The organism is Paenibacillus sp. TAF43_2 (assembly GCF_052113545.1).
GTDB lineage: Bacteria > Bacillota > Bacilli > Paenibacillales > Paenibacillaceae > Pristimantibacillus.
Window position 1 is genome coordinate 1 of sequence record NZ_JBFRDK010000001.1, and the last position, 57,671, is coordinate 57,671.

A 57,671-nucleotide genomic window follows, 5' to 3' on the forward strand; every position below is an offset into this window, starting at 1 on the left:
GGATTCAGCATCCAGCTTGAGTCGAAGTCTCATTCGAGCTAGGAAATTAATAAGCGGCCTGCGTGTTTTGTCCACGATACCGGTTATTTCTGCCCCGATCTGTAAGAAAAACATTAGCATACATATGACGGCAAAAGTGATCCAGTTCGCCGCGCTCGACTGTACGACAGCCGATTGCACGATTGCGAGTCCGCCGAATATAGCAGCTACTCCCCAAATGATAAGTACGGTACGACGGTGGCTGAAGCCAAGGTCGCGCAGACGATGGTGCAAATGCCCTTTGTCTGGAGCAAATATCGGTTTCTTGTTTACCCAGCGGCGAACGATTGCGAAGAAGGTATCCGAAAGCGGAACGCCGATAATGAGCAGCGGTGTTACAAACGATACCATCGTTACCTGCTTGAAGCCAAGCATCGAAAGCGTTGCTAGACTGAAGCCGAGAAACAGCGAGCCCGAGTCGCCCATAAATATTTTTGCGGGATGAAAGTTGAAAACGAGAAAGCCGACAATTCCGCCCAGCAGCAATGTACTCAGTAAGATAACTGGTTGGAAGCCCATCAGTGATGCCATCACAACAATCGTTGCAATCGCGATGCCTGACACGCCGGCAGCAAGCCCGTCCAAGCCGTCGATCAGATTAATTGCATTCGTTACACCGACGATCCAGAGAATCGTAAGCGGAATGCTGATCCATCCAGCAATTGGCTGCATCGTTTCACCGAACGGAATGTTCAGCAAGTCGATCTTAACGTCGAAGACGAAAACGACTACGCATGCCGCCGCGATTTGACCGAGAAGCTTCACTTTTGCTGAAAGCTCGAAGCGGTCATCGAAAGCACCTAAAATAATAATCATCGTACCGCCGACTAGCAGCGCGTTGATCATATTGGAATCTTGCGGACGGAGCAAGCCGTCTGGTATAAATGGCGATAAAATAAAGAATGCGCCAACGAATGCAATATAAATAGCTAGACCGCCAAGACGCGGCATAATGCGCGTGTGTACCTTGCGGTGATTTGGTTTGTCTATTGCGCCTACTTTGAAAGCAAATTTCTTAACAAGCGGCGTCATCGCAATGGCTAGAACAAGAGCGATTATGAACCCAATTGAATACAGCAAGCCTACCGGCATGTGTGCAACTCCCCTTTTCTTTCTACCGAAGTGAATTATACTCCGATTGGAAAGGAAACTCCAACCCCGTTTTCAACCAATTTTCATGGTTTTAACGAGAATTTCACGGTGTAGGTCGAGGTTTTGTAACGTTTTCTTTGTCGCGAACCACTTTCACTACGAATTTCGGCAAAACAAGCATTCTTTTGTAGCGTTTAGGCTCTTGCAGCAAGCGATAAAACCATTCAAGCCGAAGTTTTTGGAAAATATTCGGAGCTCGCTTTAGCTTACCCGAAACAACATCGAAGCTTCCGCCAACGCCCATAATCAATGGTACGCCCAGCTTTTGCTTGTATTTCACAATCCACGGCTCCTGCGTATCCGCGCCTCGAGCCACAAACAATAAATCAGGAGCAGCCGCACGGATTTCTTCGATGACCTCCTCATCCTGATCAGGGCCAAAAAATCCGTTCCGATAGCCTACAATTTTCACTTGAGGATATTGCAGCTGCAGTTTCTCTGCCGCGGCTTCAATAATCTCCTGTGAGGTGCCAAGCAGGTAAGCCTTCCATCTACGCTTTTCACCCTCATGCAGCAAGCGATGAAGGAGATCAAACCCCGTCACACGTTCTGCAACAGGCTGTCCTACGTATTTGGCCGCCCATACAACTCCTGCACCATCAGGCACAATAAGATCTGCGCGCCGCATCATTGCACTATACTTGGGGTCCTCGACGGCAGACATAATCATGATCGGATTAGCGGTAATCACATGGGTTACGCGTCTTTCTTCGATTGCTTCTATTAAGTAATTGACTGTGTCATCCATGCCCACTTTGGAGAATGGTATGCCGTATAACGGCACAGTTGGTAGTTGTTTCGACAAGAGGAACTCACCTCGATAATGTATGACGCAGCAAATGTACAATTTGTTGCGCCGGTCTTTGCGATTGTTGTTTTAAAAGATCGATTGCCAGCTTGTGCTTTGCCTGCCAGCCCTCTTTGTCAGACAGCAGCAAACCCGCTGCTTCTGCGAATTTTTCGGCATCGAGCTGCTCCGTCGTGCCGATGGCTTTGATGCCAAGTCGACCCAGAAATTGGTCGATCTTCGGGTCGTACGAGAGGCCAAGCATGGGAACCCTTTGGCCGGCGGCATAAATAAGCGCATGGAGGCGCATGCCAAGCAAAGCGTCGCACCGGCTGACCTCAAGCAGCATTTGCTGGGGGTCGTCGCCGGGCGCGGCCAGCTCGGCGGTGGAACCATCGCCGAGCCTGCCGCGCAGCCGTTCCAGCACCTGCTCCGACGCTACAGTGTCGGAGGGTGTGTGGAACGGCAGGAAGCGCAGCCGGACAGGCATGCGCTTCGACAGCGCGACTAGCGCATCGGCGGCGCGTTCGAGATCGGCGCCGTCACTGCGCCAGGGGCGCAGCGATACACCGACCAGCGGCGCAGCAGTAGGGTCGGAAGCTTGTCCAGCCGCTGATGAACCTGCAGGAAGCGGCAAGCCCATGACCGGATCAGGAACAACATCGATCCGATCACTAGGCACGCCGATTCGTCCAAGCAAAGCAGCGGATTCCTCATCCCTAACGGATACATATGCGCTTTGCTTCATCACTCCGCGAATCATAGGATCCATCCAGCGCCGAATCACAGGACCAATCCCTTGCGAATAAGCGAATGTTGGCTTACCCAGCAATTGGGCCAGCTTCATGACGCCAGTATAATAAGGAATCGTTTTGGCGCCTGTAACGTCCTGCAGGAGGCTTCCGCCTCCGCTTATTAGACCGTCGCTGCCTTTCAATGCTTTCCATAGATCTCCTGGGTGCATGCGGCGAACAGCATCAACGCCATACATGCGGCTTGTCCAATCTGGATCACCTGATAAAACGATCGGCTGAATTTGCACGCCCTGCGCCTTGCCTTCTTCTTCTAGTGCTAGCAATATCGATTTGAGCACCGCTTCATCACCGCTGTTGTAGAAGCCATAATAGCCTGAAATTACTATTCGACGAACTTGCGGATGATGGCTGGTGCCCATTTACGAATTGCTCCTTCCACGATCTGCCATGCCAAAATCAAGATACATCCGATTATGATACCTGTACCCAAGCCGAGTGCTACACGAATCATCGAAATGTAAAGTGGTGTATGAAGATGTGCAAACGTATCAACCATCGTCAATTGACCAATCGAACCAATGATTACAAGCAGCCATGCCGCACGATAACGAAGGGCAAGGAACAAGCCAAGCAGCAGCGGCGGATGACCAAGCATGAACTCTTTAAAACGCGGTCGTACGCCGAATGTATTTTCCAGCCAGCCGCGAATAAGCAGCTCAATAGCAGGCGCTTGTCCACCGTTACCTGTACGAGACAAGTAATAGAAGCCGATTATGCCAATAACTCCAGCTACTATAATCCACGTTAAGGTAATAGGTTGTGAAAGCAGCTTGCGCAGCTTTCCGATTGATGTTTGACCGTTATAGAAAAAAACATAAATGGCCACGAGGATAATCGGAGCCAAATGCAGCACACTTACGCCGCGGAATTGTTCCAATACAAGATTGTACGTAATATTGTTCAACAATCCGAATATCATCGGCGCTCCCATAAGAGAGATGAGCGTCGCCACAATAAACCAATTCAGAGCAAGACCAAARCGTCTTCCCGTAGATATGGCAGGGAATATCCATTTCATACGATTGCCGTTCTCATATACAGCACCTGGCTGCTGAGGAGTCTGCCCTTGCTGGTTTCTCCCTACTGACCAATTCGTTCCACCAATGATACGACGCTCGCCAACGGTACGAGAGTAAATCCGATTCATTACCCAGATTAGAGCCAGCGTAGGCGCTGCAATTGAAGCACCTAATGCAAGTCCTTGCTCCATGAGCGAGCTGTTAAGCTTGTACAAGCCTGCGCTCCCAACTAAGCCAATCGCATAAACGGGAATATAAACGCCTGGAATAAATGCGCCGATTAACAAAGTAATCAGTGCTACTGCAGCCGCAGCAACGATTGCACGCAGCGGTTTATTCCATGAAGGCTGCTCATGATCAAACGGTTTTGGCTTGCCTGGCGTAAAGCCGGCGTCCGAGAGCTTATCTACGATTCCGCCCTCTTCACTCATTGCCTCAGCAATGCGGTCCAAGGAGTGAACCACCTTTGCTTTATCCGTATTGGACTGAGCTGTCCCGTTCAAGAAAAACATCCGGATATTACGATCCTTCGCCGCTAAAAGAAAACGATCAGCAATAGCTTCCGGCGTCATCGTCATACCGTCGTTCTCCGACAATGAATATAATCTGACTACATTATAATTTGTAATATAAGCTAATTTATTTATGCCTTGTTGCGGTTTTTTCAAATTTTCTATGGTCGCTACGCCCATATCGTATTTTTTGAGCAGTTCTCCGAACTGATAAAGGCTGTTATCCATCGCTTGATCGGATGCACCCTTTACTTTGTCACCGTCGAACAATACGCGGTCTACATCGTATTCCTTCAATTTCGCAAGCATAGCATCTGTTGCCTGCTGATCATAAGGCTTAATACGGTCAGATAAGCGAGGCAATATTTGAAGTCCGGCATTATGAATCGTTTCAAGTGAAATCGGATCAAAATCCATCGTTTTCATAACTGCCTCTGCAATTGGCATCTCAACGACTAAGCCATTGCGGCCGCCGTACGACCAATTGCTATACACAGCCTCTGAACGATCAAGCGCTTCGCGCACAATAGGACCAATCATTTCCTCTTCTTTGGGCCCATTGAACAAAATATAAGTAAAGTTTTGGCCTACCGGCTCAAATTTACTTTGCAGGAGTGCAGCATCTCTGGAACTGTAGAAAGTAAGTCTGCCGGAGATTTGCAGATCCTTCAGAGAGCTCTCATAAACAGCCATTGTAGTGACGCCAGCTTCCTTGAGCATCTCCAGCTTTTCCGTTAAAAATTGCTGCGGCCTAGCCTGACGCTCCGCCACCTCAATAATATCCCGATAATCAAATACATATTCTACTTGCTTCGACGATTTTTCCATTTCCATCCGAACGGCACCGAGCGGCAATGCTGCCGCCACCCCGATAATTGCAATGATCCATAATGCGAATCTTGCGCGCCGATTCCATTGCTGCCAACGTAAAAACACACAATTCCTCCGTTCTAAACAGGTTAATTATTGTACTATTCGGTAGAGTCTACCCGTTCCATAACGGAGGCTTGCAATGTTTGCAGCGCCTCAACAGCAGCATCCTTCGACTCACTTTTAACCGCAAAATAAACTTTGATTTTTGGCTCCGTGCCAGATGGACGAAGGCAGAACCATGAGCCATCCGCGCGCAAATATTTCAATACATTTTCCGGACGCAAGCCATCTTGGCCTTTGCCGTAATCAAGCACGCGCTCCACTTTGACGCCGCCGATTTCTGCAGGCGGGTTTTGACGCCAGTCATCCATAATAGCGCCTATTTTTTGCACGCCATCAAGTCCCTTTAGTGTACGTGACTCCAAACCCTCCAAATAAAAGCCATGCTCAGCGTATAACTCTAAAAGAACATCATATAGCGTTTTTCCTTGACTGCTATAATAAGCTGCAGCTTCAGCAATTAACAGCGCAGCAACGATCGCATCTTTATCACGCGCATAAGTTCCTGTTAAATATCCGTAGCTTTCCTCGTAGCCAAATAGGAAGGTATGCTCTCCTGTTTGCTCATACCGAGTCATTTTTTCACCAATATATTTGAAGCCGGTCAACGTGTTCTCAACCGCTACACCATAGGAACGGGCAATATCTGCGCCTAGTTCACTTGTTACGATTGTTTTGATCACTACGCCATTATCTGGCAGCTGTCCACGTTCCTTCAACTGGCTTAGCACATAATGAACCATTAGCGCACCCGATTGGTTCCCAGTGAGTACCACGTACTCGCCCTCATTGTTTTTCACAACCGCACCCATACGGTCTGCGTCAGGATCAGTACCGATAATGATATCGGCATTCACCTGCTGCGCCAGCTTAATCGCAAGCGTGAACGCTTCGCGCTCTTCCGGGTTAGGAGACTTTACAGTGCTAAAATATCCATCCGGCTGCTCTTGCTCCGGTACGACGTGCACATTTTTAAAACCAACCTTCTTCAACACTTCGCGAACAGGCATGTTGCCAGTGCCATGTAGAGGTGTGAAGACAACACTAATTTTTTCTCCAACTTCACCTTTAATAAGATCAGCATTCAAGCTCTGAGCAACAACCGTATCAATAAATTGTTGATCGGCGTCATCTCCAAGCCAGCGCAGCAATCCTTTTCCTTCCGCTTCTTCGCGGCAAACCCGTTTCACTTCATCGAAACCCGCGATTTGACTGATAGCAGAAATAACTTGTTCAGCTTCCTCAGGAATAAGCTGGCAGCCGTCAGCGCCATATGCTTTGTAACCATTATATTCAGGCGGATTGTGGCTTGCCGTAATGACAATTCCACTTGCTGCATTCAGCGCACGTACCGCAAAAGAAAGCTGCGGTGTTGGACGAAGCGCTGTGAACAAATAAGTAGTGATACCGTTGCCCGCAAGCACAAGCGCTGCATCGAGTGCAAACTCAGGTGAATTATTGCGGGAATCGTGAGCGATAACAACAGAAGGAGCCGCTCCATCCGCCGATTTGCCAGCAAGCAGCCAATTTGCTAGTCCCTGTGTTGCTTTACCAACCGTATAAGTATTCAAACGATTCGTTCCTGCACCCATTACGCCGCGCAAGCCGCCCGTACCAAATTCAAGGTCGCGATAAAAACGATCCATAATTTCTTTTTCTTGTCCTTCAATACTGCGAAGCTCGTCCTTTGTTCCTGCATCAATCAACGGATCATTAAGCCACGCTTCATATTTAGCAATAACATTAGCATTCGTTTCGTTCGTCATATTTAGCAGCCTCTTTCATTCATGAATTTTAATTTATGAAGGATTAGATAAAGCAAACATAAGCTCGCCTTCGGCAACGATTTGATCGCCAACCCGTGCTGTTCCTTGTCCTTTTCCAATAGAGCCCTTCAGTCTTGTAATCTGGACCTCAAGCGTCAACGTATCGCCAGGCTTAACTTGACCGCGAAAGCGGAAGCCGTCGATGCCTGCAAAAAAACCAAGCTTTCCACGATTGGCTTCAATCATCAGCATCGCTACAGTACCTACTTGCGCAAGCGCTTCTACTATAAGCACGCCTGGCATAACCGGATAACCCGGAAAATGACCAACAAAGTAAGGTTCATTCATCGTAACATTTTTAAGACCGACTGCACGTACGCCTGGCTCAACCTCCAAAATACGGTCGATTAGCAGAAACGGCGGGCGGTGCGGAATGATTTCTTGAATTTGGTTAATATCCAACATGAAAAAAAACCCCTCTCAAAAGTTAAGTTAGGAAGTATAAAAAGTGTCATTCTGTACGACACTATACATATCCCTCATAAACTGCAGTTTATGAAGGTTAAGATAAGAGGCTTGGCTGCTTGGACCCGAAGTGTCCTCCGCCAAGCCTCTTTGTTCATATGTAGTGACTTGATGATCACGAATGTCCAGTAGGTGTTTCTGTTATGTGTTTATTCAGCGCTTTAAACATGACGATATACATCATTGAAGTAATGAATGAAAAGCCAATAACGCCCCACAAATAAACATGAGCATTCGGCGCTTCAAAGAAAATGAGCATTATCGCTGCATAAAAGAGCACAGTTGTCAGCTTTCCCATCCAGTTGGCAGGCACCGTCTTTTTCCCTCGAAAGTGAAAATAGAATCCCCCCGCTATCATGCCCAAATCGCGCACAAACATCGCTGCAGCCGCAGCCCAGGAAATATGGCCGGATACGAGCAGCGATACAATAACAGTGATCAGCATCATCTTGTCCGCAAGCGGATCAAGCATCATTCCAGCCGTCGTAATCTGACCGGTTCTGCGTGCGATATAACCATCAAGAACATCGGTAATACCGGCAGCAACCATAATCAAAAAGGCAGGAATCATATGTCCTTCCGCAAAAATCACGATGTAGACAGGGATTAATAAAAAACGCAATGATGTTAATAGATTCGGCAGATTCAACTATTCACGCTCCTCTACCTATAACTGACGGTCCACCATGGTTCCCAACTATTATACAACTACCTCCCGTAAAAATAAAACTATCCGCTGTTCCTAATAAGCGGAACAAATTGCAGAAGTTAGTTCTAACTGACTATTTGCAATTTTTTTATGTATACATTTTGTGATCGTTATTCATTTTCACCATCTTCTTACCGTTATAAATAGAATACCAATTACTTTAAACAAGAAAGGACAGGGATGTAGTGAATTTTAGTTTACGCTTGTATAAGTCGTTGAAAGTAACTCGCAGGTGGCTCGCAGCTACGCTTGCAATCGTAATGGTTATGACTTCCATGACCGGCATTGTCAACGCCGCTGAAGATACGATCACCGGCATTGATTTCACCTATGACCCATCGGATTACAACAGCAGCACATCATCACTGGAAACATTTGTTGAAGATGATAAGGTTAATCTAGCCGTTTATGCAACAGGTACAGGCATTAGAAAAGAAGTTACTGCCGATGCGACATGGAAATCATCGAATACCGCTCTTGTCAAAGTGGAAAAAGGCGTCTTAACGGGTGTAGGCAAGGGAACCGCAACGATAAGCGCTACTTATAAAGGCTTCACCATTTCTATTAAGGCCTCATCAGACTATATCTATGATTCCGTAAGCTTGATGCAGAACGGAGTAACCGCTCCAACAACGCTGGATATCGAGATTGGTCAAAATCTGGCCTTCACGCTTAACGGCTTGAAAGGAAACAAAGATCCGCTACCTGTGACAGGTGAAGCTGTTTGGACAACATCGAATGCTGCGATCGCAACCGTAGATGAAGGTGTTATTAAGCTGCTAGGTGTTGGAGCCGTTACAATTACGGCAAAGTATAAGGGCAAATCCGATGCGATTACATTAAATGTAACCTCACCTTACAAGTCGATTACGATCGATTCAGGTACTTCTGGCAAACTGGTCGAAATCGACATTGGCAGTGATGATAAAGTATTAACGGCATCCGTCGATCCAAAGATCGGTTCGATCCTGGATGTAACAAAAGATGCAAAATGGGTTAGTGCTAATGAAAAAGTAGCCACAGTTAAACTAGGCGTAGTATCTGCAGTAGGTGCCGGAAAAACGACGATCACAGTATCCTACAAAGGGGTTAGTACAACGATCGATGTGGTCATACGTACACCTTACCAGTCGATCAAGCTCTCACCAGAGAAGGAATACCATCTGCAGCTTCAGGACAAGGATTTACAGGTAAGAGCAGATGTCCTGAATAATAAAAATGATTCTGACGATGTTACTGATGAAGCCGAATGGACGTCTTCGAACGTCGTGGTTGCTACGGTTTCTAAAGGATTGATAAAACCTAAATCCGTCGGTACAGCTAGAATTACAGCCAGCTACAAAGGTGTAAGCCGCAGCATCGAGATTACAGTGTATCCGAGCATAACTGAACTTAGTATTGAAACGGAAACTATCGATGGTTATACCGATATTAGCGAGGATCTTCCTAGAGTCATGGCAACAACATTTGATGGCTCGAAGGTAGATGTATCCAAAATCGTAAAATGGTCATCCGCAGATGAGAAGATTGCAACGATTAAAGATGGTCAATGGACAGCCAAAGCTCTTGGAGAGTCCGTTCTTACCGCATCCCTTCAAAACTATAAAGCGGATGTAAAATTAGTCGTTCACATGAAGCCGTTAAAGCTGATTGCCGACGTTAAGGATCTTAGCATTATTTTAGGAAAAGAAACGCCTCTCCCTTCCGTAAACGTTATTAATGAAGACGGAGAAGAAGAGAATATTTCGAGCAGAGTGAAATGGAAGGCTTCATCAGATGATATCGTATTGAAGGAAACAACTATGAAGGGCCTAGATGTAACAAGCATCACGCTCACTGCGACTTACCTGACTAAGAGCGTAACGGTACGTGTAAGAATAGAGGAAGAAATCGTCAAGCTTGTTGTTGACCCGATCTCCCTAGATCTTTACCCTGGCAAATCCAAATCGGTTAAGGTTACAGGCTATTACAAGAGCGGCAAGCAGGTTTCACTAGGTTCAAAGATGAACTGGGAGTCTGGCAATCCTAATATCGCAACCGTTAGCAGTACCTCGGTTAAAGGAATTGCAGTAGGAACAACTAAAATTGCTGGTTCATACCAAGGCAAAACGGTCATCGTTCCTATCGTGGTTTCACCTAAACTGAAATCACTTGTTCTATCCAGCAAATCGGTTCAGCTCAGCCCTGGAGGAGTCTATTTGGCGAAGCTGCAAGCTAACTTTACGACTGGCAACCCGGCTGACGTTACGGACGACGCCGTTTGGACATCCTCCAAAGCTAGTGTCGCAACAGTCGTAAATGGCAAGATCGTCGCTGTTAGCAAGGGTTCCGCTTCCATTAAAGCAACCTATGCAGGTAAAAGCGTGACGATTAGAGTAAGTGTAAAATAGTTCAAAAATGCAGCAAGTGAGAAGCTCGTTGCCTCGTTACACGACGAGTTTTTCACTTGCACAAATAATGAATAATATCAAAAAAAGGATGCCCGCTGCGCAGCAAACACTGCAAAGCGGGCATCCCTTTTTCTATTTAATTGATTACGATTCAGCAAACACTAAGTCATAGAGATGCTGCCATGTTGCCCAGCTAAAAACCTCATCCTCAGGCTGCTTGCCTATTACAGCGTAACCAATGTACAAGCCTGCCACAAGCATAATGATCATTAYGAGCGGTACGATGCTTTTGCGCAAAAGCCACAGCAGCATGCTTACCCCTTTGGGCCGTTGCTTCTTATTGGAGCTCTTCTCTTCAGCCTTCACGCGACTGGCGCGCTTCTGCCTCCCTGAGCTTTTCTCTTCCGCTTTACTCCCGGATCCGCTTGCTTCGTGGTCCATTCGCTCATCGGCCATACTCATTCACATCATCCTATCCTTATGCGCGCAGCCCGTTGGTAAGACTCATCATCGTATCACTTGACGATAACGCTCTAGCTGCCAATTGATAAGCGCGCTGCACATTAATAAGCTCGGTGATCTCGTCCGTCAGCTCGACATTTGACTGCTCCAAGTAACCTTGACGCAGCACAATGTTATTTTCCGAGTTCGGCACGGTCTGCTGCACGACATCACCAGCATTAATTCCGTTTGCAACGACAAACAGGTTATCAGAAACAGCAGTTAGTGCCGCAGGACGCGAAGCTTGGAGCAGCTTAATGCTGCCAAGCGGAATTGTGCGTTCGGAAGATACTCCTAGCACCGTTCCATCTGGATTAACCCGCAAACTGTACCCTTGTGGTACTACGATATTGCCCTCAACCACGTTTCCTGTCACAGCATTTCTTACATTAGCTACGACTGGATATCCGTCTTCCGTTGCCAAAATCGTATCACCGTTTGCGCCGACCGTCAACTGAAACGCTCCATTGCGTGTATAAGCACGGTTGCCAGCGTTGTCCACTTCCACCTCGAACAATGCATTTCCCTCGATCGCAATATCCGTGTCCTTATCGGTTCCCTGCATTGGACCTTGGGACAAATTAGGCTGAACCATTGTCATTCTTGAGCCCCAGCCTTGTGTGAAATCCATCGGCGTTTTTCGGCCAGGCTGATTGAAAGCTTCCGGCTGAGTTCTTAAGTTCGTAAGAAGATCCTCAAAGGTAGCTTCCTTCTTTTTGTAACCAACCGTATTCACATTAGCTATGTTATCGGCTAGAAGATCCAGCTTTTGTTGAAGACCATTCATGGATACCATAGCGTTAATCATTGAACTGTTCATGTTTCGTGCACCTCCGCTGCTTCAACCTGTTGTTACACGCGACCGACTTCATTGACGGCTTTGCTTAAGCTTTGATCATAAAATTGGATAACCTTCTGGTTAGCTTCATAAGCACGCAGCGCCGACATAAGGTCAATAGCTGCTTGCGCAGTATCAACATTAGAACGCTCTATGTAGCCTTGTCTCACTTCCACGCGTTCATTCGGAGCGATAGCGACAGCTTCGCCGCCCTCACCCGAGAATCGGAAGCTTCCGTTTCCTTCGCGCACAAGCATATTCGGATTATCAACACGGCTAATTAGCAATTGAACGCCGATATCTTGCCCATTGGCATCAACGAAGCGTTGATTATCAGTCAGTACGAGTCTGTCTAGACCTACACCGGCAGGCATCCGAATCGGCTGACCATTTGTTCCAAGCACGCTCGATCCGTCACTTCCCATAAGAAAGCCATCCTCGGTCAGCGTAAACTTACCGCCCCGCGTATACCGAACCTCGCCATTTTGATCCTGCAGTGTAAAAAAGGCTTGAGGCTGAAAAGTAATTTCACCGTCCGGGCTTATATTTTTACCGGAGGCGTCAAAGGACAACCCGTCTACTTCAATGTTGGAGATCAAAGCAAAGTCAGACGAGTTATTCGTCTGTGTCAGATCGCCCTGCAAATGAATAGACAAGCTTTCTTCCGCAAATACACCGTTAGTCAGTTTACCGATCTTGGTGAAATTCTCCGGACCAGCGCCTGTCAATGACAGCATCATCTCTGGAAAAGAACGTGTGACAGCGTTTGTCTGCTTGTAACCAGGCGTATTAATATTCGAAATATTGTTCGTCACCGTATCATGTCTGCGCTGCTGAGAAATCATGCCTGACGCCGCGGTGTACAATCCTCTTAACATCCGTTGTTACCCCCTTAGTGCTTCCAATCGATCCTAGCTATATATGTTATCGGTTGAAAGCAAGGCTGCCTGAATAGCTTGTCCATGCGACCTATGACTCATTTACGCCTCGGCTACGCCCCCCTAAGGCTCCCTACCCGCGCAAATCATCTATTATATAGGCCGCATACGGTCTTTACTTCTTCCCGAGCTTGTCCAAGTTATCTAGAAGGATTCCGGTTCCCTTAACGACGCAGTGCATCGGATCTTCCGCAATAAGCACAGGCACTTTAAGCTCTTCTGCTAGTAGCGAATCTAGTCCGCCAAGCAAAGCGCCTCCACCTGTCAAAATAACACCACGGTCAATAATGTCCGCTGAGAGCTCAGGCGGCGTGCGTTCCAGCACAGCCTTAGCAGCCGATACGATGGACATTACGGAATCCCATAGCGCCTCGCGAACTTCTCCTGAACGAATCGTTAATGTGAGAGGAAGGCCTGAAACCATGTCGCGACCGCGAATATCGATCTCTTCCTGTTTTCCGCCCTCTAGCACAGTGCCAATTTTAATTTTAATATCCTCGCTTGTTCTTTCACCGATTAGAAGCTTGTATTTGTTCTTGATAAACTTCATAATCGCATCGTCAAACTTGTCCCCTGCGACTTTAATGGAGGAGGCAGTGACAACGTCGCCCATAGAAAGAACGGCTACATCTGTCGTGCCCCCGCCAATGTCAACGACCATATTGCCGCTAGGCTGGAAGATATCCATTCCAGCCCCTATCGCAGCGGCTTTTGGTTCATCCTCAAGAAATACTTCTTTTGCTCCGCTGCGTTCTGCAGCTTCGCGAATAGCCTTCTGCTCTACAGAAGTAATGTTGGTTGGAGCACAGATAAGAATACGGGGACGGCTAAACCATTTCCGTCCCTCCACTCGATCAATAAATGCTTTAAGCATAATTTCCGTAATTTCAAAATCCGCAATAACACCATCACGCAGCGGACGAATCGCAATAATATTGCCCGGCGTTCTGCCTACCATGCGATGCGCTTCCTCGCCAACTGCCAGCACGCGTTTTGAATCACTCTCAATGGCAACTACAGAAGGCTCATCGAGTACAACGCCTCTTCCCTTTACATGTATGGATACATTAGCAGTACCAAGATCAATCCCAATATCCTTGCTCAACATAAGGCTTAAGTCCCCCAACGAATAATAATTACAAAACGTACATTTGGTTCCCTTGACACAGAAACCGCTAACGTTTATTATTCGCCAAAAAAGACAAAATTCCTCTATAATTCGTGAAAAAACTTCAACGCTTCCCTGCTGCGAGTACTTCACGCTTTTTTGTACTCGTTTTTTTATATTTAATTTTGGTCGCTTCTCCTCCCCTCAGATGCCTAATCGATTTGTGGTACTCGAGAATGTGCTTTACCTGATCGGCCAAATCGGGGTTTATTTCAGGAAGCCGCTCAGTTAAATCCTTGTGCACAGTGCTTTTAGACACGCCAAACTCCTTGGCGATCGTCCGCACCGTATGCTTCGTTTCCACGATGCAGCGGCCTATTTTAATGGTTCGCTCCTTAATGTAATCGTGCACGTTCCCGCCTCCCTACTCGAGATAGTTTGGTACATTATATGAGTAGGCACCGTATATATTCGTTGTGGCCAAGCTTGACAGGCAGGAATGTGAATAAATTTTCATAAAAACGTAAAACAGGCAGGAAATTGCTCCCTGCCTGTACGACTAAAGTCCTATTTTTTACTAAGCTGACGTTATGGTTTAACTTGTATTACTCTTGGACTAACGAGCTTGGGTTTATCGCCTTGCCATTGCTTCTTGTTTCATAATGAAGGTGGATGCCCAAATCGCGTTCCAAATCATTGCGACCGGCTTTTGCGATTACTGTACCTTGCGTAACATCATCGCCTTCTTTAACGGTTACATCCGCTAAGCTTTGGTAAACAGTCACTAGACCGCCCTCATGTGTGATTTCGACGGAGTTGCCGTTAGTTGGATGCTGCTCCACATAAGTAACCTTGCCTGATAATGCTGCAAGCACATCAAATGTTTTTCCATTTGGGTCAACAAAGTCTATACCCATATGAGGAGAGAACTTGTCACCCGTTTGGATCAATGCAGCTTCGCGTTCTGCGTCACTTGCTTTTGCATCGTAGAATGGAAGCACTTCTTTAAGCACGGTTTTGTCAGCTAGCGGCCAATGGATCGATTCGTTGGCAGCAATAACTTCTTGCACTTCTTCATCCTTGCCTTGCGTTCCTGACGCTTCCCCTTGTGTAACTTCAGAAGGCTCGGTTTTTCCTGTTGTCGCTGTCGGTTTTGTATCCGCCCCCTGATAGATCCACATTAAGGTTACGATAATTGCTGCCGCGGCCATGAAGATTGCTGGAGATACCCATCGCTTTGCAAAAAGGTTCTTCCATCCACTGCTAGATTTGGCGGCAGACGTTCCTCCCAGAACAGTTTTGGGAGTTTCTTCTGGTCTTTGCTTCGGTTTACTTTGATTTTGATCATTCATTTTCTATCACCTCACTAGCCATTGTTACCAGATCTGCTAGGTTTATACGTGAGGTGAATACGAAATATTGAAAGAGTTCAAATTACGAGCGAGCTCTCAGCTCTTCCGATAGCTTCGAAGCTTGTTCCACTTGAACGCTAGAATAATAATGAGCCAGAATAGCTTCGGCTTTTGCCCCTGATTGCGCCATTCCATTGGCTCCCCACTGGCTCATGCCGACGCCATGCCCATAACCAAAAGTCGTTATGGATATCGATTTATCTTTTATATTCCAAATAAATTGAGAGGAAGCAAGTCCTAGCAGCTCTCTCACTTCTCGGCCTGTGAACGTTTTGTCTCCGATAATCATCTTGCTGATTCGATTTCCTTCCGTCTTCTCTATTACACGAATGGAAGGTTTGGCAGAGTTCTTCTTTGCTACTCCTAGCTTACTGTAAAACTCGTTAAGCGACAGCTTGACCGTTTCTTTATATTTCGGCGACAGCTCTTTGTCCCAGGGGCTTGCCACGCTGCGCAAATATGGAATTTCTTGCGTCCAATAGTCCTCCGAGTTTTCGGTGAATCCATTGCTGGTAGAGAAGAAAGCGGCATCTATCGGTTCGCCTTTATAAGTGATAACCTTGCCCTTCGTCTGAAGGATCGCTTCATTAAGCTTGCTCATATTGTTTTTCTGCTCATTCTTTGGCCATTTGGCTGCGAGCTCTGCAACTGAAAGATACACTTGATGATCGGTCGTGTCCGTCACATCCGCTCCTTTTACCGGAACTCCGCTGTCATTGCCAAGAAAAATTCTACGAATCATATACGTACGTGCTGCAATGGCTTGCGCCTTTAACGCCTCAAGCTCGAAGCCGATTGGCATTTCCGCAGCTACTACACCGCGAACATACGCTTCAAGCGGAACTCGCTCTATCCGCTTTTCCTTCGTCAAATAAACGCGAATAACGAGACGATCAATCGCATCAAGCGTTTCTCCATTCTTCCCATCACCAGCCGTTGGCCGTTTTAAAAGATCATTTTCAGAAGCTGGAATGAGCGCATCCGCATCTTCCAATATACCCGTTTTCGGCATCGTTTGATTACCCGCTTTAATAGATGCGTTGTCTTTTAAAGACCTAGCAGCCTTCGCATCATGAAGCTCTTCAACTGAAAGCCTTACTAGAATGACAGATGCGCCAAGCATCGCTCCGATTGCAAACAAGGCCATCGGTCTGCTTGTCCGCATACGATCGATCATCGAAACTATTGAAAACGTCCCTCTTCTTCGCCTCATGAGCTCTCCTTCCATCTTGGCCGGAAAAAGGAAGCAGGAAGCTGCCGCTGCCGCCTCCTCTCTCTTAATACGGGTCCTGATGGTTCATTCTATGAGCACAAATAATAGGGTAGAACCTTAAAGTCTAATCATGCCGAAGCGCGTCAACCGGCCGCAGACCGGCCGCTTTATTTGCAGGCAAATAGCCAAATATAACGCCAACGAGGGCAGAAAAGACAAAAGCTAACCATACAGTATCTAAAGGTACTTCCGTTTCCGTTTTCATAATCATTCCAATAGTAAAAGAGGCGATATATCCAAGTCCAATTCCTAGTGCGCCTCCCAAACCGCTGATGCACACAGCCTCTACTAGAAATTGAAACATAATATCCCGCTTTTTTGCTCCCAATGATTTACGAATGCCAATCTCTCGCGTTCGCTCTGTTACAGACACTAGCATAATATTCATGATGCCGATTCCACCTACGATAAGAGAAATGATCGCTACATAAATGAGCTGCCTGTTCATCGTTTCATTAACGGAATTTAATGTTTTCATCGCTTCCTCTTGATTAAACACCCTGTAGGCATTCTCATTGCCTCGGAATTTCTCATAGAGAACAGCTTCTACGGCAGTAACCGTCGCAGCCATACGATCTATATCCGAGACAATTAAGTTAATAGTAGAAACGCCGCTTGTTTGAAATATTTTCTGAGCTGTCGTTATCGGAATTAATATTTTCTCGTCATTTGAGCCGCTGAGTGAGCTTCCTTGCGATTCCAGCAATCCAACAATCGTGAAATTATAACCGTTTATCGTTATCTTTTTCCCTACTGCCGCCGCTGGGTCCACTCTCTCGTCCTCAAATAAATCCTTCGCGGTCTCCACCCCAATAAGCGCAACCTTTGTGTTGTTTGTTATATCTGGAGAGGCGATATACCTGCCATCCTGTACGGGAAAGCTTTTCACTTCCTCATAAGCGGCGGTTATTCCTTCTACGGTAACGGATACCTGCGTCTTGCCGTATTTCGCATATCCTGTTGTGCTCGTCACAGGCGCAACACCCGCAATATTCATGACATCGCCAAGCTCATTCGCTTCATCGACTGACAGCGTCGTAACTGTTCCACGTCCAAGAATATTAACGGAGAGCGAGTTTGGGCTGCCAAGGGAAGATACCTGCTTAGTCACTTCATTGGAGGAAGCCTTCCCCATAGCTACAAGCGCAATAACTGTTGCAACACCGATCAATATACCGAGCATCGATAATATTGTTCTAAGCTTGTTGGATAAGACGCTCTTGACTGCCATCCTGAGACCTTGCGTAAGCTTCATCGCTGTCCCTCCTCTCTTGCTCCCGCTCCGTCAACACCCCATCCCGTATAATGACCGTACGGCTTGCTCGTTTGGCTACTTCCATATCATGTGTAATCAAAACGATAGTCTGACCCGCGCGATGGAGCTCATCCATCATATTGAGCACTTCCATGCCTGTCTTAGAATCAAGCGCGCCTGTTGGTTCATCGGCAAGCAGTATAGGCGGATTAGTCGCCAGAGCGCGCGCAATGCCAACACGCTGCTGCTGCCCGCCCGACAGCTCGTTTTGGCGATGGTTCATTCGATCACCGAGCCCTACTCTATTCAGCGCTTCCATCGCGCGCATACGCCTCTCCTTGCCCGGCAGCCCCCGATAAATAAGCGGAAGCTCGCAGTTCTCAAGTGCTGTGAGCTTCGGAAGCAAATGATACCCTTGAAAAATAAATCCAATTTTTTTATTTCGTATTTCCGTCAGTTTATTATCGCTTTGTCCAGTCACCTCAAGCCCCTCAAGCCTGTAGCTTCCTTCGCTCGGCAAATCAAGACAGCCAATAATATTCATAAGCGTCGATTTTCCAGAGCCGGATGGACCCACGATGGCTAGAAAATCACCTCGTGCAACCGTGAGAGAGACCTCATGGAGCACTGTCATTTTTTCACGCGCCATCGTATAAAACTTTGTGATCTTGTTCATTTCTATTAATGGACCATTCAGCGTTGAGCTCATCGTGGACCACCTGTTCCTGTCCGCATTCCTCCGCCCATGCCTCCTGGGAAAACCATGACGTCGCCAGCAAAGCCGCCCTGCCGCATTGTCGTCTCCGCAGAGCTGCTGCCCATGCCAGCCGTTCCTTGGGCAATCGGAACAAGCACACTGTCCCCTTCTTTTAGCCCGGAAACAATTTCCACAAAATTTTCATTGCTGAGTCCTGTGGTCACCTCAACCAGCTGACCGCCAAGCGCATCCGGCATGCGGCCGCCACGACCGCCAGCTGCAAATCCACCGCCAGCGGCTGCACGACCTGCTCCCGATTGTCCTGCTGAAGCCGCTCCATCTGCTGCAATGGATTGACCTGTGCCTGCTMTTGCACCATTGCCTTGCGCACCCTGAGCACCTTGTCTCGCTGCCCCTGTTCCTGTTCCCCCCGTCGGGGCTTTCTGTACTCCGCTTGTTGTAGTGCCTTGTCCGGTCGCCGTTCCTTGTTTCCCGTCTACAGCTCCACCAGGAGCAGCTGCCCCTTCTTGCTGCTGCCCAGCCTGTCCAGCGCCTGCCGATGCACCCGCTCCGCCATTTTCAGACGGAATACGAACGAAAGACCTTGTGCCCATTTCGACGACAGCATTTACTGGTACAAGAATGATGTTTTCCTTAGACGCAATTGTAATGGCTGCCTCACCAGACATCCCTGCCTTCACGCCTTCGATGTTCTTTATCAATAAATTCACTTCAAATGAAGATGAACCGTTATTGGAAGTACCCTCCATCGCAATATCCGATACGGTTGCATTGATTTTCTTATCAGTCAGCGCGCTTAAGGACAAATCTGCCGATTGATTAACCTTTAAAGCAGATATATCAAGCTCATCTACAGATGTAACAAATTCCAGCTTTGTATAATCTACAATCGTAGCTATTGCCGTATTGGCATTCACCTCATCGCCTACCTCAATAGATATTTCGGTAACTTCTCCATCTATGGAAGCTGTCACTACTTTTTCCTCTTTTGCTTGTGCTTCATAGATATCTTGCAGTTGATCTTGGTAGTCTGCGATCTCATCGTTTGCATTTTCAATATTCTTTTGAAGCGATGCTTTCGAGGCCTCTTCATTTTCAGTGCCCGTTGCTTCCTTGTAGCTTTGTTGGTATTCAGTAATCGTTTCTTGTAGTTTTGTGATGCTTTTATTGATCGATTTAATTTTGTCATCATTGTCGTCCGCAGACTCAAAGGTAACAAGAATTTGTCCCGCTTTAATCTTATCTCCTTTTTTGACATTCACAGTAGCTATGGTGCCGCTCTTGCCAGCAGTCACTGATTCCCTCGAATTAGCTGCTACCGAGCCTGTCCCGCTAATTTGTTTTACGATTGACCCTTTTGTCGCCTGCACCGTCAGAGACGTAGGCATTACACCTGCTGCTTCCTTATCCTTAGCAAAATAAAAATAATAGGCACCTGCTCCAGCTGCGGCTAAAATAATTAAAATGCCGAGCCCTATCGTCCACTTCTTCATCTGCTTTAATCCACCTTCCATTGGTCTTAGTGAGATCGACTATAGCATTCAAAAATGAACGGAAGATGAACAAGCTTGCTCCTTTTATGCTGTAGGAAGCTTGGCGTAAATACATGAACGCATGCGTGCTTACAAACAACTAATCATTGCTTTTCCTCTGCTCTAAACTTGTACGTTAAATAGCTCCCGCCTATTGAACGGATGGGAGCATACATATCATTATGAAATATTATGTAAGGCGGCAAGAAATCGTCAGCAGGGCGATGTTACTAAATAAAGAAAAGAAATAAAAAAAGAACGGAGATCCCTCTCCGTCCTCATTCGTTCGTATTATTTTCTAGTAAATTGGTGATAGGTCTTACGGTCGATGAAGTTGCTCATGACAGCCTTAATCTCGTCTTCTGTCAACCCAACCGGTTCGCCGTCTTCATCGGTTCCAGTGAAGACAGCATTTCCAATAATGGATACTTTAGGTTCATACTCATCCTGACTTCTGATTCGCAATTTCTCTGTAAGATGGAAATTGAATGCTGATCCATCTGTCTGCAAGTCCATGTTAATCCATAAAACAACGTCATTCCATATAGTAATAGACTCGACGTTGCCCTCTGCAATTTCTTCTAATCCATCGTAGATGTTCTCATTTATTTCTATTTCTTTTACTTCTATGTCTTTTTCGATTTCAGCGACAATGACCTTCATGGTAGCCATACAACAACGCACCCTTCGATATTCAAAATGAATGATTTTTATTAATTCTATGACAAGTGCTTACCACATTACAAACTATCACTTGAGTACATGCGAGCAAGGTGTGCGTCAAATAGCCCTATTTAGATATCAAATAGGAACAAATATATGTTAGAAGAAAGTTACAGGGTATCAAAAACAACTTTGGGTATCTTCCGGGCTTAACAGGAAGTAACCACGCACTATAAACATCGTGTAACCGGCAATTTCAAGCTTCACGAGCTCTCTACTTATTCAAGTACTACAGGTACGCTTACATCCATTCTTTTTAGCCGCCACATACGCCGAATTTACACTTTAAGAACGTATACGTGCTTACAGACAGCTAACCAACGCCGTTTCTTCGCTGTAAGAACACATACGTGCTTACATCCATTCTTTTTAGCCGCCACATACGCCGAATTTACACTATAAGAACGTATGCGTGCTTACAGACAGCTAACCAACGCCGTTTCTTCGCTGTAAGAACACATACGTGCTTACAGCCATACCTGCCACACCTGCCATACCAGCCATCTATCCATACCTCAACACATAAAAAAAGAGAGCATGTCCCCCTCACCCAAACTGACGAGAAGGAAACATACTCTCATAAAGTGCACTTACAAAGGAGGAAGCTCCTGCAAAACAGGCAGCGACGAAATCGCGCCAGCTCTTGTTGTCGTAAGAGCAGCGGCGGCGTTCGCAAACGAAACCAAACGTTTGGCCGTATCGGCATTCATTTCGCTTAACGCTTCTTCACTTCGCTGCATCTGGTACAGCAGCGCTCCAATAAAAGCATCGCCAGCCCCAGTCGTATCCACAACGGCTACTTTCTGGCCAGGAGTAGATACTTCGTAGGAAGACGTATACCACACCGCACCATCCGCTCCCTTTGTGTAAATAACAGCTTGAACGTCTCCGACAAACAAAGAAGCAATAGCCTCTTTCTCGTCTTCAATTCCCGTCACAAAAGCAAGCTCATCCGAGCTTATTTTGACAAGATGGCTCAAAGGAATGAATTGCAGTATCGTTTGTCTGCACTGCTCATGATCTGCCCATAGCGGCAGGCGCACGTTAGGATCAAAGCTGATGAGTCCTCCTGCTGCTTTCATTCCCGCAATCGCTTTGAGATGTGCATATTTCACAGGAGCTTCAATAAGATCTACTGAGCAATAGTGCAAAATATCTCCTTTAGCGAACCACTCTTCGTTAATCTCATCCTCTGAAAGCAGCATATCGGCACTTGGATTTCGGTAGAAAGAAAAATCGCGGTCCCCGTCGGCTTTTAAGCTTACAAACGCAAGAGCAGTATTTGCTTCATTCGTTTGAAGCACATGCTGGGTATCAACACCTGACGCTTTCATCGTTTCCAAGAGAAAGTCACCGAAAGCATCTTTACCCAACTTACCTATGAAGGCACTGCTGCCGCCTAGCTTCGCAACCGCACAAGCAACATTAGCTGGAGCGCCGCCTGCTTCCTTCGTGAAACCAACGACATCTTTGAGTTCAATGCCGCGAGTATCCGGAATAAAATCAATTAACGCTTCACCAATCGTATATAGTTTAGACAGATTAAGCCCCCCTAGCTGATGTCCCATTTTTTAAAGGATACCATATTACAAGCACCTTCTGCGTAGGCGAATATGCCGAGAGATTCAGTACCTGGGTAAATACGGCCTGTCATCACCTTCTCGCCGCCTTGAATGAACACCTCGACGGAGGATTTATCGACGAATATGCGCAAAGCCAGCAAACCATCCTTCAGTTCAACACTCGTCCTGCGCTCACCGCCAAGACCAATCCCTGACTTATCGCGATTAAAACGGAATTTGCCTTCTGCTTGCTGATAAGACAATACGGTTTCTTCCTCGCCGTGCACCCTCAGCTTCAATCCAAATTCCTTGGCTTGATCTGCGTGGAATACGACCTCCAGCTCATAACAATCGCCGCTAACTCCCATATCTTTAACAATATCTGATAAGTTAATATCGCTTGCCTCATAAGCATTTTTCCGGTAATTTTTCATTTCCTCAAGCGGTTTGAACAATAACGACTCACCCTGCAAAATAACTTCGCGCGGCAAAGTCATAGCGCCGGCCCAGTAATGCCCAAGCTGCGTCGGAATTTCTTGTTCCCATGCCTCCATCCAGCCGATGATAATGCGTCTGCCTTTTTCATCAACTGTTGTCTGCGGAGCATAAAAATCAAAGCCGCAGTCAACCGGCTCATACCGATCATACTGAAATCTGCTTTGCTTAATATCCAAGCGTCCAATCATATAGGTCGTGGAATGCAGATTACGATAGTCATCTCCTTGCGCAGGCATACGCTGCGGCGACATCACCAGCACGTCACGCCCTCCGAGCTCAAACAGATCAGGACACTCCCAGTTGTCGCCAAGCTTCCCATCACTGCGCGCGATTTCCCCGCTAAAACTCCAACTCACAAGGTCCGTTGAACGATATAGCAAAATAAGTCCGTGTCCCTGTCCATCATTTGACCCTAAAACTGCATAATAAACACCGTCGCGCTCGAATACCTTCGGATCTCGGAAATCCTTCTGGCTGAATCCTGACGGTATTTGATCTGAACCAATGACAGGATTGCTAGCCAGCTTCTCAAAATGGATGCCATCGTCGGAAACTGCGATATTTTGATTTTGACTATAATCAAGCTCTCTATTAGGGCCCGTTATCAAATGTCCCGTATACATCAAATACAGCTTGCCATCCCGCTCAACAGCACTGCCAGAGAAGCAGCCGTCACGGTCATAGTCCTGATCGGGCGCAAGTGCAACCGGGAGGTACTTCCACTTGATGAGATCATGGCTAACCGCATGTCCCCAGTGCATAGGCCCCCATACGGGCTGATAGGGATAATGCTGATAGAACATATGGTATTCACCGTTATAATAAACAAAACCATTCGGATCATTCATCCAGCCAAACTCGCTCATTAAATGATAAGCAAGGCGGTATTCCTCTTTCAACAAATACTTGCGTTCTGCAATAAATGTGTCGGCATTTTCTCTTGTATACAAAATAAAGCATCCAACCCTTACTTATTATTTAATTGAGCCTTGCATGACTCCTTGGATAATATATTTCTGCGCAAACAAGTAGACAACAAGCACAGGCAATATGGTCAGCATAAGCCCTGCCATTAATGGTCCATAATCAACCGAATACGTACCGAAGAAATAGAAAGTAGACAACGGCAGTGTCCGCTCATCCGGCGAAATCAACACGAGGGAAGGCAATAAAAAGTCATTCCAAATCCATAATACATTCAAAATGGCAATCGTAACCGTCGTCGGAGCAAGCACCGGAAATACGATACGGAAGAAAGTTTGCGTCCGCGTGCAGCCATCGATAAGCGCCGCTTCTTCCAGCTCGGCTGGTATGCTTTTTACAAACCCATGATAAATAAAGACGGCCAGCGGACTGCCAAATCCAACATACATATAAATAAGGGCCCATTTGCTATTAAGAAGACCAATGGTTCCGTATATTTTGACGAGAGGGATCATAATGGCTTGGAAAGGTATGATCATGGCCGCAACCATAAGAAAAAACATGTATTGGTTCGTTTTTGTTTGGTTTCGCACAAAATAATGAGCCGTCATTGCAGCTAAAATAGAGATAAGTACAACGCTAAGCACAGTTATGACTACAGAGTTCATAAATGCCGATATGAAATTCATTTTTTCAAATGCATTTGTGTAGTTCGTGAAGCTTAGGCTATCCGGCAAGGAAAGCGGACTTGATGTTATTGCCTTGTTTTCCTTAAATGAGTTGATGAGCAGCATAAAGAAAGGAACGACGAACAGAACTAAAATAACGAAGAGGGCGATGAACTTCGTCCATGCGAGCCATTGGTTCTTTTTCTCCATCACGCCTCAACCTCCAGCTTCTTGCTAAAATAAACCTGTGCTATGGTAATCGTCGCCACAAGCAGGAACAGGACAAATGCTTCTGCTTGGCCTACGCCATAATCCCGCGATAGAAATGCCYTCTCGTAAACATGCATCGATACCATTTCCGTACTTTTGAACGGTCCGCCTTTTGTGAGTGAAACGTTCAGGTCATAAACCATAAAGCATCTTTGCAGTGATAGGAAAATACAGACGATAAACGATGGAACCATCAGCGGCAAAATCATTTTGCGCATTTTCGTCCATAAGCTCGCACCATCAATACTTGCTGCCTCCAAAATATCCTTAGGCACATTCATAAGCCCAGCTACATAAATAACCATCATATAACCGGCATATTGCCATACCGTGACGATAATCATCGACCAGAAGGCTTTGTCCGGGTCAGCCAGCCATGAGGAGCTGAATAACGGAATACCCCATTCTTTGCCTAGATACACGAGTACATTCGAGAAAATAAATTGCCATACAAAGCCGAGTACAATGCCGCCTACCAAGTTGGGAATAAAGAAGCCTGCTCTAAAAATACTTTGCCCCTTCAATCCTCTCGTTAATACGTAGGCTAGCAAAAACGCAACGACGTTAATAAGGGCAACTGAAATAAAAACATATTTTAACGTAAGCAAAAATGATTTCCAAAAAACAGCATCCTTGAATACCGCTACGTAATTCTCAAATCCAACCAAACTGCTTGTCGTCGATATGCCATCCCAATTCGTAAAGGTCAAATAAATCCCATACAAGAATGGAATAATCATTACAGCAAGAAAAGCAAACAAAGTCGGTCCGGTAAACAGCAGCCGCAATCGCAATCGATTCCACAGCCCTTTTTCCGTTATCATCATGATCCCTCACATTCAAGCATGGTTTTGTAAGTCAAAATACGATAAAGAGTAAACAGCTTACCCCGTCGTTTGGCGGGGTAAGCCTTCTATAAGCTATTAAGGATTATTTAACCGTCTTCCAATACTCCACAATATCTTTCGTCAACTCCGCACGATCCGAAGCACCTGCTAAATATTTCTGCATCGATGCGCCAAGCTTAGCCCAGTGGTCAGCTGGCAGCGTGCTGATTGAATCCTCTGTTTTGCCGTTTGCGATATGTTCAGAAATAGACTTTGCAAGCGGATCTTTCGCTTCAAGTGTAATGTTCTTGAACGCTGGAATAATATTCGCTTTGTTCACGAGGAAGTCTTGCCCCTTCTCGCTGTATACCATCCACTCCAAAAACGTTTTTGCAGCAGCCTGCTGCTCAGCCGTATTTTTTTCCTTGTCGATGACCAAACGCTTCGAAACCGCAGAAGACACTTGTGTATTGCCAAAATCATCTGGATTGTTGCTTATAGGGACAGGTAGAAAGCCGTATTGTCCGCTTGCCGTATCAAAACTGCTAATTTGTGGCCAAGCCCAGTTCCCTTGGAACCAGATGCCCACCTCTCCTTTACCAAGCACCTCTGGACCGCGCTCATAGGTACCGGACAATGGGGAAGCTTTGTCGATATTGTATTTTGTCATGATGTCGAATGTATCCATTAGTCCATTGAAAACCGTATTGCTAGCTAAATCGATTGTTCCAGCCTTCAAATCGTCTATGAACTTTGCAACTGCAGCCGTATCAGCTGATTGACCCGCGTAAGCCAGCGGCAAATAATGTGCTCCCAGCGACCAATCCATCGGCGAGATAATAAGCGGCGCTTTTCCCGAAGCTTCGATTTTCTTGAACAGCTCTTCAAGTGCGCTTGTTGTGTTAATCGTTGCTGGATCAAATGTTCCGCCTACCGCTTGATCTACAACAGCTTTGTTATAAATAAAACCATAACCTTCAACTGCAAGCGGGAAAGCGTAGTTTTTACCATCAAATGTCGTTAGCGCCGTGCTGCGGTCAACGGTATCCGCCATCCACTTCTCACCGCTAAGATCAAGAACACGATCCTTGAATTTCTCAACATCTCCTGTATCGAGCATCGTAATGGTAGCCGGGTTTCCTGATGCATAAAGCGCAGACGCTTTCTCAAAAGGTGACTGTCCAGCCGGTACCGGTATAATTTCAAGCGTAATGTTAGGATTATCCTCTTTAAATACTTTCGCAGCCTCTTCGAGCTGGGCTTGAATCTCGCCCTTCGAGTTAAGCAACGATATCTTTACTGCAGAACCTCCATTAGACGATCCCGCATTATTCGAATTGCCACATGCCGTTACAACCATAACTACCATTAGCGATAATGCTATCGCCTGCATCCATTTCAATGATTTCATTTGATTGCCCCCAATTTTTTGAGATTGAAAAAGATTGAAAGACGATTTACCGATCGTGTAAACCGCTTACAAAACGTATTATATAATTGTGAATAAGAGTATGTCAATCGTTTGACATGTTAAACGATTGACATAACTTTTAAAAAAACAAAAAACCCTTGCTGCGCTTGGGTTTTTCACGTTTTTTCAATCTATGTAGAAGCTCGTTTAATCAGTTCAACAGGTAAAATATTTTCAAATTCGAAAGCTTCCTCGTTCATTTGCTTCATAATCAAATCAATCGCCATTTTTCCAATTTCTGTAATCGGCTGTTTCACCGTTGTCAGCTCAGGCGTGAGCCATCTGGCTGCGCTAATATCGTCATAACCGATAATTTTCACATCCTCCGGGATTCGTTTGCCGGCGATCACACACTCCTTAACTGCAAAAGCAGCAATAATATCACTCGTTGCGAAGATGCCATCCAGATCGGGATGATCCTGAAACAGCTGATGTATAATTTGCTCGTACTGGAGTTGATCAAACACATTCATATCAGTCTGAATAATGACATGCTCGATCCCCTTCTCCTTCATCACGGCTTGAAACGCTTCTGTACGCTGATTTGCAAGCAAATGAAGCTCCAAATTACCGCATATATGCGCAATTTTTTTGCAGCCTTCACTAACCAGCAATTGTGCCGCAAGGCTTCCGCCTGCATAATTATCTGAAGAGATATACGGAATTTCACTGCTGATCTGACGATCAATCGTGACAATTGGCGAGTTCAAATGTTTGTACTCATCGACCTGAAGCGTATGGCTGCCCATAATAATGCCATCCACACGATTGCGCTTCAGCATTTCGATATAATCCTTTTCTTTCTGAGGATCAAGCTGGGAATTGCAAAGCAGCATTTTGAAGCCGAGCTCATAAGCATAGTTTTCTATGTGATTCGCGAGCTCGCTAAAAAAAGGATGAGCTACACTAGGTATAATAAGACCAATAACGTTAGATTGTTTTCTTAGTAAAGAGCGGGCAATCTCATTCGGCTGGTAATTTAATTGCTCCATCGTTTGATAAACCTTCGTTCTCGTTGCTTCACTAATATAACCCCGATTGTTTAAAACGCGGGAAACCGTCGTCACGGATACGTTCGCTATTTTTGCCACATCGTGTATCGTTGCCATGGCCGCCCCTTTGCTTATTGCAGTAGTAGTAACCATTATAGCTAAATGGTTAGCCTTATTATACTTAATAAATATTTCAAAAGTATAGATTGTCCGAACAAAAAGAAGCTGTTTCAGATAAGCCCTTTGCGACTTATTTGAAACAGCTTCTTTATCTTGTTCTTAACGGAAAATTAAGCCCACGTCGGCTGAACTTTGAGAACCGCAACCTCTTTCTCACGCTTAAAGGAAGCAGCTGTATCCACATCAGAAGACGTTGAAGAGATCGCCACTACAGCAGCGGTATCACGCACTGCCGATGTAACTTGGACCGAAACGGATGTCTTGCTTGCCGCCGTGTCTTCCTCGCTAATCAGCTCAATACGATGAATATCAGCCCCAAGAGCTGCAAGCTTGCCTGTAATGTTGACATAACCGCGATCCACATGATGCAGACCTGTTACTTCAGTCTCGCCTTCCGCCCGCAAAGCCGCACAAATAAGTGCTGCTCCTGCTCTTAAATCGGTAGCGCATACCTTTGCACCCGTTAGCGGCATACCGCCATTAACGATAGCTGTACGTCCATCGACTTTAATTTGAGCGTTCATCTTCTGGAATTCCTCGACATGCATAAAACGATTTTCGAAAACCGTTTCCGTCACAACGCTTGTTCCMTCAGATACGAGGAGAAGAGCCATCATTTGAGATTGCATATCTGTCGGGAAACCTGGATGCGGCAATGTTTTCACATCAACCGATTTCAATTGCTTGCTCGATTGTACACGAATTCCGTTATCGCTCTCCGTAATTTCTACGCCCATTTCCTGCAGCTTAGAGATTACCGGCGTCAAATGATCAGAAATTGCACCTTCAACGAATACGTCACCGCCTGTAATAGCGGCCGCAATCATATACGTGCCTGCTTCAACACGGTCAGGAATCACATTATGGGCTGCGCCATACATCCGGTCCACGCCTTCAATACGAATAACTCCTGTACCAGCGCCACGAACTTTGCCGCCCATAGCATTGATATAGTTGGCCAAATCCACGATTTCCGGTTCTTTGGCTGCATTCTCAAGAATCGTTGTGCCATCTGCTAAAGCAGCTGCCATCATAATATTTTCCGTTGCGCCTACGCTGGCTACGTCTAGGTAAATTTTCGCACCCTTAAGACGCGTCTTTGTGCTGGCTTCGATAAAGCCCTGCCCAAGCGTAATTTCAGCGCCCATCGCTTCAAAGCCCTTCAAATGCTGATCAATCGGACGAGTGCCGATCGCACAGCCGCCAGGCAATGAAATTCTTACCTTGCCTATCCGACCAAGAAGAGGACCCATAACTAAGAAGGATGCCCGCATTTTTCGAATAAGCTCATAAGGAGCTTCATAAGTCGTAATGGACTGCGCTGTAATGCGCATCGTTTCATTATTATAGGATAATTGTGCGCCTAAAGAGGCAAGCACCTTCTGAATCGTCATAACGTCGTCGAGGAGGGGTACGTCATAGATGACGCTGTCTCCTTCTGTCGCCAATAATGAGGCCGCTAAAATGGGGAGTACTGCATTTTTTGCTCCGCTAACACGGACCGTTCCCTTCAAACGCTGGCCTCCGCGGACGATAATTTTGGTCATCTTTTGGTTCCCTCCGCGAACTGCATTTTCTATTTCCTATTTGTGAAAAAAAAGGTTTATCTCACTTTACCCAACCTTCATCTTATCACTCAATTACACCAATCGACAAGCGTTATATTATTACCATTTTTTACATGTCATTCCCAGCGCATTTTATGACTTTTTTCTCCAAAAACGTCTCTTTTTCACGAAAAAACTACGTTTCCAGTACGATTACGGGTCCTGATTTATACCTATTCGCAAGCCATCGGCTTTTTGAGACCGTCATGTATTACCCATTGTTGACATGTTTCGCTTTTGTTATTCGACAAACGATTTGAGAAGAACGGTGTAGCCCCAATATTCCAAGATGAATTTTGCTAACAAATGACCCATAATAATAGCAACAAATACTTGAAACAAACGGGCCTTTGGACTCTTTGGAAAACGGAAAAAAGCTTCCCATTTCACCTCTTGCAATACAAACCACACCAGAATAATGCTGAGAATAACAATGATTATAGAAAACAACCCGGTCATTCCGGTGTAGTTTTGCAAACCATTTATAAGACCATAATTAACGTCCATGATGCCTCCTGAGCTTTTTCATGTTTTAAGCTTCAAACTCAAGCAGCTTTACAAGCAGCATTTATCTTGCTTCATATTATTAACGTAACTGGAAGCCATTTTGTTTGATGAAAATATTAGGCGATAAATCGGTGGAGCAGCACCGTGTAGTCTGCACGGCTAGCCTGCAGGCTTGGTTTGTACAGATTTGATTCTATCCCTTCAATTTGTTTGTTCAACTTCATGGCATACAGCATGGGTGCTGACCAATGAGACTTTGGTACATCGGCGAACGGATCAATAACAGGCAGCTTAGGCCGTACACCTTCCGCATAACCGATAATCATTGCCATTTCCGCCCTTGTAATCGGCTGATCCGGCTTGAACTCGCCATTCGGGAATCCTTTTACCCAGCCTTGCTCTACAGCCCTCGTARTCGCATCATTAGCCCAATGTTTTAATGGGACGTCTTTGAATCGCTTCCCTTGCACGCGACTTGATGAAGCTGGCTTATATGCCTTCACAACCATTGAAACAGCCTCGGCTCGCGTTATGGAGCGTCTAGGCTCAAAGCGATTTTGTCCTGTTCCGTTAATAATGCCTTTTTTGTTTAACGCGACGATTTCATTTTGAGCCCAATGACCTTTAATATCACGGAATCCAGCAATCAACTCCTCTGATTTTACCTTTAAGCGATAATACTGCTTGTCAAAAGGAGCATCTGCTTCCAGCTTTACGTAATACACACCAGGCTGCAGCAGCTTTTCTTCAGTTTGCAGCTTCCCGCTTGCTTTTGTTTTGGATGCCGTAAGCTGCTTCATCCGTTTATCATAGAGCAAGAGGCTCAAATCAACGTCAAGCGGCACACCGTTTACCGTCATGCTGATGATGCTGGCGTTCGAAACCCGGATTTGAAACCAATCTACGTCGGAGTAGCTGCTAATTACACCAAGGTACTCCGTACCTGGATTAATCATAAACGCCTCGTACGATTTATCGTTTGGCTCATTCGGATCATCATATTTTGGCATATAATCCATCTTCAATATGTAGGTGCCTATGGTCGGACTAGCTTCTGAGGAGATCGCATTGTGAACACGAATATAATATTTACCAGGAGTCACAGTTATGACTGGCGACTGCTCAGTCTCCCCTTCACCCTCATCATCGTACACCATTAATTGTTGCCCTGCCTTCTGTATAGCAAGCCCAGGATCAATACGTGCCGTATTCGTACTAAGCGTAAGACTTAGCTTCCCGCTCTGCGTAAAGGTTACCGTAAACCAGTCGCGATCGGCGGTTTGATGAAAGTTGCCCGTAATCGACTGCATACGAGGCTGCAATGCATAGGCTTCAAACGATTTATCATTTTTCTCGTAATCATCCGGCTTCATCGTAAAAGTAGACGTGAGCAGATAAGGCAATTCATCATTGCTGCTCTGATTGATGAGCTCCAGATGAATGAGCTGCCGCCCTTTTTTAACCTCAAGATCAATGGACCTGCTTGCAAGCTTCGTATCGCTCGTGCTTTGCTTCACGCCATTCATGTAATGGGTGAGCCTAACAGGCGGAACAATCTTTCCGCTAGGAACAAGCCCTTCATATTGTATGGTCAGCGTGCCATCATACGGCGCATCGATTTGATACCAATCATGGTCGGATACGCCTTGCAGCAAAGCCGAAATTTGGCTGTTCAGCGGAAACCGTGCAGCAGTTGATTGGGTTTCATTTGGTTCGAAGCCGTCTGGCTTCAAGGTTGAACGCACCGCTTGGTCGATCTGCAGCACACCGTAGCCTGTCGTGCTGTCCGCACCTGGCGGCCCAATATCCTTAGCTGTTTGGCGCAGCAGCTCGCGTATCTGGTAAGGCTTCATGTCCTTGTAGCGAGCCCATATGAGCGCTGCAGCAGCTGCGGCTTGCGGAGCCGCCATTGAAGTTCCTTCTTCTTTCTTATAGAGTCCACCAATGGCTGTTGTATATACATTCCAAGGTGCGACAAGATCAAGCTCAGTGCCTCGATTCGATCGACTATCGACCGTATTATTCGACTTGACGCCACCGACAGCGAGTACCGTCGGATAAGCTGCCGGGTATTTTACCGCAGCTTTCTCTCCAAAGGTGACGCCGTCATTGCCTGCCGCTGCTACGAGCAGTACGTTTTTGCTTTCCGCATATTGTACAATGTCGAGCATGTACGGAGAAAATCGATGCAGGCCAACCGACAGCACAACGATGCTTGCTCCGCTGCGAACGGCATACAATATGGCCTCGCCGAGCTCCTGTTCTGTTCCGTCACCTCGGTGATCAAGCGCTTTTATCGGCATGATTTTGGCTTTCCACAGTATGCCTGATACGCCAATTCCGTTATTTCCTACAGCTGCGATAACACCCGCTACACTTGTACCGTGCCCATTGTCATCATCAGGCGACTCGCCAGGACTCACTAGATTAGCGCCTGGAACAAGATTCGGCTTCAAATCCGGATGTTCCAAATCAACACCTGTATCCACGATTGCTATCGTAAGCTGCTGCTGCTCGCGAACGGTTTCCCACGCCTTTTGCGCGCCGATCTGACTGAGATAAAGCTGCTTAGACAACTCAGGATCATTAGCTTTCAGTGGAGCAGCTGCTGTCGCAATCTTCGCTGTGGAAGCTGCCTCAGATTCCGGCGACGCGGCTGGCGGAGTCGAAGGTGTCTCTGAGGGCGATGCTTCGTTAGGTACAGAAGCTGCAGGCGATACATTGGATGGTGAAGAGCCTTTAGTCGAAACATCAGTAGATGCAGCTCCTGGGAGTGATGCCTCTGAAGATACAGAGCTTGTAGACGACAAATCAAAAGACGCAGCTCCTGGGAGTGATGCCTCTGAAGATACAGAGCTTGTAGGCGTTACACTGGATGTTGAAGACTCTTTAGGCCGCGCATCGCTGCGAGCGGCCTCTGAGCCTGCCGAGGCTGCGTCCTCCGACTCGCCGGCAGGCAGAGCAAGCATATGCACCCTATTGTTCGGGTGCACGTACTCTACGCCCGGCAGGCTTCGCAGCCGGTCGAGCCATTCCTGTACGTCCGCGCCTTCAGCGGCCGGACGTACGAGCATGACCGCCGCCTCATTCTGGCGGCGGAGCACCACTGTCCCGCGCAGCTCATGCGCTAGCGCGGGGTCACGCCATTTGAGCAGCCAGCTTTGCGGCTGCTCTGCATCGGCGCCTTCGGCGCCCTCAGCCGCAGCGGATGCTGCGGCCAGCGCCGTAGGCGCCGCTCCGGGAGCGAACCCTGCGGGGGCTATGCCCCCGAGGGTGATGCTCCCGATCAGCAGCGCGGGCAGCGCGCGACGAAGGAGCTTGCGCGCGGCGAGCGTGGCAATGGCGATTGCTTGCATAGACAAGCGAGCTGTATGCTTTTTGAGCGCAGAGCCCTGTCGATCATCAGATGGGCTCTGACTAATCAATTGTGAATTTCGTAATCGCTTTGGTTCTTTTTGAGTGCTCATCATTTTCTGCCTTTTCGTATGAAACGGGTTATGGTTTGTTCCCACTTTCAATTGGATATTCCTTAACTACAATTTCTCTTTGCAGGTATCAATTCCCTTGTTTCTGTAAGACAAAAAGGACAAAAGTCCTACAACTATCCCGCTCTACAGCTCGGAACGTCAGTATTCGGCACAAACTATTATTTCCCGGTAAATATAGACGAGCGGCAACACTGGTTCACATAGAAAGAATAGTACTTCATGTCTACTATACTCTGAACCTACACTCCCCCTGCTGCACATTACCCGCAACATTCTCCGCTGAAACACTGTAATTATATTTCTGCTCGTAATTCCTGATATAAACAGCATCAGACAGCTTCCTCATTTCTTGCTATATGCAAGAAATGACTATAATCCAGCCATTACTATCATCATATCTAAAACTGCTGCTGCAGTCTGTGTCCTTAACAGTAACTTTAACTATATGGCTAATTTTTAGCTTATAAACTACTTTCTATTTCCTCTGTGCCGCCTCGAAAATCCCCTTCATCGATTAAACAAAAAAATAGATCGTTTAAATAGACATCCGTTCATCATCTACTTAAACGACCTATTATTTTCACACCTCTAGAATACGAATGCTTCGCATCACTCTACTACAATCTGCTTATCCCATTATCATTAAATCGTCCTTGATCGAGAATATGGCATCAATCCATTGCATTAACGGTCCTGGGAAAATACCTAGTGCAATCGTTGCTGCTGCACACAGCCAGATCACAACTCCCGTTGCTCCAGATATTCGCACTTCATTATTTTCTTCTCCGCTGCGCATAAACATTTGACGAACAATGCCAAAGTAGAAATAGTAAGAAATGACGCTGCTTACGACGATAACGGCTACGAGCCAATAAGCTTTAGCATTCGCTGCACCGAGCAAGATAAACAGCTTCCCAAAAAATCCGCCTGAAATCGGCAAGCCCGATAAAGACAAGATAAATACTACCATAGCCGCTGCCGTCCAAGGCGCTCGGTAGTACATGCCTGCGAAGCTTTTTAGCTCCTCATGCCCCGATGCRCGGCTAACTACCGTAAATACAGCAAACGCGCCTATCGTCATAAACAAGTAAGCAACCAAATAATAAACAAATTCAGAGAAGTTGCTGCTATGAACCATCGTTATTGAAATACCGATAGGCACCAGCATGTAACCCGCATTGGCTACTCCTGACAAAGCCAGCAATCGCTTCACGTTCCTTTGTTTAAGCGCAGCTGTCGTTCCGACGAGCATCGCTGCAGCAGCCATCACCAGCAGGACCAGGAAGAGATCATTTGATATTTTTGCCGCTTCTCCCGCTGCGCTGAATAAACTAGTGCTAAACATAACCCTAAATATAGCAGCCAGCGCAGCACCTTTGGCAATAACCGCTAGAAAAGCCGACACAGGCGTTGGAGCCCCTTGATATACATCAGGCGCCCACGCGTGAAACGGAGCCGCTGCAATCTTAATGCCGAATCCAGCAATCATAAACAGGAAGCCCACATAAGCAAGCGCTTTGAAATCCTGCATCGCCCGCGGCAAAGCATCCCCAATTACACCCAAATCGACTGATCCGGTTATGCCGTAAATGTACGACATGCCGAACAACACCATCGCCGAGGAAATCCCGCCCGTAATGACATACTTGAATGCCGCTTCAGCAGACAAAGTTGATTTGCGCCTAATGCCAACCAATACATAACTTGTAATACTAAGAAGCTCTAATCCGATATACAACGTAACCAGGTTTCCTGATGAAGCCATCATCATCGCGCCCATAAGCGCGGGAAGCACCAAATAGAAATACTCTGATTTGTCTGTTATCTCCACTTCATCCCGATCCGATCCAATGGCGAGCAGGATGATAAGCGCAGTACCCGTTAAAAATACAATTTTCAGCAGGCTGGCGAAATCATCAATGCGGTAGCTGTTGCTTAGCAGATGGATAGAGTCGGCAGATGCTCCTCCCTGATTCATATCCAACATCCGAAGCACGACTAGCAGCAGTGATGCAAGAATGCCCGCTAACGTCAGCCACCCTGTGAATTTTCTGTTCACGCGCTTCGGCAAGAACAAATCCAATACAACAAGAAACAAAAACATGGCGGCCAGCATAAACTCAGGGGCAAGGTAGAGCATATCCGTCCATGTCAGTGGTATAAATGAAACGCCTTCGTACATGGTTTATCCCCCCGCCCTTGATGCAAGTAATTGTCCGAACAGCTTATCCATGCCATGCTGCACAGTATCCGTAAGGACGGAAGGAAAACAGCCGAGAAGCACAATGAATGCAAGCAGCACAATCATGGGAGCCGCCTCAATTAGCCTTGCGTCCTTAAATGCTCCAAACGCCTCACGCTGTGGACCAAATGTAATCTTAAGTACAGCGCGAAGCATATAGACAGCGGTCAAAATAATGCCAAGCGCCGCAGCCGCAGTCAACCAGCGATGCGACTCGAATAGGCCAAGCAGCGATAGAAACTCCCCTATGAAACCGGATAAGCCCGGCAAACCGAGTGAAGCGAGCCCCGCAGTCAGCAGTACGCCGCTTATAAATGGCATAGACCGCGCTAAGCCACCAAGCTCTTGCAGCTCGGTCGTTCCCGTTCGTTCATAGATGCTGCCAACGATCAGAAATAACAAGGCAGATATAAGTCCGTGCGATACGAGCTGGTATACAGCTCCCTGCAAGCCTATCTCGTTTATTGCTGCTATCCCGAGCAATACGATACCCATATGGCTGATGGAGGAATAAGCAAGCACTAGTTTAAACTCACGCTGCCTGAAGGCTAGCAGCGCTCCATACAGTATATTTATGACGCCTAGCACGCCCAGTACTGTCGCAAATTGTCGCGCTTGATCAGGGAAAAGCATAATCCCAAATCGCAGTAAACCGTAAGCGCCCATTTTCAGTAATATCCCGGAGTGAATCATAACAATCGAGGTCGGAGCTTCCGTATGCACCTTAAGCATCCAAGTATGGAATGGAAATATCGGAAGCTTGATGCCGAAAGCAACCAGCAGCATAATAAACAGCACCCATTGCATCGTATCCGTCAACTGGAATGGATTAATTGAACCAAGCTGCTCATTAGTCAGGTTAACCCAAGCGGATGCGTCCGACATGTTGCGGAAGATGTCTGTATAGCTGCCGCTGTAAATAAAGCTAACTTGTTCGCCTACTTGATCCACGCGGAAGCCAGCTGTGTTCACGAGAATAACGAACGCAATCAGCATAATGGCTGAACCAATTCCGTTATAGATTAAAAACTGATTAGCCGCACGCTCGCGATTGAAGTAACCCCAAATTCCGATTAAGAAGTACATCGCAACAAGCGTAATCTCGAAAAATACAAAAAACAAAAATAGGTCACGGGCTAAAAATACGCCAAGCATTCCGAGCTCCAGCAGCAGAAACCATATGAAAAAAGATTTCCATCTTTTCTTGATATGAACTGCTGCAAGTGCAGCCATTGCAGATACGAGCGTTGCGAGAAGCAGAAGCGGAAGCGACAGACCGTCAATGCCGAGCTCATATTGAAACGTAAACTTAAATTCGGATACGCCCGATGGCACCTCTTTATTTAGCGGCACTTCCACCCAGCTATATTGCTCGTCATATGCCGCCCCGCCCTGCTGCTTATTATAATCAGCATAAAGCCATAAAGAGAGCAGCAAAGGAACTAATGTGGTTATGACAACCGTTGTTTTCATCCAGCTGCTGCGCTGCTTCGGAAGCAGCAGCAGAACGATTATACCAAGCAGCGGTGCCAGTAATATAAGTGATAATATCGGAATGTCACTCAGGATGCTCATGGCAGGAACCTCCTTCCAACGATAGCAGCCACAAGAATGACGAACCCGATAACAGCTGCCAAACCGTAGGTTTGTACTTGACCSTTCTGCAGACGGGCAGCCACTCTCCCAGCCGAGGTAACAGCCGTGCCTGTCAACCGCACAATTCCACCTATGACATAAGAATCAAACGCCATAAGCGCAGAGCCAATCAGCTTCAGCGGCTTCACTATGATAATGGCATAAATCTCATCGATGTAATAACTATTTTCCAGCAGCTTGACTAGCTTAGGCATTTTTTCTTGCAGCACATCTTTGTTAACACTGTTTTTCCCGTAGATGAGCCAGCCAATATAAATACCTAAAAGGCCAACCGCAATGGATGCAACAATGGCGATGCCGCTTTTATGAGGCGACTCTCCCCCATCGGTGATCCATGAGCCAAATGCGCCGTTCCATGGCGTCTCAATAAACCCAACAACAATGGCAAGAGCAGCCAGCACGATCATCGGCAGCGTCATCGAAACTGGTGATTCACTCGCATGAGAAGAGGCCTCGTTTGGTTTTCCCATAAATACAAGGAAGAACAACCGAGACATATAAAGCGCCGTACAGAAAGCGGCTGCCAAACCTACAATAAATAATAGTGGATTCGTCTCCCAAGCAACCGTCAAAATTAAATCCTTCGACCAAAAGCCGGATAATGGCGGAATGCCAGCGAGCGCTAAGGAGCCGATTGCGAACGTCCATGTCGTCACTTTCATTTTCGAGGCAAGTCCGCCCATCTCATGAATGTTCTGTGTATGTACCGCATGAATGATGCTGCCAGCACCAAGGAAGAGCAGCGCTTTGAAGAAAGCGTGCGTGAACAGGTGGAAGATGCCGCCTGTTAAGGAACCCAGACCAAGCGCCATCATCATATAACCCAACTGGCTGACCGTGGAATAGGCTAATATCCGTTTAATATCCTTTTGTACGAGTGCAATCGTCGCAGCGAATATAGCTGTAAAACCGCCTACATATGCGATGGTCTCCATAGCAGCTGCAGAATCCTGAAAAATATCATACGTTCGTGCAATAAGGAATACGCCTGCCGCAACCATAGTAGCAGCATGAATCAGTGCACTGATCGGTGTCGGGCCCTCCATTGCATCAGGAAGCCACACATGAAGCGGAAACTGGCCTGATTTGCCGATCGCGCCTACAAAAATAAGCAAAGCAATCAACGTCGTAATCCCGTTCGTAATCGCACCCGATTGCCCATCAAATACGCTTTGAATCGTAGTGAAATCAAGGGCATGATCCGGCATATACCAGAAAAGGAGCATAATAGCGATCAGCAAGCCAACATCGCCGATTCTTGTTACAATAAATGCCTTCTTGGCCGCCGCTCGCGCTTTGGGCAGTGTAAACCAGAAGCCAATGAGCAAGAACGAGCATACGCCGACTAGTTCCCAGAAAATATAAAGCGATAATAAATTATCGGATAATACAAGTCCCAGCATAGAGAATGTGAACAAGGCAACATAACCAAAAAACACGGTTATTCGCTCATCATTTTTCATATAACCGGCCGAGTATACATTCACGAGAAAGCTGACGAGTGTCACGACCACCAGCATAAGCGCTGTCAGGTTGGTCACCTCGAAACCAATCTTCAGCGTATAATCTCCGATAGCAATCCAATCAAAGGAATAATTATAATCCACTTCATTGGTACCAAGTCGATCAATCATAATAAGCAAAGATAGAACGAAGGCGCCAAATGATCCAAGCGAACCGATGATAACGCCCGCTCGTCGATAGCTGCGACCGAGCGCCGTCAAAACGAGGAATGCTGCCAGCGGAAACAGCGGAATTAACCAAGCCGTCTGTGAGTACATATTCATACGCCGCGCTACCTCCTCATTTTGTCAAACTCATCGACATTAACTGTCCCGCGCAATCTGAACAATGCTATTAATATAGCTACCCCAATCGCTGCTTCTGCCGCTGCGACTGTAATTGTAAATAATGAAAAAATTTGCCCCGTCAATGACGGAACAACACCATATTTGGAGAAGGCAATAAGATTCAAGTTGACCGCATTCAACATTAGCTCAAGCGAGAGCAGTACGACGACTGCATTTCTTTTCACTAATGCGCCATATAGCCCAATGCAAAACAAAATAGCCGCCATCGTTAAATAGGAAGGAAGCATGTAATTATTCCTCCTCCTTTTTAGCAAGTACGATTGCTCCAATAAATGCTACCGTCAGCAGCACCGAGAGCAGCTCGAACGGTATCACATACCCTGTATATAAGAGCTCGCCAATTGCCATCGTATTGTCTTCTCCAGCTTGAAAAGACTGCGGCTCTGGAAAAGTTGTTGAACGGATCGCATAAAACAATAGGCCAAACAAGCTGAGCGCGCCTACGGCGGCAAGCGTTTCATGGAGCGGCTTCACCGGCTCACGCTCGCCTGGCTGATGTTTCGTCATCATAATACCGAATATCATTAGAATCGAGACTGCTCCAGCATAGATAAGCACCTGAACAAATGCGACAAACTCAGCCTCCAGAAGCACGAACATTCCGGCTAAGCCTAGAAATACAGCAGCCATAGAGATGACCATATGTACGACCTTCTCTAAGCTGATCATTAGGACAGCGCCGCATATCATGATGGCTGAGAAGATAAAAAAAGCGACAAATTCGCCTGTAAAATCAATATTGAACAACTATTTTGCGCCCCCTTTTGCCGGCGCTCCGATATTGTTATTGTCCTGCCGAGTAAGTGTATTATTGTCTGTCAGCCATTCTGCATCCTTGAACAAATCATCGCGGCTGAAGGTTGCCAGCTCGAAATGATTGGACATAACGATCGCTTCGGTCGGACAAACCTCGGTGCACAAATCACATAAGATGCATATTTCAAAATTAATATCAAAAGTATCGATTACCTTGCCCTTTTTATCAGGGTCCGGGTTCGGTTTGCCGGTCAGCGTAATGCAGTCGGTTGGACAAATGCGTGCGCATTGGTTGCAAACGATACATAAATCCGGGATAAAGTGTTGGATACCACGGAAGCGGTCCGGCATGACAAAGGGCACATCAGGATAGGAGGTGGTCACTTTTGGAGCCGTCATTGATTTGAGTGTTACACCCAGTCCTTGCAGCATTCCTTTCATTTCCTTCTCCCCTTTGCTAATTCTTGATAAACAGCTCCAAATATACAGCCGTTAGAAACACATTAAGCAGCGACACCGGCAGCAGCACCTTCCAGCCAAGACCCATAAGCTGATCTACCCGTATGCGCGGCAGTGTAGCACGAATCCAAAATAAGAAAAACACAATAAACGCAAATTTGAGCAAAAACCATATAATACCCGGTACAAAATCAAGAAATGGCGCCGGTGCGTGCCAGCCGCCCAGAAACAATACTGTTGTTAATGCAGCAATGGCATAAACGTATACGTATTCCGAGAGCATAAAAAATGCAAACCGAAAGCCGCTATATTCAACGTGATAACCTGCAACAAGCTCAGATTCCGCCTCCGGCAAATCGAAGGGCGTACGATTGAGCTCGGATACAGCTGCAATAATAAAGACAATAAAACCGATAATTTGAGGAATGAAGTTCCAATTCCAAAACCAGCCGCCATCCTGCGCCGCTACAATATCACGCAGATTCAAGCTTCCGCTAAGCAAAATAACGCCTACTACCGAAATAACAAGCGGTACCTCATAGCTTATCATTTGTGCCGCCGAGCGCATACCCCCAAGGAGCGCATACTTATTATTGGAAGCCCAGCCGCCAAGCACGATGGCAAGCGTCGAGATGCCTGAAAGGGCTACATAATAGAGCAAACCAACATTCAGATCTGCGAAATATAAGTTTTGTGTATAGGGAAGTACAGCGAGTACGGAGAATGCCGGTATGTATGATAGGGCAGGCGCAAGAATGAACAATGCCCGATCTGCCTTGCTCGGAATCGTGTCCTCTTTAATGAGCAGCTTAAAAATATCCGCTACCGTCTGCAGCAAGCCAAAGGGCCCTACGCGATTGGGACCGATGCGAAGCTGCATCCACCCGATTACTTTACGCTCGAAATAAATGGCGTACGTGACGAAACCAAGCACAATGAATAAAAATACGACAGCCCAAAGGAACAGCACAAGTGCATTTCCCCAAGTTAGCGATTGGTTAAGCCATGACTGCATTAGCAATCGACCTCCCCGACGACAATATCAATGCCGCCTAGTATCGTAATGAGGTTTGTCATCGTTTCGCCTACAAGCAGCTTCGGCAGTATTTGCAAATTAACGAATGACGGTCTTCTGAATTTGAGCCTATAGGGTTCTGCTTTGCCTTTGGATACGATATGGCAGCCAATTTCGCCGCGCGGCGATTCGATCCGCACATACACCTCGCCAGCAGGGGGCCTTATTGCGCGCGGAACCTTCCCCATCGTCTCCCCGCCAGAAGGGAATTGCTCCAGCGCCTGCTTCAAAATACGCAAGCTTTGGCGGATTTCTTCCAGCCGAATCCGATAGCGATCATAACAATCTCCCACTTTTCCAAGCGGTACATCAAATTCAAATTGGCTGTACAAGCTGTAGGGCTCCGCCTTGCGAATATCAAAGTCTACACCTGTACAACGCAAGTTGGCTCCAGATAAGCCATAATCAATCGCTGTTGCCGCATCATATTTTCCTATCCCTTTAATGCGGGCAAGGAAAATTTCGTTGCCGCTGACGAGCTTATCATACTCTTGCAGCTTATTCTCCATATAAGGAATAAAGTCGCGCACTTTGTCCAGCCAGCCCGGAGGCGCATCCCACTTCACTCCGCCAACTCGCATGTAGTTGTAAGTTAATCTTGCGCCGCACAGCTCATTAAATAAATCGATAATGATTTCCCGGTCACGGAATGCGTAAAGAAACGGACTCATTGCCCCAATATCAAGCAGATAAGTTCCCCACCATACTAGATGGCTGGCTATACGCTGCAGTTCCATAACGAGAAGCCTGAGATACTCCGCCCGCTGCGGTACTTCAAGCCCCATCATCGTTTCCACTGCATGTACGAGAACATAATTATTAGTCATTGCAGAGACGTAATCCATTCGATCGGTGTAGGGGATGATTTGCGTGAAATTCAAGTTTTCCGCGATCTTCTCTGTGCCTCGGTGCAAATAACCCATGACAGGTGTCGCTTCGGTTATGACTTCACCATCAAGCTTAACGATAATCCGGAATACGCCATGCGTGCTTGGATGCTGAGGACCTACATTTAGTAGCAGTTCTTCTGTACGAATCAAGGGCTGCCTACACCTCCGAATCTATCGACTCATAATCTTTGCGCAGCGGATGGCCCACCCAATCATCAGGCATCATGATCCGCCGCATATCGGGGTGTCCAGGAAAATCAACTCCCAGTAAATCGTAAATTTCACGTTCATTCCAATTCGCTGTTGCCCAGACTGGTGTTGCCGAATAGACGGCTGACGCTTCCCGTTCCGTCTTTATCTTAATTCCGACCTCTCTTTTGGTTCCAAGCGAGATCATATGATATACCACTTCTATGTGGGTCTCGTAATCGACACCTGACACATTACGCAAATAATTAAATTGAAGCTGCTCGTGCTCCTTAAGCAGCTTTGCAGCTTCACGCCAGTGTTCATTGCGTAAAATAATCATCGGCATATCGCCATTCAGTTCATTTACATAGGCATCCTCTACCGAAGCTTCTGCGATTTCCTGCTTCAGAAGCGCGACTATGGCATCAAGCTCAGGCTGCCTTGGCGAAGGTGCTTTCGGCTGCTCCGGCTCTGCTTCACTCGCTTCTGCTTCGGCCTTAGCTTTTGCTGCCGCTCTCGCTGCGCGTGCTTCCGCAGCTGCCTTCAGCTTGGCTTCCTTCTCCGGGTCTACGGGAGGCGTCTCTGCGACCGGTTTATCCTCTTCACTCATCGACTGGTCACCCGCTTCCCAGTCTTCGCTTCATAGCGAATTTTCTCCTGCAGTTTATTGATGCCATAGATCAGCGCGGCCGGATTAGGCGGACAGCCCGGAATATACACATCAACAGGTACGATCTGATCGACGCCTTTGATGACTGAATAGGACTTAATATAAGGTCCGCCAGCCGTTGCGCAGGATCCCATTGCGATAACCCACTTCGGCTCTGGCATTTGATCATAAAGCCTGCGTAAAAGGGGACCCATCTTCTTCGTAACTGTACCGGCCACAATCATCACGTCAGACTGTCGCGGCGAGGTACGGAACATCACTCCAAAACGATCCAGATCATAATGCGATGCTCCCGTTCCCATCATTTCAATCGCACAGCAAGCAAGACCGAATGTGAGCGGCCATAACGAGTTGCTTCTTGCCCAAGCCTTCAATTGCTCCAAGGTGCCCATAAATACGTTGCGTTCCAGCTCTTTGCGTTCCTCTAACGAAATTGATTCTAAACTGAATTCCATTTCAGCACCTTCTTTTTCCAGGCATATAGAAGACCAATAAGCAGCATTCCCGCAAAAATCAACATTTCGACTAGCACAAATAAGCCGAGCTTATTATATGCGACGGCCCAAGGATATAAGAAAACGGTTTCTACATCAAAGATGACAAACATTAGTGCAAACAAGTAATAGCGGATGTTAAAACGGACCTGTCCCTCACCTACCGGCTCATTTCCGCTTTCATAGGTGGTTTGTTTGAGCTCACTTGGCTTATTCGGCCTTAGCAGTCTTCCTACAGTTAATGCAACGACGGGAAGCATAATGCCAAGCACGATAAAAATAGCCACGACGACATAATTATTGGAGTAGTGTTCCACACGATCGCCTCCGTAAATTTGAGTAGGTAGCCGCTTGGTCAATTTTCCTCACAATTATAACAAATGCTTCCACCGCCGTCTATGATGGAGTTGTGCCTAGGGCAGGTTCCTTGTTCGTTTTATCGGAATCCCCTTCTGCTGCTTCATTCCCTTTTTGCCTGCGGCTGCTGGACTTCTGCTCATCTTGAAACCGACCGTCGCTCGTATCCTTTTTCCCCCTAATAACAGCAACCAGGAGCAGCAATAATGGTACAACACAACCATGCAGCAAGCTGTAGACCGTCCATACTCCAATGCCAAATTCATGCGCATGAGCCGCATTTCGATATACCATGAGCGAGATAGGCACAATGACAAAAGCATAGGGAATGACCAATGGACGATAGGTAGAAAGCTTAAGCATTTGAGCCGTTAAAACCGTCAGTACATAAACGCAAAGCGCAAGCTTCATAAAGACCGTTCCGATCCAAACCATCGCAACTAATATTTCAACACGTACCAATATCTCTTCGATATTAATGTTTTTCGCCATATCATAGACGGCAAACGGACTTCTGCCCGCTTCTTGCACCCCCATTACAGCAACCAAAAAAATCGTAATCAGCGTACTTACAAACGCAATGGCAAAAACAGAGAGCTTCAGTTTTTTTCTTAATTTTTTGCGATCCTCCTGACGTACAAGCGGGAAAATCGTCGTTATAAACACGAATTCCGCAATAGGGAACCCGAGAATCGGATAGACACCCTTAATCGGCCTTATCCAGCCGTCGTACAAGAAAGGCTCAAAGTTTTGAAAATTAAATTGATTGAACAAAGCAATGAGAACAATCCCAATAACTAAGGCCGCCCATCCAAATAAAATCTCACCCGTTCTTGCAATCGTCTCAATGCCTAAAAGAACACCATATATAACCACAATCATAAAGGTGAGGTTAATGAACCACTCCGGTGTCTCTGGCAATACGGATAAATTCAAAAAATCGGATATATTCCGCAGTACCAATGCGCTTAACAACAAAAAATAAGAAATATACAGTAAAGTTACTACTTTTCCTAGCCAAACCCCCAGCAGTTTTTCCGAGTATTGCGCCAAAGTCAGCTTTGGAAAACGATCAGCAAGCGCTAGATAAGTGAGCAGTATGAAATAATTAAACGGTCCTGCGAGCACCATTGAAATCCAGCCATCCTGCTTGGCAATCGACGTCACCATTGTTGGCAATATGAGCGCTGCACTTCCAAGTGCAAATAAAAACAATATTTTAGCGCATTGCCCCGATGTAATCTCGGCATTGTTTATTCCCGCAAATTTGCTCATCTATGCTATGTCCCCTCTTCAATCCACTTTAATATGGGTTTATATACAGGCGAGAAAATAGCCGTAAGCCAATCTGCTGGATTGGGTATCGGTAGATGCATTAGCTTTGCCATCATAATCCCCACCCCTATGACCAAAATAACCAAAGCCCAGCCCCCCTCGCGATGACGGTTTTTTTTGCTGTTCCTTCTCCATATTGCCGTTCCAACCGTAACGGAAAATAAGAAGAGGACAATGAGAGCCATCATACTATTCACTCATTTCGATATAGATTCGCCTCGTACACCTGAGCCTGTTATTTGAGTCGTACAGATGACTTCGCTTTTCACTTGAGGGAAAATATCTTCCCAGTCCRTTTCGATTTTCCTCCAAATATTAGGTTCTTGAAAATAAACCTCTTTTCCCCACCCTAATACATCCGTGTGGAATTTCTTCTGTACGCTATTGATTGTGCCCGCTACCTCTTCCTCGATCGCTTTATCTGTCATTTTGCCGATCTTGATCAGTACACTTTCCTCCGTGATGTTGACGCCGTGGCACATGATTTCTTGAATTCCACCCCCTATACTAATATGGACCTGTATAATTGGATGACCATCCGGATCTTGTTTAACCTTATACACGGTCGCCGTATCCTGTACCTCAACAATGAGCTCCCCTTCTGACTCCGGGCATCCAAGCTTTACGACAGTGCTCTCCACTTTATTTTGAAGCCAAGATAGACCTCTTGAATCCTTGGACTTCAAATAGCCAACAAGCTTGCCATCGCGAAAAACAGCCATCGTCGACAATACCGGAATCGCTTTAGCAGGTATGGTGTTTAAATTATCATTCGAATGGCCCTGCTCCTTATTCCCTTCTATCAGAACAGAGGGCAATACAGCCTGCTGCTTCCCTCTTCCCAATAGTCTCGTTAAATCTTTGACTAACACGACATAGTTCGACGCATACGCAGACTGATTCACTTCAATCATTTCCCGAAGCTGATTCACAGGAATTGATTCTGTTTGCGTCGTTAACCGTAGCAAATTCTCCGCCCTCGTCCCCCGTGTAATAAGCACTGAAATATCAGTCCGTATATCTGGATTTCTCTCAATTAAATCAACTAAGGGATAGATGCCTTTTCTAGCCATACTCTCGCTGACGATCAGCATTTGTGTGTGGGAGAAAAAAAGCCGTCTAGATGTTTTAGTCGACATTTTTCGAATCGCCTCAAACAATGTGTCCCCTTTTTCCGTAAACGTCGTCACCGCGGTGCCGCCAATGGCCCCTTTAGTCTCCGCTGCAACGTTTTGGGGCAATACGACCTGAACGGTCAATTGAAGCTTATTTTTTCCAGTTGGATCATCATCCACTCCTATGGCGTATACAACACCGAGCTTGTCCAAATAGCGTAAATCCCAACAGCCGTTCAATAGTGCCAGCATACATGCTGTCCATACAAGAATGAGCTTCCGTCCTATTTTCCTGAATGAAAATATCCGTTTCCTTGCATTGACGCTGCCATGGCTCATTGCTGCGGCTCCTTCCTATGCTCCGTTTCAATGTCTTGTCTAACTCTATTACTCGAAGCAAGCTTCACTGGCCGTTCCCGCATCATCCAAAGTGGCGCCCTAACCAGCGTATCCTTCATATCCTTTAAATACATCGGGGCGAATGGTTTGATATAGGGCATGCCAAACGATCTTAAATTGCTCAAATGCAGCAGAAGCAGCAGCACCACTAATCCAATTCCATAAAAACCGAGTGTCGACGCTGCTAGAAGCAGCAGAAAGCGCAGCAGCCTAGCCGCAATTCCAAGACTGTAGTTAGGAGATACGAAGCTGGCAATCGCTGTGAAGGAAACGACGATAACGACGGCTGGCGAGACGATTCCTGCCTCTACGACCGACTGTCCGATAACGAGACCTCCAACGATCGATATCGTGTTACCCGCAGCACTAGGCATTCGGACAACGGCTTCCCGCAATATTTCAAATACAAATTCCATAATAAAAGCTTCCAAATAGGCGGGAAAAGGCACACCCTCCCGCTGTGCTGCAAGCTTTAGCAGCAGCTGAGTCGGTATCATTTCCTGATGATATCCAACGATTGCGACATATATCGACGGCATAAGCAGTGCGATTAAAAAGGAAACAAAACGAAGCATCCGCAGAAACGTCGCGATATCAAACCGCTGATAATAATCTTCTGAAGCCTGAAAAAACATATTTAAAATCGTGGGCACAATGAGAACAAATGGCGTCCCATCAACAAAAATCGCTATTCGGCCCTCAAGCAAATTGCCTGCGATAGCATCCGGCCGCTCTACACTCATGATGGTAGGAAACGGCGACCACTTCTGATCCGTAATTAATTCCTCGATATAACCGGATTCAAGTATGCCGTCAATTTGTATTTCTTCCAGGCGTTCTCTTAAATCCGTAAGCACATTCTCATCCGCCAAATCTTTGACATACATAATGCATACGGGAGTTTGTGAAATTTCTCCGATCGTCCATTGCTCCATCCACAGCTTCGGGCTTCGTATCTTCCTGCGAATCAGCGATGTATTTGTTCTAATCGACTCCGTAAACCCTTCCCTAGGACCACGAATGGCCATCTCGGTTTTCGGCTCTTCTACATTCCTTCTTGCTCCCCCAACTACATTGGTTGCTATCGCCTGGCTTGCACCTTCTATCATGATGACGCAATAACCCATAAACAATTTTTGAAAAAGTAGCTTCCAATCATATAAATCATTAACAATACCCGTTGAGAGCAAATTGTTTTTCATAAACGCAAGCAGCTCAACAGGCTCTAAATCAATATCCTCCGGATATTTGCCCACATGCATGGGTTGAATGACAAAATGGTCAAAGCGTTCATCATCAATCATCCCTTGTACATAAACAATTAGCGCTTTCGTGTGACCTCTATCCGTCAACTGCAGCTCACGATAAATAATATCCTGACTCTCACCCAGCTCACGCTTCATAGTCTCCATATTTTGCTCCAGAGAAGTGAAAAGGGCCTTCTCCGCAAAAGGCTGAAGCTGCTCCTTTTCATGCATCTCTGCTTTGGTTATACGCTTATCAGCCTTTTGACCAGCGCTGCCATTGCCCTGCTTATAGGTTCGGAACATTTACCCATCTCCTTTCTGTTGCTCAATTGGATTGATGCTTAGGATAACTCTTCCATGGCATTATTATGTATTGTGTCTTAGTTGATTAAAGAATGCATCGCATAAAAAAAGAGCCGCAGCTCCGTTTTACACGGACTTCTGCAACCCTATCTCGTTCACTTATCTTATTCGTGATTCTGTCAGCTTAAACTGGCCAACAAGCTGTTGAAGCAGCGTCGTTATAGACTCCACACTCTGAGACGTTTGTCTCACATTCGTCATTTCGCCTATGAGCTCTTGTACTTTGCTCTCTACATCGGAAGAAATCCTCCGATTTTCTCTGCTTACCAGTGCGATTTTCTCCATTAGCTGCACCACCTCATCAACGACCTGCGTCTTGCGATGATCCTCGGCATGTGCGGAAGCAAGCGTACTAGCAGCGGCTGCTACTAGCTGATTGCCCTCTTCAACTACGCGAGTGCCTTCATCCATAGAGGCGTACGCTTGTTTCGCTTCATCATAAATGTGACGAGTAATTTCATGCACTTCCTCGGTCGACTTTTTGGTCATATCGGCAAGCTTGCGGATTTCCGACGCCACAACGGCAAAACCTCTGCCTTGCTCACCAACCCTCGCTGCCTCGATCGATGCATTAAGCGCTAATAAATTCGTCTGTGCAGATATTTCTTCAATAACATGCAAGACCCCTTGTATTTCTTGCACCGTATCCATAAATTTATGAATGGTACCGTTGGTTTCTCCTACCTTGGCAGAGATGTGAAGCATCTTCTCCCCGATGCGATCAACCTCGGCTTTGGCTACCTCAATCTGCCCTGCTGCCTGCTCTTCGATCTGTTTCAGCGTTGCCTGCATATCGCCTGCAGCATCCTTCGCCATATCAATATCCTTCAATTGCAATCGGATGCTTCCAATCATATCGGACACTTTCCCGCTAACTCGTTCCGTTGAAGCTGAAGTGACAGCTGCTGATTCGTTCAGGACATATTGACTGGATAGAACATCAGAGGAAGCAAGCTTAACCTGCAGCATTATGCCTTCCAAGGAATCTATCATATTGTTAATCCATTTGGCTAATTCTTTCGATTCATCATTATCAAAACGATTAAGCTGCAAGCGCTGGGTCAGATCGCCCTTTCCTTCTGCATTGATGCGAATAAAACGATTAATTTGGCGCAAATGCGATACGACACGCTTCGACTCCCTATTTTGAAAGGCAGCAATGAATAACAATCCAAATACAAGATTGAATAAACCTGCCGCTGTTGCAGTCACCCAAACCGGAGCATGAACGGCAATAAATAACATAAGCAATGCCGACAAAATACTAACACTCGTAATCGATATAAGCTGCAGCTTGCGTTGTCTCCATCCTATACTGCGAATGCGATATACTTCCTCCAAATCTCCCTCGCACATCATCCCCCATTTGTCCGGACAATGCGGCAGCTGAAAGGTCACTCCCTTACCAATAACCGATATATGCCTATAATCCGAATAACCTGGATATTCAACGAATAGATTGCTGTCGTTTGCAATGGTATTCGCAACCCCAGGATGAAGCTGCCCAGTTGCCGGATCATTAAAGACAATTTCAAGCTCTGTATGCTCCTTGATCGAAACTTTGCCCCAATCAGTTGTTACGCCATCCTTGAGATTTTCACCATGTGTGAATGTTCGGTCCTCGAACCTGCTTCGAGATAGAGCCGTCCCTGGCGCTATATGAGTATTTAAGCCTGCCTTCGCCATAAAGATATAATTATCACCCGAATCCGGATAGACGTGGCCCGATTCTCGCTGAATTAAATCTCCTAGTACATCATTCGGCACACGCGCGCATAACGTCCCTGCAAAGCTGCCATTTACCGTAATTGGAAGCATAAATAATAGAGTCATTTTGTCATGAAAAGAGGAAGAACGCGCTCCTAGCTTTAAGGTGAGAGAATCACTATAAGGCCCAAACAAGCATCGACGAGGGCTGCTCAACTGCTTAGTGTAGCTCAGTCCAAGCTGCAAGCTGCTATCTTCTTGATAGATTGTCCCAATATGCGGACTGTGTGTGGAGCTGATAACGGTTTGCTTCACATCGAGTAAAAACAGCTCGGTTATATCGATCGCTCGAGCATATGTTCTTTCAAATAATCGTTCTATTTGCGACTGTTCAGTAGAAGTAGTAAAATCTTTGTTTTGAGCGAGGAGTTCTGTCAGTTGGCCACCCAATTGATCGATGTAATTCCAATACTCCATTGCCCATGCAGTTAGCAATTCCTTACGTGTCTCCGCAATCCCCTCAAAGCTTTGCTCGACATCTGTTCTCATATCTTTATTCAATTGCCATGAAACCCAGAGCGGAAACCCTACTTTTATACCTAGCCAGTCAAACATATGATTCTCCCCCCGCTATTTTCATTGTCTGTGATGTTAACTATATTAACATATATTAGAGGGAATTATATACAAATAATTAGTTTTTTTGTCGAAAACACGCATATTTCAGAATACATAACACCGAATAGGGGGTGAAACACGAATATTCGAATCAACCTGACATTGGAATTCAGCACTGACTTTCATCTACACTATAATATGTTACATATTAGCTATCTTTACATCTAACCTCTCTTTTCCTATAAAAAAAAGCACCGCCAGCGCCTTTAAGGCGCTGACAGTGCTTTGGTGGTTGTTGCTTATTTGTGTTTAATATGCAGACGATTCATCGCACGCTGCAAAGCAAGCTCTGCACGGCGGAAATCAACTTGGTCTTGCTTCGCAGCAAGACGCTGCTGAGCACGCTGTTTAGCGGCTTCTGCACGTTCAACGTTAATATCAGTTGCAAGCTCAGCGCTCTCAGCAAGGATAACGATCTTATCCTTGCGTACTTCGATGAAGCCTCCATTAACTGCTACTACATCTACTTGATTACCGCGTTTGATAACGACAGGTGCAATACGAAGCGGTGTGACAAGTGGAATGTGATTTGGCAATATGCCAAGCTCACCTTCAACGCCTGTTACACTAACCATATTCGCAGTCTCTGCGTATACTTTACGCTCAGGTGTTACAATCTCTACTAAAAAAGAACTCATGTGGATTCCTCCCGCCTTTCGCTATTAAAGCGTTTTGGCTTTCTCCACGGCTTCTTCAATCACACCAACATATCGGAAAGCTTCTTCCGGAAGGTCGTCATGTTTGCCCTCGAGAATTTCTTTAAAGCTGCGAACCGATTCTTTTACAGGTACATATTTACCTTTAGTTCCTGTAAACGGCTCAGCAACGTGGAACGGTTGAGAAAGGAATAGTTGAATTTTACGTGCGCGAGACACGGTCAATTTATCTTCTTCACTTAGCTCATCCATACCAAGGATTGCGATAATATCTTGAAGCTCTTTGTAGCGCTGAAGAATTTTCTTAACGCCTTGAGCTACGTTATAGTGCTCTGCACCCAATACAGATGGGCTTAGGATACGTGAAGATGACGCGAGTGGATCAACCGCTGGGAAGATACCCATCTCGGAAATTTTACGCTCCAAGTTCGTTGTAGCATCCAAGTGGGCAAACGTCGTTGCTGGAGCTGGATCCGTATAGTCATCGGCAGGTACATAGATCGCTTGGATCGAAGTAACCGAACCTTTTTTCGTAGACGTAATACGCTCTTGCAATTGACCCATTTCAGTTGCCAATGTTGGCTGGTAACCTACCGCGGAAGGCATACGGCCTAGAAGGGCCGAAACCTCGGAGCCTGCTTGTGTGAAACGGAAGATGTTATCGACGAACAATAGTACGTCTTTTCCTTCTTCGTCACGGAAATACTCAGCCATTGTCAGACCAGTCAAGGCTACGCGTTGACGTGCGCCTGGCGGCTCATTCATTTGCCCGAATACCATCGCTGTTTTGCTTAGTACGCCGGAATCTTTCATCTCGTGGTAAAGGTCATTACCTTCACGAGTACGCTCACCAACACCCGCGAATACGGAGATACCGCCGTGCTCTTGTGCGATGTTGTTGATAAGCTCTTGAATCGTAACCGTTTTACCTACACCCGCGCCGCCGAAGAGGCCGATTTTACCGCCTTTTGCGTATGGAGCGAGAAGATCGATTACTTTAATTCCTGTTTCAAGAATTTCCGCTTGCGTGGACAATTCGTCGAAAGCAGGTGCTGCGCGGTGAATCGGAAGGTTAACTACCGATGAAGCATCGCCAGCTTCGTCAATTGGTTGGCCTAGCACGTTAAATACGCGACCAAGCGTAGAAGCACCAACCGGAATAGTAATAGGTGCGCCTGTATCTACGGCAATCATACCGCGTACAAGACCGTCTGTCGTACTCATAGCTACGGCACGTACCTTATTGTCACCGAGGTGAACGGCTACTTCAAGCGTCAAGTTAATATCAATGCCGCCTGCTTCGCCCTTTTGCTCGATTTTGACAGCGTTCAAAATTTCCGGCAAATTGCCGCGTTCGAACTCTAAGTCTACGACCGGACCCATGACGGATACAACATGTCCTTTTTTCATGGTTTTCCCTCCTGGTTCCTTCTTGTAACTGCACGCCGGTCAGCTTATCGCAAGCGCCTGGCCCTTGCAGTGTATATATTAAGATTGAGCATTTGCCCCAGCAACGATCTCGGAAATTTCTTGTGTAATCGCTGCTTGACGCGCCCTATTGTAAGTGAGCGTCAATTGGTTGATGATTTTCGTCGCGTTTTTCGTGGCGCTTCCCATGGCAGTCATACGTGCCCCGAACTCACTTGCTTTTCCGTCTAGAACTGCGCTGTAAATGAGCGTTTCCGCATATTTAGGCAGCAGCACTTCAAGCACGCCCTCCGGTGATGGCTCGTATTCATACGATGTGACAGCCGTGTTCCCGCCTACTTCTGCAAGAGGCAGCAAACGTACGTCTGTCGGCACTTGAGTAATCGCATTAACAAATTCGTTATAGTACAAGTACAACTCATCATAAGCGCCTTCTGAGAACATATTAACGGCTGAATAAGCAACCGATTTAATGTCTGCGAATGTAGGAGCATCCGGCAAGCCGATAACTTCCTCAACGATTGTCATATTGCGGCGGCGGAAATAGTCGCGACCTTTCCGTCCGATAACGAACAATACATATTCATCCGTCGACTTATGATTCTCTCGAATCGTTTGCGTTACTTTACGAAGAATATTCGCATTGTAGCCGCCCGCTAGTCCACGGTCCGATGTAATAACGAGATAACCCGTTTTTTTCACTGGACGCTTCTCTAGCATCGGATGCTTCACATCTTTAGTGCCAGCTGCGATGCTTGCTACAACTTCCTTCAGCTTCTCAGCATATGGGCGTGATGCTTGCGCTGCTTCTTGTGCCTTTCTTAGGCGGGAAGCGGCAACCATCTCCATTGCTTTCGTAATCTGCTTCGTATTTTGTTTACTCTTGATTTCGCGTTTAATATCGCGCATACCTTTTGCCATTTGGTTTCACCCGCCTTTGTTGCTTTGGACCTGCTCCAAAGCCTGGTGTTGGTGGAGAAAGTTATCTAGGCCCGAACATAAAGAACGGGCTTTGATTTATATTGGATTATAAGAAGGTATAAGTTTCACCCGTATGTGCTTAATTATGCCGATACAGAGAAGCTTTTCTTAAATTTATTGATAGCTTCAACGAGAGCTTTCTCGTTGTCAGCAACAAGATCCTTAGTATCGCGGATCGATTGGCCAATTTCAGGGCTGTTCGAATCGAGGTACGCGTGGAACTCTTCCTCAAAGCGAAGGATATCGCCAACTGGAATCTCATCCAAATGACCTTTAACAGCAGAGAAGATTGAGATAACTTGCTTCTCAACAGGCATCGGCTTGTTAACGTCTTGTTTAAGAATTTCCATCGTGCGCGCACCGCGGTTAAGGCGAGCTAGCGTCGATTTGTCAAGGTCGGAACCGAACTGCGAGAACGCTTGAAGCTCACGGTAAGCCGCAAGATCCAGACGAAGCGTACCAGCAACCTTTTTCATTGCTTTGATTTGAGCGGAACCACCTACACGGGATACAGAGATACCAACGTTAACCGCTGGACGCTGACCGGAGTAGAACAGATCTGCTTCTAGGAAGATTTGACCGTCTGTAATGGAGATTACATTCGTAGGAATGTATGCCGATACGTCTGATGCTTGTGTCTCAATGAATGGCAATGCCGTCATTGAGCCGCCGCCTCTAGCGTCGCTTAGTTTAGCCGCACGCTCTAGCAAACGGGAGTGAAGGTAGAATACATCACCTGGGTATGCTTCACGACCCGGTGGACGACGAAGCAATAGGGAAAGCTCACGGTAAGCAGCAGCTTGTTTCGATAGATCATCGTAGATAACAAGAACGTGCTCGCCTTTGTACATGAAGTACTCACCCATTGTACAACCAGCATAAGGAGCTAGGAAGAGCAATGGAGCCGGCTCAGATGCACCAGCAGTTACTACGATCGTGTATTCAAGAGCACCGTGGCGACGAAGTGTTTCCACTACGTTTGCAACAGTGGATTGCTTTTGACCAACAGCAACGTAAATACATTTTACGCCGTTGCCTTTTTGGTTGATGATTGCATCGATTGCAATGGATGTTTTACCCGTTTGACGGTCACCGATGATAAGCTCACGTTGTCCGCGGCCTACTGGTACCATTGCGTCGATAGCTTTCATACCTGTTTGCATAGGCTCATGAACCGATTTACGGTCGATTACGCCTGGTGCTGGAGATTCAATCGCACGGAATTGAGTCGTGTTGATTGGACCTTTACCATCTAGTGGCTGTCCAAGTGGATTTACTACGCGGCCAAGAAGCTCTTCGCCGACAGGTACTTCCATGATACGGCCTGTACGTTTAACTTGATCGCCTTCGCGAATATCCGTATATGGTCCAAGGATAACGACACCCACGTTGCTTTCTTCGAGGTTCAAAGCCATACCGACTACACCGTTTGAGAATTCGAGCAATTCACCCTGCATCGCATTTTCCAAACCGTGTACGCGGGCGATACCGTCACCGACATTGATTACGGTGCCGACGTCTACGACTTGAATTTCGGATTTAAAATTTTCGATCTGTTGTTTAATCAGCGTGCTGATTTCATCAGGTCTGATACTCAATTCGTTCACCCCTATCTACAGTGCATTAGATTTTAAACGATTTTTGTAAACGTTCCAACTTGCCGGACAAGCTTCCATCATAAAGACGGTCGCCGATGCGTACTTGTACGCCACCAAGCAATGAAGGTTCTACTATTTGCTCAGCAATAATAGCTTTGCCAGTCAATTGTCCGAACTGCGCCGCTACGTTAGCAAGCTCAGCATCAGACAAAGCTTGTGCGGAATAAACCGTAGCATGTGCTTGACCGAGCGAATCTCCCGCAACCTTCGTATATGCTGCATAAACCTCAGCAATAATATCTTGGCGTCTGCGAGTAATAAGAATCTGTACAGTGTTGAATACCAGTGAAGATACTCGATCACCGAATGCTGCTTTTAGAACGGCAATCTTTTGTTCTGGAGCAATACTTGGAACAGACAGGAACTTTTCAATGTCAGCGTCCTGCTCAAGAGCTTGCACGATCAGCTTAAGCTGCTCCTGAACCTCTGAAACAACCTTTTGCTGCTGTGCAACCTCGAACAGTGCTTTAGCGTAGCGCTTCGCTACGACTGCATCGCGGCTCATTTATTTCCAACTTCTTTCAAATATTGACCAACAAGCTGTTCTTGTGATTTCTCATCCACTTGCTTCTCAATAATTTTCGATGCGATTTTTACGGAGATGCCGCCAACTTCAGTACGAAGCGCTGCAATTGCTTTGTTTTTCTCGCTTTCGATATCTTTGAGAGCATCGTCTTTCAGACGGGATGCTTCTGTTTTTGCTGTTTGAACGATCTCGTCTGCTTGCTTCGAGCTCGTTGTTCTGGATTGTTCAATAATTTCGTAAGCTTCTTTGCGAGCTTGTTGGAGTGCAGCCTTCTGCTCTTCCATTTGCTGCTCAGCCGCTTTACGACTGTTCTCAGCTGTATTCATTTGTTCAAGCACAAGCTGTCTGCGCTTCTCCATTACTTCGAATAATGGGCCAAATGCGTACTTATTGAGTAACCAGTACAAAACACCAAACGCAACCATTGCGATTACTGTAGATTCCCAAACCCATGACATAGATGCCGCTCCTTTCTCACCACAATATTGTCTTAATCATAACGAAGGCGAAGAGGGCTAAGGCCTTCCCCGCCAATTTCAGTTATTAAGCTTGGAAGAAAGCCAAGAAGCCGATAACTACGCCGATGATAGGCACAACTTCGACGATACCTACACCGATGAACATTGTTGTTTGCAATTTACCTTGAAGTTCAGGTTGACGAGCGATACCTTCAACTGTTTTACTAACGATCATACCGTTACCTACACCCGCGCCAACTGCACCCAAACCTACTGCCAAAGCTGCTGCTAATAATTCCATTTTTAAAATCCTCCTCGAAAATTGTTGTTTTTTTGTATAACCAACCTCAATGTTGAATTAAGGCATAAAGCGAAAATTAATGTGCTTCCTCTTCATCGTGAATGGCAGCTTGTGAAATATATACCATCGTAAGAATCGTGAACAAGAAAGCTTGAATACCGCCTACAAAAAGACTGAAGCCCTGCCATGCAACCAGGAACGGCGTACCAATCCAGCCCATC

The 57,671-nt window shown here is 46.3% G+C and carries 52 protein-coding genes (1 of these 52 running past the window's edge); 1 reads left to right on the forward strand and 51 read right to left on the reverse strand.

Annotated elements, in window-relative coordinates; genetic code table 11:
• From AB4Z17_RS00005 to AB4Z17_RS00035, 7 genes are all read right to left on the reverse strand, one after another.
• The coding region (locus tag AB4Z17_RS00005; RefSeq protein WP_441957380.1) for a glycosyltransferase family 4 protein at nucleotides 1-1,131 on the reverse strand (1,131 nt) is incomplete at its 3' end.
• Nucleotides 1,132-1,234: 103 nt separating this feature from the next.
• Nucleotides 1,235-1,939, reverse strand: coding sequence for a WecB/TagA/CpsF family glycosyltransferase (locus AB4Z17_RS00010; protein ID WP_339209776.1), 705 nt, complete (start codon nucleotides 1,937-1,939; stop codon nucleotides 1,235-1,237).
• 64 nt (nucleotides 1,940-2,003) lie between these two features.
• Complete coding sequence (gene csaB / locus AB4Z17_RS00015; RefSeq protein WP_441957381.1) at nucleotides 2,004-3,152, reverse strand: polysaccharide pyruvyl transferase CsaB; 1,149 nt, start codon at nucleotides 3,150-3,152, stop codon at nucleotides 2,004-2,006.
• Nucleotides 3,116-5,260 (reverse strand): DUF5693 family protein, encoded by a 2,145-nt coding sequence (locus AB4Z17_RS00020; protein WP_441957383.1) that lies wholly within the window; start codon nucleotides 5,258-5,260, stop codon nucleotides 3,116-3,118. Before AB4Z17_RS00020 ends, csaB begins: the two co-directional genes overlap by 37 nt.
• Before the next feature lie 35 nt (nucleotides 5,261-5,295).
• Nucleotides 5,296-7,023, reverse strand: coding sequence for a phospho-sugar mutase (locus AB4Z17_RS00025; RefSeq protein WP_441957385.1), 1,728 nt, complete (start codon nucleotides 7,021-7,023; stop codon nucleotides 5,296-5,298).
• A 33-nt stretch (nucleotides 7,024-7,056) separates the two neighbouring features.
• Nucleotides 7,057-7,488, reverse strand: coding sequence for a 3-hydroxyacyl-ACP dehydratase FabZ (gene fabZ / locus AB4Z17_RS00030; RefSeq protein WP_056631018.1), 432 nt, complete (start codon nucleotides 7,486-7,488; stop codon nucleotides 7,057-7,059).
• 175 nt (nucleotides 7,489-7,663) lie between these two features.
• Nucleotides 7,664-8,197 carry a CDP-alcohol phosphatidyltransferase family protein gene (locus AB4Z17_RS00035; protein ID WP_441957387.1) on the reverse strand — a complete coding sequence of 178 codons (534 nt, stop codon included), beginning with the start codon at nucleotides 8,195-8,197 and terminating at the stop codon, nucleotides 7,664-7,666.
• Between the two features lie 263 nt (nucleotides 8,198-8,460).
• On the opposite strand from AB4Z17_RS00035, the gene AB4Z17_RS00040 reads away from it, so the two are divergent.
• On the forward strand, nucleotides 8,461-10,647 hold the full coding sequence (locus AB4Z17_RS00040) for a hypothetical protein (protein ID WP_441957389.1): 2,187 nt from the start codon (nucleotides 8,461-8,463) through the stop codon (nucleotides 10,645-10,647).
• A 144-nt stretch (nucleotides 10,648-10,791) separates the two neighbouring features.
• Here AB4Z17_RS00040 and AB4Z17_RS00045 read toward each other — a convergent pair whose 3' ends face one another.
• The 44 genes from AB4Z17_RS00045 to atpB form a co-directional block, all read right to left on the reverse strand.
• Nucleotides 10,792-11,109: a DNA-directed RNA polymerase subunit beta gene (locus AB4Z17_RS00045; protein WP_441957391.1), complete on the reverse strand. Its 318-nt coding sequence runs from the start codon at nucleotides 11,107-11,109 to the stop codon at nucleotides 10,792-10,794.
• 16 nt (nucleotides 11,110-11,125) lie between these two features.
• Nucleotides 11,126-11,968, reverse strand: a complete 843-nt coding sequence (locus AB4Z17_RS00050; protein WP_076266220.1) for a flagellar hook-basal body protein — start codon at nucleotides 11,966-11,968, stop codon at nucleotides 11,126-11,128.
• A gap of 32 nt (nucleotides 11,969-12,000) precedes the next feature.
• Nucleotides 12,001-12,864, reverse strand: coding sequence for a flagellar hook-basal body protein (locus AB4Z17_RS00055; protein WP_076266221.1), 864 nt, complete (start codon nucleotides 12,862-12,864; stop codon nucleotides 12,001-12,003).
• A gap of 175 nt (nucleotides 12,865-13,039) precedes the next feature.
• Entirely contained in the window at nucleotides 13,040-14,032 is a 993-nt protein-coding gene (mreB, locus tag AB4Z17_RS00060; protein ID WP_076266222.1) for a rod shape-determining protein MreB, read from the reverse strand.
• A 124-nt stretch (nucleotides 14,033-14,156) separates the two neighbouring features.
• Nucleotides 14,157-14,444, reverse strand: coding sequence for a sporulation transcriptional regulator SpoIIID (spoIIID, locus tag AB4Z17_RS00065; RefSeq protein WP_441910199.1), 288 nt, complete (start codon nucleotides 14,442-14,444; stop codon nucleotides 14,157-14,159).
• Between the two features lie 193 nt (nucleotides 14,445-14,637).
• The gene (locus tag AB4Z17_RS00070; protein ID WP_441910198.1) at nucleotides 14,638-15,384 is read right to left on the reverse strand and encodes a peptidoglycan DD-metalloendopeptidase family protein; all 747 of its coding nucleotides are present in this window, start codon (nucleotides 15,382-15,384) and stop codon (nucleotides 14,638-14,640) included.
• Between the two features lie 82 nt (nucleotides 15,385-15,466).
• A complete protein-coding gene (gene spoIID, locus AB4Z17_RS00075) occupies nucleotides 15,467-16,621 on the reverse strand; it encodes a stage II sporulation protein D (protein ID WP_441957393.1) in 1,155 nt (384 codons plus the stop codon).
• A gap of 160 nt (nucleotides 16,622-16,781) precedes the next feature.
• Nucleotides 16,782-17,972: an ABC transporter permease gene (locus AB4Z17_RS00080; protein WP_441957395.1), complete on the reverse strand. Its 1,191-nt coding sequence runs from the start codon at nucleotides 17,970-17,972 to the stop codon at nucleotides 16,782-16,784.
• Complete coding sequence (locus AB4Z17_RS00085) at nucleotides 17,914-18,681, reverse strand: ABC transporter ATP-binding protein (protein ID WP_441910195.1); 768 nt, start codon at nucleotides 18,679-18,681, stop codon at nucleotides 17,914-17,916. The genes AB4Z17_RS00080 and AB4Z17_RS00085 overlap by 59 nt, the downstream gene beginning before the upstream one ends.
• The gene (locus AB4Z17_RS00090; protein WP_441957397.1) at nucleotides 18,678-20,183 is read right to left on the reverse strand and encodes an efflux RND transporter periplasmic adaptor subunit; all 1,506 of its coding nucleotides are present in this window, start codon (nucleotides 20,181-20,183) and stop codon (nucleotides 18,678-18,680) included. The genes AB4Z17_RS00085 and AB4Z17_RS00090 overlap by 4 nt, the downstream gene beginning before the upstream one ends.
• Nucleotides 20,184-20,513: 330 nt before the next feature.
• Nucleotides 20,514-20,894: a DUF3846 domain-containing protein gene (locus tag AB4Z17_RS00095; protein ID WP_441957399.1), complete on the reverse strand. Its 381-nt coding sequence runs from the start codon at nucleotides 20,892-20,894 to the stop codon at nucleotides 20,514-20,516.
• Nucleotides 20,895-21,535: 641 nt separating this feature from the next.
• Nucleotides 21,536-22,486 carry a carbohydrate kinase family protein gene (locus AB4Z17_RS00100; protein WP_441957475.1) on the reverse strand — a complete coding sequence of 317 codons (951 nt, stop codon included), beginning with the start codon at nucleotides 22,484-22,486 and terminating at the stop codon, nucleotides 21,536-21,538.
• 11 nt (nucleotides 22,487-22,497) lie between these two features.
• On the reverse strand, nucleotides 22,498-23,955 hold the full coding sequence (locus AB4Z17_RS00105) for a glycoside hydrolase family 32 protein (RefSeq protein WP_441957401.1): 1,458 nt from the start codon (nucleotides 23,953-23,955) through the stop codon (nucleotides 22,498-22,500).
• A 24-nt stretch (nucleotides 23,956-23,979) separates the two neighbouring features.
• The gene (locus tag AB4Z17_RS00110) at nucleotides 23,980-24,807 is read right to left on the reverse strand and encodes a carbohydrate ABC transporter permease (protein ID WP_441910255.1); all 828 of its coding nucleotides are present in this window, start codon (nucleotides 24,805-24,807) and stop codon (nucleotides 23,980-23,982) included.
• Entirely contained in the window at nucleotides 24,807-25,691 is an 885-nt protein-coding gene (locus tag AB4Z17_RS00115) for a carbohydrate ABC transporter permease (RefSeq protein WP_441957477.1), read from the reverse strand. Before AB4Z17_RS00115 ends, AB4Z17_RS00110 begins: the two co-directional genes overlap by 1 nt.
• Nucleotides 25,692-25,797: 106 nt before the next feature.
• Nucleotides 25,798-27,105 (reverse strand): ABC transporter substrate-binding protein, encoded by a 1,308-nt coding sequence (locus AB4Z17_RS00120; protein WP_441957403.1) that lies wholly within the window; start codon nucleotides 27,103-27,105, stop codon nucleotides 25,798-25,800.
• Between the two features lie 191 nt (nucleotides 27,106-27,296).
• Nucleotides 27,297-28,274, reverse strand: coding sequence for a LacI family DNA-binding transcriptional regulator (locus AB4Z17_RS00125; protein ID WP_441957405.1), 978 nt, complete (start codon nucleotides 28,272-28,274; stop codon nucleotides 27,297-27,299).
• A 173-nt stretch (nucleotides 28,275-28,447) separates the two neighbouring features.
• A complete protein-coding gene (gene murA, locus AB4Z17_RS00130; protein WP_441957407.1) occupies nucleotides 28,448-29,884 on the reverse strand; it encodes a UDP-N-acetylglucosamine 1-carboxyvinyltransferase in 1,437 nt (478 codons plus the stop codon).
• A gap of 300 nt (nucleotides 29,885-30,184) precedes the next feature.
• Nucleotides 30,185-30,451, reverse strand: coding sequence for a DUF1146 domain-containing protein (locus AB4Z17_RS00135; RefSeq protein WP_076266234.1), 267 nt, complete (start codon nucleotides 30,449-30,451; stop codon nucleotides 30,185-30,187).
• A gap of 116 nt (nucleotides 30,452-30,567) precedes the next feature.
• On the reverse strand, nucleotides 30,568-33,876 hold the full coding sequence (locus AB4Z17_RS00140; protein ID WP_441957408.1) for a S8 family serine peptidase: 3,309 nt from the start codon (nucleotides 33,874-33,876) through the stop codon (nucleotides 30,568-30,570).
• Nucleotides 33,877-34,567: 691 nt separating this feature from the next.
• Nucleotides 34,568-36,121, reverse strand: coding sequence for an NADH-quinone oxidoreductase subunit N (locus AB4Z17_RS00145; protein WP_441957410.1), 1,554 nt, complete (start codon nucleotides 36,119-36,121; stop codon nucleotides 34,568-34,570).
• Between the two features lie 3 nt (nucleotides 36,122-36,124).
• On the reverse strand, nucleotides 36,125-37,756 hold the full coding sequence (locus AB4Z17_RS00150) for a complex I subunit 4 family protein (RefSeq protein WP_441957412.1): 1,632 nt from the start codon (nucleotides 37,754-37,756) through the stop codon (nucleotides 36,125-36,127).
• Nucleotides 37,753-39,624 (reverse strand): NADH-quinone oxidoreductase subunit L, encoded by a 1,872-nt coding sequence (gene nuoL, locus AB4Z17_RS00155; RefSeq protein ID WP_441957414.1) that lies wholly within the window; start codon nucleotides 39,622-39,624, stop codon nucleotides 37,753-37,755. Before nuoL ends, AB4Z17_RS00150 begins: the two co-directional genes overlap by 4 nt.
• 8 nt (nucleotides 39,625-39,632) lie before the next feature.
• Nucleotides 39,633-39,935 (reverse strand): NADH-quinone oxidoreductase subunit NuoK, encoded by a 303-nt coding sequence (gene nuoK / locus AB4Z17_RS00160; protein WP_339205398.1) that lies wholly within the window; start codon nucleotides 39,933-39,935, stop codon nucleotides 39,633-39,635.
• 4 nt (nucleotides 39,936-39,939) lie between these two features.
• Nucleotides 39,940-40,455, reverse strand: a complete 516-nt coding sequence (locus AB4Z17_RS00165) for an NADH-quinone oxidoreductase subunit J (RefSeq protein ID WP_076266240.1) — start codon at nucleotides 40,453-40,455, stop codon at nucleotides 39,940-39,942.
• Nucleotides 40,456-40,905, reverse strand: a complete 450-nt coding sequence (nuoI, locus tag AB4Z17_RS00170; RefSeq protein WP_054025448.1) for an NADH-quinone oxidoreductase subunit NuoI — start codon at nucleotides 40,903-40,905, stop codon at nucleotides 40,456-40,458.
• Nucleotides 40,906-40,921: 16 nt separating this feature from the next.
• Nucleotides 40,922-41,938, reverse strand: a complete 1,017-nt coding sequence (nuoH, locus tag AB4Z17_RS00175; RefSeq protein WP_441957416.1) for an NADH-quinone oxidoreductase subunit NuoH — start codon at nucleotides 41,936-41,938, stop codon at nucleotides 40,922-40,924.
• Nucleotides 41,938-43,038: an NADH-quinone oxidoreductase subunit D gene (locus AB4Z17_RS00180; RefSeq protein WP_076266242.1), complete on the reverse strand. Its 1,101-nt coding sequence runs from the start codon at nucleotides 43,036-43,038 to the stop codon at nucleotides 41,938-41,940. Before AB4Z17_RS00180 ends, nuoH begins: the two co-directional genes overlap by 1 nt.
• 7 nt (nucleotides 43,039-43,045) lie before the next feature.
• The gene (locus tag AB4Z17_RS00185) at nucleotides 43,046-43,687 is read right to left on the reverse strand and encodes an NADH-quinone oxidoreductase subunit C (protein WP_441957418.1); all 642 of its coding nucleotides are present in this window, start codon (nucleotides 43,685-43,687) and stop codon (nucleotides 43,046-43,048) included.
• A complete protein-coding gene (locus AB4Z17_RS00190) occupies nucleotides 43,684-44,202 on the reverse strand; it encodes a NuoB/complex I 20 kDa subunit family protein (protein ID WP_076266244.1) in 519 nt (172 codons plus the stop codon). Before AB4Z17_RS00190 ends, AB4Z17_RS00185 begins: the two co-directional genes overlap by 4 nt.
• On the reverse strand, nucleotides 44,187-44,501 hold the full coding sequence (locus AB4Z17_RS00195; protein WP_256710814.1) for an NADH-quinone oxidoreductase subunit A: 315 nt from the start codon (nucleotides 44,499-44,501) through the stop codon (nucleotides 44,187-44,189). Before AB4Z17_RS00195 ends, AB4Z17_RS00190 begins: the two co-directional genes overlap by 16 nt.
• Before the next feature lie 136 nt (nucleotides 44,502-44,637).
• Nucleotides 44,638-45,873, reverse strand: a complete 1,236-nt coding sequence (locus AB4Z17_RS00200) for a GerAB/ArcD/ProY family transporter (protein ID WP_441910177.1) — start codon at nucleotides 45,871-45,873, stop codon at nucleotides 44,638-44,640.
• Between the two features lie 5 nt (nucleotides 45,874-45,878).
• Nucleotides 45,879-46,121: a hypothetical protein gene (locus tag AB4Z17_RS00205; RefSeq protein ID WP_441910176.1), complete on the reverse strand. Its 243-nt coding sequence runs from the start codon at nucleotides 46,119-46,121 to the stop codon at nucleotides 45,879-45,881.
• Between the two features lie 9 nt (nucleotides 46,122-46,130).
• Nucleotides 46,131-47,387, reverse strand: coding sequence for a Ger(x)C family spore germination protein (locus tag AB4Z17_RS00210; protein ID WP_441957420.1), 1,257 nt, complete (start codon nucleotides 47,385-47,387; stop codon nucleotides 46,131-46,133).
• Nucleotides 47,384-48,997 (reverse strand): spore germination protein, encoded by a 1,614-nt coding sequence (locus AB4Z17_RS00215; protein ID WP_441910174.1) that lies wholly within the window; start codon nucleotides 48,995-48,997, stop codon nucleotides 47,384-47,386. The genes AB4Z17_RS00210 and AB4Z17_RS00215 overlap by 4 nt, the downstream gene beginning before the upstream one ends.
• 159 nt (nucleotides 48,998-49,156) lie before the next feature.
• Nucleotides 49,157-51,379 (reverse strand): methyl-accepting chemotaxis protein, encoded by a 2,223-nt coding sequence (locus AB4Z17_RS00220; protein ID WP_441957422.1) that lies wholly within the window; start codon nucleotides 51,377-51,379, stop codon nucleotides 49,157-49,159.
• Nucleotides 51,380-51,681: 302 nt separating this feature from the next.
• On the reverse strand, nucleotides 51,682-52,080 hold the full coding sequence (locus AB4Z17_RS00225; RefSeq protein ID WP_076266251.1) for a F0F1 ATP synthase subunit epsilon: 399 nt from the start codon (nucleotides 52,078-52,080) through the stop codon (nucleotides 51,682-51,684).
• 24 nt (nucleotides 52,081-52,104) lie between these two features.
• Nucleotides 52,105-53,508, reverse strand: a complete 1,404-nt coding sequence (gene atpD, locus AB4Z17_RS00230) for a F0F1 ATP synthase subunit beta (RefSeq protein WP_076266252.1) — start codon at nucleotides 53,506-53,508, stop codon at nucleotides 52,105-52,107.
• A 78-nt stretch (nucleotides 53,509-53,586) separates the two neighbouring features.
• On the reverse strand, nucleotides 53,587-54,447 hold the full coding sequence (gene atpG / locus AB4Z17_RS00235) for an ATP synthase F1 subunit gamma (RefSeq protein ID WP_054025458.1): 861 nt from the start codon (nucleotides 54,445-54,447) through the stop codon (nucleotides 53,587-53,589).
• A gap of 143 nt (nucleotides 54,448-54,590) precedes the next feature.
• The gene (gene atpA / locus AB4Z17_RS00240) at nucleotides 54,591-56,105 is read right to left on the reverse strand and encodes a F0F1 ATP synthase subunit alpha (protein WP_076266254.1); all 1,515 of its coding nucleotides are present in this window, start codon (nucleotides 56,103-56,105) and stop codon (nucleotides 54,591-54,593) included.
• A gap of 25 nt (nucleotides 56,106-56,130) precedes the next feature.
• The gene (locus AB4Z17_RS00245; RefSeq protein WP_339205408.1) at nucleotides 56,131-56,670 is read right to left on the reverse strand and encodes a F0F1 ATP synthase subunit delta; all 540 of its coding nucleotides are present in this window, start codon (nucleotides 56,668-56,670) and stop codon (nucleotides 56,131-56,133) included.
• Nucleotides 56,667-57,149, reverse strand: coding sequence for a F0F1 ATP synthase subunit B (gene atpF / locus AB4Z17_RS00250; protein WP_339205409.1), 483 nt, complete (start codon nucleotides 57,147-57,149; stop codon nucleotides 56,667-56,669). Before atpF ends, AB4Z17_RS00245 begins: the two co-directional genes overlap by 4 nt.
• 85 nt (nucleotides 57,150-57,234) lie before the next feature.
• Nucleotides 57,235-57,450, reverse strand: coding sequence for a F0F1 ATP synthase subunit C (atpE, locus tag AB4Z17_RS00255; RefSeq protein ID WP_053373757.1), 216 nt, complete (start codon nucleotides 57,448-57,450; stop codon nucleotides 57,235-57,237).
• Nucleotides 57,451-57,526: 76 nt separating this feature from the next.
• Nucleotides 57,527-57,671, reverse strand: partial view of a F0F1 ATP synthase subunit A gene (atpB, locus tag AB4Z17_RS00260; RefSeq protein WP_441910170.1) — the 3' end only. The gene runs 620 nt beyond the window's last position; the window shows 145 of its 765 coding nt (coding positions 621-765); the start codon falls outside the window, past its right edge; it ends in the stop codon at nucleotides 57,527-57,529.

What these genes read in the sequence shown, in the direction of transcription:
- AB4Z17_RS00010 (WP_339209776.1), bottom strand. Translation starts at nt 1,939, where the DNA reads ATGGATGACACAGTCAATTACTTAATAGAAGCAATCGAAGAAAGACGC.
- csaB (WP_441957381.1), bottom strand. Translation starts at nt 3,152, where the DNA reads ATGGGCACCAGCCATCATCCGCAAGTTCGTCGAATAGTAATTTCAGGC.
- AB4Z17_RS00025 (WP_441957385.1), bottom strand. Translation starts at nt 7,023, where the DNA reads ATGACGAACGAAACGAATGCTAATGTTATTGCTAAATATGAAGCGTGG.
- fabZ (WP_056631018.1), bottom strand. Translation starts at nt 7,488, where the DNA reads ATGTTGGATATTAACCAAATTCAAGAAATCATTCCGCACCGCCCGCCG.
- AB4Z17_RS00050 (WP_076266220.1), bottom strand. Translation starts at nt 11,968, where the DNA reads ATGAACAGTTCAATGATTAACGCTATGGTATCCATGAATGGTCTTCAA.
- AB4Z17_RS00055 (WP_076266221.1), bottom strand. Translation starts at nt 12,864, where the DNA reads ATGTTAAGAGGATTGTACACCGCGGCGTCAGGCATGATTTCTCAGCAG.
- mreB (WP_076266222.1), bottom strand. Translation starts at nt 14,032, where the DNA reads ATGTTGAGCAAGGATATTGGGATTGATCTTGGTACTGCTAATGTATCC.
- AB4Z17_RS00070 (WP_441910198.1), bottom strand. Translation starts at nt 15,384, where the DNA reads ATGAATGATCAAAATCAAAGTAAACCGAAGCAAAGACCAGAAGAAACT.
- spoIID (WP_441957393.1), bottom strand. Translation starts at nt 16,621, where the DNA reads ATGATCGATCGTATGCGGACAAGCAGACCGATGGCCTTGTTTGCAATC.
- AB4Z17_RS00080 (WP_441957395.1), bottom strand. Translation starts at nt 17,972, where the DNA reads ATGAAGCTTACGCAAGGTCTCAGGATGGCAGTCAAGAGCGTCTTATCC.
- AB4Z17_RS00085 (WP_441910195.1), bottom strand. Translation starts at nt 18,681, where the DNA reads ATGAGCTCAACGCTGAATGGTCCATTAATAGAAATGAACAAGATCACA.
- AB4Z17_RS00095 (WP_441957399.1), bottom strand. Translation starts at nt 20,894, where the DNA reads ATGGCTACCATGAAGGTCATTGTCGCTGAAATCGAAAAAGACATAGAA.
- AB4Z17_RS00110 (WP_441910255.1), bottom strand. Translation starts at nt 24,807, where the DNA reads ATGGAGAAAAAGAACCAATGGCTCGCATGGACGAAGTTCATCGCCCTC.
- AB4Z17_RS00120 (WP_441957403.1), bottom strand. Translation starts at nt 27,105, where the DNA reads ATGAAATCATTGAAATGGATGCAGGCGATAGCATTATCGCTAATGGTA.
- AB4Z17_RS00125 (WP_441957405.1), bottom strand. Translation starts at nt 28,274, where the DNA reads ATGGCAACGATACACGATGTGGCAAAAATAGCGAACGTATCCGTGACG.
- AB4Z17_RS00135 (WP_076266234.1), bottom strand. Translation starts at nt 30,451, where the DNA reads ATGGACGTTAATTATGGTCTTATAAATGGTTTGCAAAACTACACCGGA.
- AB4Z17_RS00150 (WP_441957412.1), bottom strand. Translation starts at nt 37,756, where the DNA reads ATGAGCATCCTGAGTGACATTCCGATATTATCACTTATATTACTGGCA.
- nuoK (WP_339205398.1), bottom strand. Translation starts at nt 39,935, where the DNA reads ATGCTTCCTTCCTATTTAACGATGGCGGCTATTTTGTTTTGCATTGGG.
- nuoI (WP_054025448.1), bottom strand. Translation starts at nt 40,905, where the DNA reads ATGAAAGGAATGCTGCAAGGACTGGGTGTAACACTCAAATCAATGACG.
- nuoH (WP_441957416.1), bottom strand. Translation starts at nt 41,938, where the DNA reads ATGCAGTCATGGCTTAACCAATCGCTAACTTGGGGAAATGCACTTGTG.
- AB4Z17_RS00185 (WP_441957418.1), bottom strand. Translation starts at nt 43,687, where the DNA reads ATGAGTGAAGAGGATAAACCGGTCGCAGAGACGCCTCCCGTAGACCCG.
- AB4Z17_RS00190 (WP_076266244.1), bottom strand. Translation starts at nt 44,202, where the DNA reads ATGGAATTCAGTTTAGAATCAATTTCGTTAGAGGAACGCAAAGAGCTG.
- AB4Z17_RS00195 (WP_256710814.1), bottom strand. Translation starts at nt 44,501, where the DNA reads ATGCTTCCCGTCGTTGCATTAACTGTAGGAAGACTGCTAAGGCCGAAT.
- AB4Z17_RS00200 (WP_441910177.1), bottom strand. Translation starts at nt 45,873, where the DNA reads ATGAGCAAATTTGCGGGAATAAACAATGCCGAGATTACATCGGGGCAA.
- AB4Z17_RS00205 (WP_441910176.1), bottom strand. Translation starts at nt 46,121, where the DNA reads ATGATGGCTCTCATTGTCCTCTTCTTATTTTCCGTTACGGTTGGAACG.
- AB4Z17_RS00215 (WP_441910174.1), bottom strand. Translation starts at nt 48,997, where the DNA reads ATGTTCCGAACCTATAAGCAGGGCAATGGCAGCGCTGGTCAAAAGGCT.
- AB4Z17_RS00220 (WP_441957422.1), bottom strand. Translation starts at nt 51,379, where the DNA reads ATGTTTGACTGGCTAGGTATAAAAGTAGGGTTTCCGCTCTGGGTTTCA.
- AB4Z17_RS00225 (WP_076266251.1), bottom strand. Translation starts at nt 52,080, where the DNA reads ATGAGTTCTTTTTTAGTAGAGATTGTAACACCTGAGCGTAAAGTATAC.
- atpD (WP_076266252.1), bottom strand. Translation starts at nt 53,508, where the DNA reads ATGAAAAAAGGACATGTTGTATCCGTCATGGGTCCGGTCGTAGACTTA.
- atpG (WP_054025458.1), bottom strand. Translation starts at nt 54,447, where the DNA reads ATGGCAAAAGGTATGCGCGATATTAAACGCGAAATCAAGAGTAAACAA.
- AB4Z17_RS00245 (WP_339205408.1), bottom strand. Translation starts at nt 56,670, where the DNA reads ATGAGCCGCGATGCAGTCGTAGCGAAGCGCTACGCTAAAGCACTGTTC.
- atpF (WP_339205409.1), bottom strand. Translation starts at nt 57,149, where the DNA reads ATGTCATGGGTTTGGGAATCTACAGTAATCGCAATGGTTGCGTTTGGT.
- atpE (WP_053373757.1), bottom strand. Translation starts at nt 57,450, where the DNA reads ATGGAATTATTAGCAGCAGCTTTGGCAGTAGGTTTGGGTGCAGTTGGC.